General features: G+C 48.7%; 41 protein-coding genes and 3 pseudogenes (1 of these 44 running past the window's edge). 11 read left to right on the top strand and 33 right to left on the bottom strand.

The genetic code is table 11. From position 1 onward, the window contains the following. The 8 genes and pseudogenes from V7126_RS08725 to V7126_RS08690 form a co-directional block, all read right to left on the bottom strand. Positions 1-1083: pseudogene (locus V7126_RS08725) on the bottom strand (glycoside hydrolase family 10 protein) (its annotated part extends 57 nt beyond the left edge of the window); the annotation flags it as partial. 132 nt (positions 1084-1215) lie between these two features. Next, positions 1216-2415, bottom strand: coding sequence for a DHH family phosphoesterase (locus V7126_RS08720; protein ID WP_335497533.1), 1200 nt, complete (start codon positions 2413-2415; stop codon positions 1216-1218). 96 nt (positions 2416-2511) lie between these two features. Next, positions 2512-3279 (bottom strand): pyruvate formate-lyase-activating protein, encoded by a 768-nt coding sequence (gene pflA, locus V7126_RS08715; RefSeq protein ID WP_046131447.1) that lies wholly within the window; start codon positions 3277-3279, stop codon positions 2512-2514. A 57-nt stretch (positions 3280-3336) separates the two neighbouring features. Further along, positions 3337-5562 (bottom strand): formate C-acetyltransferase, encoded by a 2226-nt coding sequence (gene pflB / locus V7126_RS08710; protein WP_065894544.1) that lies wholly within the window; start codon positions 5560-5562, stop codon positions 3337-3339. A 711-nt stretch (positions 5563-6273) separates the two neighbouring features. Continuing rightward, complete coding sequence (dacB, locus tag V7126_RS08705; protein ID WP_046131450.1) at positions 6274-7758, bottom strand: D-alanyl-D-alanine carboxypeptidase/D-alanyl-D-alanine endopeptidase; 1485 nt, start codon at positions 7756-7758, stop codon at positions 6274-6276. Between the two features lie 162 nt (positions 7759-7920). Next, positions 7921-9099, bottom strand: a complete 1179-nt coding sequence (locus tag V7126_RS08700) for an NAD(P)/FAD-dependent oxidoreductase (RefSeq protein ID WP_046131451.1) — start codon at positions 9097-9099, stop codon at positions 7921-7923. A 42-nt stretch (positions 9100-9141) separates the two neighbouring features. Next, entirely contained in the window at positions 9142-9564 is a 423-nt protein-coding gene (locus V7126_RS08695) for a DUF1641 domain-containing protein (protein WP_046131452.1), read from the bottom strand. Between the two features lie 338 nt (positions 9565-9902). Beyond that, positions 9903-10133, bottom strand: coding sequence for an excisionase family DNA-binding protein (locus V7126_RS08690; protein ID WP_046131453.1), 231 nt, complete (start codon positions 10131-10133; stop codon positions 9903-9905). 98 nt (positions 10134-10231) lie between these two features. Here V7126_RS08690 and V7126_RS08685 point away from each other — a divergent pair, with 98 nt between their 5' ends. Continuing rightward, a complete protein-coding gene (locus V7126_RS08685; protein WP_046131454.1) occupies positions 10232-10459 on the top strand; it encodes a hypothetical protein in 228 nt (75 codons plus the stop codon). Between the two features lie 75 nt (positions 10460-10534). Here the strand turns inward: V7126_RS08685 and V7126_RS08680 are convergent, their stop codons facing one another. Genes V7126_RS08680 through V7126_RS08645 form a run of 8 tightly spaced genes read right to left on the bottom strand, consistent with a single transcriptional unit; the run spans position 10535 to position 20195 of the window. Next, entirely contained in the window at positions 10535-12478 is a 1944-nt protein-coding gene (locus V7126_RS08680; protein ID WP_335497532.1) for an AMP-binding protein, read from the bottom strand. Between the two features lie 25 nt (positions 12479-12503). Further along, positions 12504-14030: an acyl-CoA carboxylase subunit beta gene (locus V7126_RS08675; protein ID WP_046131456.1), complete on the bottom strand. Its 1527-nt coding sequence runs from the start codon at positions 14028-14030 to the stop codon at positions 12504-12506. A gap of 22 nt (positions 14031-14052) precedes the next feature. Further along, complete coding sequence (locus V7126_RS08670; RefSeq protein ID WP_046131457.1) at positions 14053-14835, bottom strand: enoyl-CoA hydratase; 783 nt, start codon at positions 14833-14835, stop codon at positions 14053-14055. Positions 14836-14854: 19 nt separating this feature from the next. Continuing rightward, positions 14855-15766 (bottom strand): hydroxymethylglutaryl-CoA lyase, encoded by a 912-nt coding sequence (locus V7126_RS08665; RefSeq protein ID WP_046131458.1) that lies wholly within the window; start codon positions 15764-15766, stop codon positions 14855-14857. A gap of 17 nt (positions 15767-15783) precedes the next feature. Beyond that, positions 15784-15996, bottom strand: a complete 213-nt coding sequence (locus V7126_RS08660) for an acetyl-CoA carboxylase biotin carboxyl carrier protein subunit (RefSeq protein ID WP_046131459.1) — start codon at positions 15994-15996, stop codon at positions 15784-15786. A 15-nt stretch (positions 15997-16011) separates the two neighbouring features. Then, positions 16012-17352, bottom strand: a complete 1341-nt coding sequence (locus V7126_RS08655; RefSeq protein WP_046131460.1) for an acetyl-CoA carboxylase biotin carboxylase subunit — start codon at positions 17350-17352, stop codon at positions 16012-16014. 14 nt (positions 17353-17366) lie between these two features. Continuing rightward, positions 17367-19007: an AMP-binding protein gene (locus tag V7126_RS08650; protein WP_046131461.1), complete on the bottom strand. Its 1641-nt coding sequence runs from the start codon at positions 19005-19007 to the stop codon at positions 17367-17369. Positions 19008-19040: 33 nt separating this feature from the next. Next, positions 19041-20195, bottom strand: a complete 1155-nt coding sequence (locus V7126_RS08645; protein ID WP_046131462.1) for an acyl-CoA dehydrogenase — start codon at positions 20193-20195, stop codon at positions 19041-19043. 311 nt (positions 20196-20506) lie between these two features. Between V7126_RS08645 and V7126_RS08640 the strand changes: the two are divergent. Next, a pseudogene (locus tag V7126_RS08640) lies at positions 20507-21065 on the top strand (NAD(P)H-dependent oxidoreductase). A gap of 63 nt (positions 21066-21128) precedes the next feature. Here V7126_RS08640 and V7126_RS08635 read toward each other — a convergent pair. From V7126_RS08635 to V7126_RS08610, 6 genes are all read right to left on the bottom strand, one after another. Next, positions 21129-21485 (bottom strand): winged helix-turn-helix transcriptional regulator, encoded by a 357-nt coding sequence (locus tag V7126_RS08635; protein WP_046131464.1) that lies wholly within the window; start codon positions 21483-21485, stop codon positions 21129-21131. A 222-nt stretch (positions 21486-21707) separates the two neighbouring features. After that, the gene (locus V7126_RS08630) at positions 21708-22979 is read right to left on the bottom strand and encodes a glutamate-5-semialdehyde dehydrogenase (RefSeq protein WP_046131465.1); all 1272 of its coding nucleotides are present in this window, start codon (positions 22977-22979) and stop codon (positions 21708-21710) included. A gap of 25 nt (positions 22980-23004) precedes the next feature. Continuing rightward, on the bottom strand, positions 23005-24126 hold the full coding sequence (gene proB / locus V7126_RS08625; protein ID WP_046131466.1) for a glutamate 5-kinase: 1122 nt from the start codon (positions 24124-24126) through the stop codon (positions 23005-23007). A gap of 23 nt (positions 24127-24149) precedes the next feature. Next, positions 24150-25004, bottom strand: coding sequence for a pyrroline-5-carboxylate reductase (gene proC / locus V7126_RS08620; RefSeq protein WP_046131467.1), 855 nt, complete (start codon positions 25002-25004; stop codon positions 24150-24152). A 276-nt stretch (positions 25005-25280) separates the two neighbouring features. Beyond that, positions 25281-25958: a DUF421 domain-containing protein gene (locus tag V7126_RS08615; protein ID WP_046131468.1), complete on the bottom strand. Its 678-nt coding sequence runs from the start codon at positions 25956-25958 to the stop codon at positions 25281-25283. Positions 25959-26260: 302 nt separating this feature from the next. Next, positions 26261-26971 (bottom strand): phosphoadenylyl-sulfate reductase, encoded by a 711-nt coding sequence (locus V7126_RS08610; RefSeq protein ID WP_046131469.1) that lies wholly within the window; start codon positions 26969-26971, stop codon positions 26261-26263. A 376-nt stretch (positions 26972-27347) separates the two neighbouring features. Here V7126_RS08610 and V7126_RS08605 point away from each other — a divergent pair, with 376 nt between their 5' ends. Further along, positions 27348-28112: a phosphosulfolactate synthase gene (locus V7126_RS08605; RefSeq protein WP_335497531.1), complete on the top strand. Its 765-nt coding sequence runs from the start codon at positions 27348-27350 to the stop codon at positions 28110-28112. 19 nt (positions 28113-28131) lie between these two features. On the opposite strand, the gene V7126_RS08600 is transcribed toward V7126_RS08605, so the two are convergent. From V7126_RS08600 to gltB, 8 genes and pseudogenes are all read right to left on the bottom strand, one after another. After that, a complete protein-coding gene (locus V7126_RS08600; protein ID WP_046131471.1) occupies positions 28132-28755 on the bottom strand; it encodes a YitT family protein in 624 nt (207 codons plus the stop codon). An 81-nt stretch (positions 28756-28836) separates the two neighbouring features. After that, positions 28837-29943, bottom strand: a complete 1107-nt coding sequence (locus tag V7126_RS08595; RefSeq protein WP_046131472.1) for a mandelate racemase/muconate lactonizing enzyme family protein — start codon at positions 29941-29943, stop codon at positions 28837-28839. 20 nt (positions 29944-29963) lie between these two features. Next, positions 29964-31199: an MFS transporter gene (locus V7126_RS08590; protein WP_046131473.1), complete on the bottom strand. Its 1236-nt coding sequence runs from the start codon at positions 31197-31199 to the stop codon at positions 29964-29966. A 70-nt stretch (positions 31200-31269) separates the two neighbouring features. Then, positions 31270-32286, bottom strand: coding sequence for a glycosyltransferase family 2 protein (locus tag V7126_RS08585; RefSeq protein ID WP_046131474.1), 1017 nt, complete (start codon positions 32284-32286; stop codon positions 31270-31272). A 12-nt stretch (positions 32287-32298) separates the two neighbouring features. Then, a complete protein-coding gene (locus V7126_RS08580; RefSeq protein ID WP_175075111.1) occupies positions 32299-33996 on the bottom strand; it encodes a DUF6044 family protein in 1698 nt (565 codons plus the stop codon). A gap of 130 nt (positions 33997-34126) precedes the next feature. Further along, positions 34127-34306: pseudogene (locus tag V7126_RS24060) on the bottom strand (hypothetical protein); the annotation flags it as partial. A 199-nt stretch (positions 34307-34505) separates the two neighbouring features. Next, a complete protein-coding gene (gene gltD, locus V7126_RS08570; protein WP_046131476.1) occupies positions 34506-35987 on the bottom strand; it encodes a glutamate synthase small subunit in 1482 nt (493 codons plus the stop codon). Between the two features lie 16 nt (positions 35988-36003). Further along, a complete protein-coding gene (gene gltB, locus V7126_RS08565; protein WP_335497530.1) occupies positions 36004-40563 on the bottom strand; it encodes a glutamate synthase large subunit in 4560 nt (1519 codons plus the stop codon). A 147-nt stretch (positions 40564-40710) separates the two neighbouring features. On the opposite strand from gltB, the gene V7126_RS08560 reads away from it, so the two are divergent. Continuing rightward, the gene (locus V7126_RS08560) at positions 40711-41613 is read left to right on the top strand and encodes a LysR family transcriptional regulator (RefSeq protein ID WP_046131478.1); all 903 of its coding nucleotides are present in this window, start codon (positions 40711-40713) and stop codon (positions 41611-41613) included. 149 nt (positions 41614-41762) lie between these two features. Here the strand turns inward: V7126_RS08560 and V7126_RS08555 are convergent, their stop codons facing one another. Next, on the bottom strand, positions 41763-43691 hold the full coding sequence (locus V7126_RS08555; RefSeq protein ID WP_052948524.1) for a hypothetical protein: 1929 nt from the start codon (positions 43689-43691) through the stop codon (positions 41763-41765). Between the two features lie 117 nt (positions 43692-43808). On the opposite strand from V7126_RS08555, the gene V7126_RS08550 reads away from it, so the two are divergent. The 4 genes from V7126_RS08550 (at position 43809) to V7126_RS08535 (ending at position 49524) form a co-directional block, all read left to right on the top strand. Beyond that, positions 43809-45383 (top strand): alkaline phosphatase family protein, encoded by a 1575-nt coding sequence (locus V7126_RS08550; protein ID WP_335497529.1) that lies wholly within the window; start codon positions 43809-43811, stop codon positions 45381-45383. Between the two features lie 120 nt (positions 45384-45503). Further along, complete coding sequence (locus tag V7126_RS08545) at positions 45504-45977, top strand: MarR family winged helix-turn-helix transcriptional regulator (protein WP_046130929.1); 474 nt, start codon at positions 45504-45506, stop codon at positions 45975-45977. Next, positions 45974-47701 (top strand): ABC transporter ATP-binding protein, encoded by a 1728-nt coding sequence (locus tag V7126_RS08540; RefSeq protein ID WP_046130928.1) that lies wholly within the window; start codon positions 45974-45976, stop codon positions 47699-47701. The genes V7126_RS08545 and V7126_RS08540 overlap by 4 nt, the downstream gene beginning before the upstream one ends. Then, positions 47698-49524 carry an ABC transporter ATP-binding protein gene (locus V7126_RS08535; protein WP_046130927.1) on the top strand — a complete coding sequence of 609 codons (1827 nt, stop codon included), beginning with the start codon at positions 47698-47700 and terminating at the stop codon, positions 49522-49524. The genes V7126_RS08540 and V7126_RS08535 overlap by 4 nt, the downstream gene beginning before the upstream one ends. A 58-nt stretch (positions 49525-49582) precedes the next feature. On the opposite strand, the gene V7126_RS08530 is transcribed toward V7126_RS08535, so the two are convergent. Beyond that, positions 49583-51142 (bottom strand): alkaline phosphatase D family protein, encoded by a 1560-nt coding sequence (locus tag V7126_RS08530; protein WP_175075106.1) that lies wholly within the window; start codon positions 51140-51142, stop codon positions 49583-49585. A 312-nt stretch (positions 51143-51454) separates the two neighbouring features. Between V7126_RS08530 and V7126_RS08525 the strand changes: the two genes are divergently transcribed. Further along, complete coding sequence (locus tag V7126_RS08525) at positions 51455-52660, top strand: cytochrome P450 (protein ID WP_046130925.1); 1206 nt, start codon at positions 51455-51457, stop codon at positions 52658-52660. A 47-nt stretch (positions 52661-52707) separates the two neighbouring features. On the opposite strand, the gene V7126_RS08520 is transcribed toward V7126_RS08525, so the two are convergent. After that, positions 52708-53424: a 3-ketoacyl-ACP reductase gene (locus V7126_RS08520; RefSeq protein ID WP_046130924.1), complete on the bottom strand. Its 717-nt coding sequence runs from the start codon at positions 53422-53424 to the stop codon at positions 52708-52710. Positions 53425-53793: 369 nt separating this feature from the next. On the opposite strand from V7126_RS08520, the gene V7126_RS08515 reads away from it, so the two are divergent. Together V7126_RS08515 and V7126_RS08510 are read left to right on the top strand one after the other, a co-directional pair. Then, entirely contained in the window at positions 53794-55221 is a 1428-nt protein-coding gene (locus tag V7126_RS08515; protein ID WP_046130923.1) for an MDR family MFS transporter, read from the top strand. 222 nt (positions 55222-55443) lie between these two features. Then, a complete protein-coding gene (locus V7126_RS08510) occupies positions 55444-57486 on the top strand; it encodes a molybdopterin-containing oxidoreductase family protein (RefSeq protein WP_335497528.1) in 2043 nt (680 codons plus the stop codon). Positions 57487-57671: the final 185 nt, after the last annotated feature.

Here is a 57671-nt window from a genome sequence, read left to right as displayed (position 1 = left end):
CGTCAGCCTGTCTTTGACGCCGAGCGGGTTGCGGTTTAGATCCTTCAGGCTGAAATGAATGCTTCCTAAAACATTCGAGGCGCGGTTTAAGGCGATCTGTCTCGGGTATTCTTCAGGGTCTGACCAGGCCGGATCAGAATTGTTGTTGATTTTATAGGCCGCTTGTCCAATGTATAAATGCACGGGGCGATTGGCCACTTCATTCTTCCACCAGGCAACCAGAATATCGTAGGACGCGGGGGCAAAACCGATGCTCCAATAGATTTGCGGAGCGATATAATCGATATATCCTTTTTGAATCCATTCTCTCGTATCCGCATAAAGGTCGTCATAGTTGGTCATTCCGGCGGTTGTGTCCGAGCCTGAAGGATCCTTCGCCTTGTTCCGCCAGACGCCGAACGGACTGATGCCGAATTTGACGGCCGGTTTTTCTTTTTTGATGGCGGCGTTGATTTGTTTGACGAGCTGGTTGACATTGTCCCGCCGCCAATCCTCAATGTCGGTGAAACGGTCTTTGCCGTATTTCTCATACGTTTCAGAATCAGGGAACTCCTCTCCGGCTATTTTATACGGATAGAAATAGTCGTCCATGTGAACGGCGTCAATCTCATAGTTTTTGACGACTTCTTCGATTCCTTCGACGATAAAGTCCTGCGCTTCGGGAATGCCGGGATTGTAAAACAGCTGGCTGCCGTAACGGACGACCCATTCCGGGTGCTTTCTCGCCGGATGATCTGCCGCGAGCCTGTTCAAATCGGTATGATTCATAATTCGATAAGGGTTAAACCATGCATGGAATTCAAGGTTCTTTCGGTGGGCTTCTTCAAGCAAAAAGGCGAGCGGGTCGTATCCGGGATCTTTTCCTTGGACGCCTGTTAAATACTCTGACCAAGGTCCGTATGCAGAAGGATAAAAAGCGTCGGCCGTCGGTTTGATTTGAACGACGACTGCGTTCATGCCCATCTCTGTCACATCATTCAAGAGCTTCAGGTACTCTTCTTTTTGCTGTTCCGCGGCAAGGCCCTTTCGCGAAGGCCAGTCGATGTTTGTGACTGTGGCGATCCATACCGCCCTGAATTCCTTTGCTTGGCAGTTTTCAGAACTCATGTTCATGAGCATCCTCCCTTTTTTGAAAAATCAGAACTTTCTGTTATTATATGTCAAAAAGACGGTTTTGTATATGATAACGATGACAGGCTAAGACATGTTAATGTCTTAGCCTGTCGTATTGAGATGCTCTTTGACACGCTGCATCAGAAATCGGACAAATGTCTCATCCCGAACCAGCCATGCCGCATAATTTCTTTTGATAAACCGTTCCGCCTCTTCAAACGAAGCGAATGTTTCGTTTTGTGTGACCCTGTTTAATTGAATGCTCCAGCCGTCTTCAGCCGAAAAGAGGTAAAATTGGTCTTCTTCCCTGTTTTCATAAAGGGAGCCGTATTCAGATTCTTTCAAGTTATATATGTTTTTGAAAGCATCGGCTTTGATCGGTTCCACCGGAAACGGCTCTTGCACGAACAGCCTGAACGCTTCGTCTGTCAACGGGCAGCCGGCTGCTTTAGCATGGCCTCCGCCGCCGAAAGTGCCGGCGATTTCAGAGACGTCTGTTTCATCATGAATGGTCCGGAGGCTCGCTTTTTTGCCGCCCATATTTAAAATGGCGATGTAATCAAGATGGGGAAATTCTTTTCCGAGTTCGTTGCCGACCTCTGAATGGTAGCTTTCGGCATGGACGATTCCGACACAATGCCCATGGATGAAAGTTTGTACGATTTCCCGCCTTTTCCTGCGAATGTACCGTTCAATCTTTTCTTCTTCCATATCGAGGATCTTTTCCTCGAATTCGTCAAAGGAAAATTCGTCATTTTCTTTCAGGCGACGGATCATTTTTTCTTCAAATTCGTCAATGGACACCATGAAAAACAAGTCGTTCAGCCGTTTCGCCTCAAGAACGCCCGCTTCCTCCCATTCCCATGTATCATATAGCCGGACGAGCTCGACAAATTGGTCCATTGCTTTCGTTTTCTCGATCAGGCCGTTCTCTGCTAAATATTCATAAAAAAGAGAAGTGGCCGATGCGAGCCTTCCGTCTTCATATTCGACTTTCACAAGGCCCCACGGGTATTCGTTCAAATGCAGCGCTGTTTTATGATGGTCGATGAGTTTGACCTTTCCGCCCGCTTCGGCGTATTCATTCAGTTTGTTTTCATTTTCCTGATGGACGGATAAGTCCGTGATGAACAAGCCGCCCTGTTTTCGCTTGTCTTTCGCCCGATCTAAAAATCTTTCGACTTGGATGTCCAGTCCCGTGACCGAATTGTAGCGAACCTCCACCTGTTCGCCGAAGGCCGTCTTTGCGACGATTCCGCATCCGACTCCGTCTAAGTCGTTATGAGAATACAAATGATACATCATGCTATCCACCCTGCTTTATGAATTTGTGCCGTTTAAATTATGCTTTCGCCCGGCTTCTCACATCTGTTTTACTATTATTAAAAACGAATGCTTTTATGCAAGCGTTTCAGTAAACGGGTGTCTGTGATTCAAGTGAGCGGTTAAGCATTTGTATGCATGTTTAACCCGTTCTTCGGCAGGGGGTTCGATTCCTTTTAAAGGATACTCAAGGCCGAGCGCTTCCCACTTATAGACGCCGAGTTCATGATATGGGAGAACCTCCACCTTTTCGACATTCGAAAGTCCGCCGATAAACGTTCCGAGATCGTTTAAATCTTCGTCAATATCTGTGATCCCCGGAACGAGAACGTGGCGAATCCAGACAGGGATGCGGCGTTCGCTGAGAAATGTCGCGAAATCGAGGATGTGGTCATTCGGCATTCCGGTCAGTTCCAGATGCTTTTTGCGGTTGATTTGTTTAAGATCGAGCAAAACAAGATCGGTATATTGCATCAATTCGCTGATCTGTTCCTGAAACGCCGGTGCTTTTGAATAACATCCCCCTGAAGAATCAAGCGCCGTATGAATGCCTTGTTGTTTGCACGCCTTGAACAATTCTGTCAAAAAGGGAAGCTGTAAAAGCGGTTCTCCTCCGCTGACCGTGATTCCGCCGCCGGAAGACGCCATATACGGGAGGTATGAGAGAACGTCATCGACGATTTCGGAAACGGATATTTCCCGTCCCGCTCCGATTTCCCATGTATCTGCATTATGGCAAAATTGGCAGCGCAATAAACATCCTTGCATAAAAACGACATATCGAATCCCAGGACCATCGACGGTACCGAATGTTTCAATCGAATGGATGCGTCCGTTCATCATGAAGATCCCCCCTTGTGATGGGAGCGCAGCGAAAAGGGCGCTCCGCCTAATTTTAAGTTACATTGATTCGTGGAACGTACGGCTGATCACGTCCAATTGCTGTTCTTTTGTCAGCTTAATGAAGTTGACCGCATAGCCTGATACGCGAATGGTTAACTGCGGATACTCTTCCGGATGCTCCATCGCATCAAGCAAGGTTTCCCTGTTGAATACGTTGACATTTAAGTGATGCCCCGCTTTTTTGGCATACCCGTCAAGTATGCTCGCTAAATGGACGGCCCGGCTTGCATCGTCCTTGCCGAGAGCCTTCGGAACGATCGAGAATGTATTCGAAATTCCGTCCATCGCATAGCTGTAAGGCAGTTTTGCGACCGATGAAAGGGAAGCAAGCGTACCTTTTGTGTCGCGTCCGTGCATCGGATTTGCTCCAGGGGCAAACGGCTCTCCTGCCCGGCGGCCGTCAGGCGTATTTCCCGTTTTCTTCCCGTAGACGACGTTTGATGTAATCGTTAAGATGGACATCGTCGGAAGCGACTGGCGGTATGTTTGATGTTTGCGCAGCTTCTTCATAAATGTTTCAACAATCTCGACAGCAATCTTGTCCACGCGGTCATCGTTGTTTCCGTATTTAGGGAAATCGCCTTCTGTTTCAAAATCAACGGCGATGCCGTTTTCATCCCGGATCACTTTTACTTTTGCATGTTTGATAGCGCTTAACGAATCGGCCACAACGCTCAACCCTGCAATGCCTGTTGCCATTGTACGGAGAATATCGGTGTCATGAAGCGCCATTTCGATTCGTTCATAAGAGTATTTGTCGTGCATGTAATGGATGACATTCAGCGTGTTAATATACAGCCCTGCAAGCCACTCCATCGTTTGGTCAAACTTATGCATCACTTCTTCGTAGTCCAGAACGTCTGATGTGACAGGCGGCATTTCCGGTCCGACTTGAATCTTATGCTTTTCGTCTTTTCCGCCGTTAATTGCGTATAGAAGCGCTTTCGCCAAGTTGGCGCGTGCTCCGAAAAACTGCATTTGTTTGCCGATTTCCATCGCCGATACGCAGCATGCGATACCGTAATCATCACCGTATTCGGGACGCATAATGTCATCGTTTTCATACTGGATCGAGCTCGTTTTAATGGACATGCTTGCACAATATTGTTTAAACCGTTCAGGCAGTCTGACAGACCAAAGCACGGTTAGGTTAGGTTCGGGTGCAGGCCCCAGATTATCAAGCGTGTGAAGAAAACGGAAAGAGTTCTTCGTAACAAGAGGACGTCCGTCATGAGCCATTCCGCCGATCGATTCGGTTACCCACGTCGGGTCGCCGCTGAACAATTCGTTGTAATCCGGGGTCCGGGCGAATTTGACTAAGCGCAGCTTCATGACGAAATGGTCGACAAGTTCTTGAGCTTCCTGCTCTGTCAGTACCCCGTTCTGCAAATCCCTGTCAATGTATATATCCAGGAAAGTCGAGACGCGGCCAAGGCTCATCGCCGCTCCGTTTTGTTCTTTGATGGCAGCTAAATATGCAAAGTACAGCCATTGAAACGCTTCCTTTGCGTTTGAAGCCGGCTCTGAAATATCGAAGCCGTAGCGGGCTGCCATATCTTTTAATTCGTGCAGGGCCCGAATCTGCTCGGTCAGCTCTTCACGCAGCCTGATGTTTTCTTCAGTCATCAGCTTGGAAGTGGCGGCTGCATCTTTTTTCTTTTCATTGATTAAGAAATCGACGCCGTAAAGTGCGACCCGCCGGTAGTCTCCGATGATCCGGCCGCGCCCGTATGCATCCGGAAGCCCGGTAATGATGCCGACTTTACGGGCAAGCTTCATTTCATCTGTGTACGCGTCAAATACACCCTGGTTGTGAGTTTTCCGGTAATCCGTAAAAATTCGTTCTACTTCCTGATCTAATTCAAAACCGTAAGACTCACATGCCTGCTTTGCCATGCGGATTCCGCCGAAAGGCTGAAGAGAACGCTTAAACGGCGCATCTGTCTGAACGCCGACGACTTTCTCCAGATCTTGATTCAGATACCCCGGTCCGTGCGAGGTAATCGTTGATACGATTTCCGTATCCATATCGAGAACCCCGCCGTTTTCGCGCTCTTTTTTCGACAATTCCATCACTTGATCCCACAATGCGGTTGTTGCTTCGGTTGGAGGCTGCAGAAACGATTCGTCACCTTCATAAGGCTGAAAGTTGTTCAAAATGAAATCCCGCACGTTTACTTCTTTTTGCCATACATTTGTGGTGAAGCCTTTCCATTGTTCCATGTTATCCACCTCTTTTATCATTCGATTTGTATAACAGATGCTACATTTTTATCTTATGTTGGGTAGAACAGTTTTGAATGTGAAAAAAGTCACACATTATGTGAAGTTATGAACAAAGTTCTTAGAACATACACAAATTGAAGATGGCAAGCTGAGGGCAAGAAATTCAACATTTCATCTGTATTATAATAATAGTTAGATAACGACTATCTGTTATACAAGAGAATTCTTCCGGTGGAAAACAAAAAACCCTCCGACTCTAAAGCGGCGGGCTTATCTCACATTATTCATAAAACGTCACATTCACATATTTTCCAGAGTGGTCTACTACATGACATTCATCGGGAGAAAAGTAGTCACCGACGTATTCGTCTTCATTGCTCCCCGGATCATCTTCATGAAAAAGCCGGCGCTTGACCATAGGCAGACTAAAATCTCCCCCCGGGGGAATAGACCGGCTTGCTGCAGTAAATATACGTATACGTGCCAAACTTTTCGCATTCGCCGGCTCCTTCCTCCTTTTAAATCTATTGGTGTTAAATCATATGAATGTTAATGGTATCTGCCCGGGGACGAAGAAAAATAATGATATCTTTCACTTTTCGTTTTGCGATTCAAAAGGAGGCACGGAATCTTATAAAATGCGAAGATGTTGGCTTTTGAAAAAAATCGGGCCGTCCCGGAACAGCCCGGGAGCAAGGGAAGGTGATGTCATTGGCCGGCCAACCGTTCGGCGATCTTGTCTTCGATCTCTTTTCCTTTTTCTTCGTCCAACAGCTGGTTTAAGATAATTGAGAAAATCAACGTTTTCCCGCTTTTCGTTTCAACATAGCCGGATAAAGAACTGACGGTCGAAAGAGAGCCCGTTTTCGCTTTGACTTTGCCTTTGAGCTCTGGGTTTTTCATCCGGTTGCGCAATGTTCCGCCAACCATTCTGTCGCTTTCGCCGGAAACCGGCAGTGAACGAAGATAAGAGGAAAACCATGGTTCATCCTGTACGGAATACAGCAGGTTTGTAATCTGATGTGCGGTGATGAGATTGATATGGGAGATGCCTGAACCGTCTCTCAGAAGGACGTTGTCCGGATCAATTGAAAAACCGGGAAGCTTTTCATGTAAAACCTCAAGCCCTTTCTCCCAGCTTCCTTCTTTTTTGACCGCCCTCCCCATTTCCTTGACCAGCGTTTCGGCATGGCCGTTGTTGCTGAGCTTCATAAAAGGCACGATCAGTTCCGAAAGCGGCATCGATCGGCGGACTGCGATGCGCCGCGCATTTTTCGGGGTGGTTGCGGTTTTTGCTTTTCCAAGCACTTGAATGCCTTTCCGGTCGAGCGCCTGTTTAAACAAATCAAGCGCATAGCCCGCAGGCTCCCAAACCGAAACCCATTCCCTTGCTCTTGATGCTTCCTTTGGAATCGTTCCTTTGATTTGGATCGTATTTGTGCCGTGTTCCCGTTCGATTGTGATGTCTTTTTCCCCGTTTGCCGGTACGGTTTTTGCATGATTGACGATCTTCACATACCCCGTTTTCGGGGAGACCGTCACCGCCGGTTTGTCGCCGCTTTTTCGGCCGGGTGTGACATCGACGATGACCGTGCCGGCATCATAGTCTTCATTCGGTGACGCGGTAAGAGCGGAAACCTGTGCGCCGTAATATGTATGTTCATCGCTCCAGGATACGTCCGTCGAATAGCGGACATCGTCATACCAGGAATCATCCCCGATCAGATTTCCCCGAATCCGCTTAATGCCTTTTTGGCTGAGAGCTTCGGCCATCTGATCAAAATCGGCCGGGAGCAGCGTAGGGTCGCCTTTCCCTTTTAAATAAAGGTTTCCTTTTAAGGTTCTCCCTTTCACCGCACCGTCAGCCAGCACCTCTGTTGCAAACGTATGATCCCCGCCTAGCACAGAAAGCGCAGCTGCAGCTGTCAGAAGCTTGAGACTCGATGCGGGTCTCAGCCGGACGTCCCCCATATGGCTGTAGACGACTTCTCCGGTTTCGGCGGATCTGACGCTGATTCCGGCAAGCGCCCCCTGCAAGGCGGGCTCTTCTTTTAAAAGCCGGTCAAGCTCAGCGGACAGCCCGTCTTTATTTTCTGCAGCAACGGCGGCGGGCTCTTCCGGATTGAGGCGGGAGAAGAGCGCCAATACGGCAATCATCATGATGCACAAGCTGATCTTAATGGTCTTGTTCATGTATTTTCTCCCCTTTAGGCATGTTTTAATACTTTATTTCAAAAAGGGGCCGGATATACCCTTTTCAAGGGCCTAATTTCAAAATATTTCATTTTCCCGTCAAATTTAGGGCATAAAAAAACGCTACTTATAGTTTACACTATAAGTAGCGCTGGAATTTTATCAGTATGCCAGGCTGAACAGACCTTTAATGTGGCTTAGGTAGCGGACATTGCTCGCTTCTTTCATCAGGGAAGCAGGCAGACCTTTCAAGGCTGTTGAGTTGGCGCCGATGATGGCAACCGCGTCTTTGCGGCCAAGGCTTGCAAGCGTGCCTGAGTTAACAGGGCTGAACGTTTCCAATGATTTGTTTTCTAAGTATGCATACAGGTTGTATCCGATCAGTTCGCCCATTTGCCATGCAATTTGCGCTGTCGGCGGGTATGGACGGCCGTCTGGACCAAAGACAACGGCGCTGTCTCCGGCAACGAACACGTCTTCATGTGATGTAGACTGAAGGAATTCGTTTACAGTCGCGCGTCCGCGGTTGACTTCAAGACCTGATTCGCCGACAAGCGGGTTTCCTTGTACGCCGCCGGTCCAAACAAATGTGTTGGCAACCACTTTTGATCCGTCTTTCAGATCAATGACATTACCTTCTACATTTGTAACAGGTAGACCTGTTAAGAATTCAACGCCGCGTTTTTCAAGGCTTGCAGTAGCGCGTTCGATAAGATCGTCCGGAAGAACAGGAAGGATTTTCGGACCTGCTTCAACCAGTTTCAATTTGATTTCTTTAGGGTCTACGCCGTATTTTCTCGCAAGGTTCGGCATGATGTCAGCAAGCTCGCCTACAAGCTCAACGCCTGTTAAACCGCCGCCGCCGATCAGGATCGTTGCATCAGCTTCATTTTTTGTTTTGGAGTACTCACGCACGCGTTCTTCAACATGCTTAAAGATTTTGTTCGCGTCGTTTGCCGATTTCAGTACCATGCTGTTTTCTTCAAGGCCAGGAATGCCGAAGTAAGCCGTTACAGAACCAAGGCCGACAACGAGTGCATCGTATGTTAACGTTGTGCCGTCTGATAGAGCCACTTCTTTTTTATCAACGGAAAAAGAGTTTACTTTTGCAATTTTAAGGTCGATGTCTTTTCCTTTGAAAAGCTTTGCAAGCGGCATTGCGATCGCTTGTTCTGATACGTTTCCTGCCGCAAGACGATGCAGTTCCGTAATGATTTGGTGAGTCGGGTATTGGTTGACCACCGTAACTTTTGCTTCTTCTTTAGTGTAATGTTTGCGCACTGTTAAAGCAGAAAGTAAACCGCCGTAACCAGCGCCTAGAATGACAATATGTTTTGACATCATGAATCCTCCGTCCTTATTCTAAATATATTCTGAAGGTGGTTATTTTTGTTTTTCGCGTTCTGACATGATTTGCAGGTAGCTTTGGACAAAGCGGAACAGTTTTTGAGCCTGCGGATCTTTCAGCATTCTCAAGAGGCCGAACAGTCCGATCACTTCGTTGCTTTCGTCGGCGCGGTCTTTAGCTTCAATCGCTGTCGCCGCTACTTCTTTCACCGTATCTTTTACCGGCTCAAGAATTTCTGTAATGGCTCCTACAGTATCGCTTTTTAATACTTCATCAGTTGCTACGGATTGTGCGAAATCATAAGACTTCGTCAAAATGTTCACCAGTTCAGTCAGCTTTGGAAGCTGGTCGACTAGGACAGTCAAAGACTCCTGCACTTCAGGCTTTAACAGCTGATCAATAAGATCACGTTGGCTTTGACTAACAGATTCGTTTGTTTGATCGATTGTTTCCGGCATAACCAATTCTCCTTTACAATAAGCAATGTGCTATTTTTTGAAGGCAGTTTTTTGGTTTCGGTTTGTGAATTTATGCACAAACAAATCCGCAAAGAAGAACTGCCAAGTGTGTTTGTCTTGCTTTTTCAGCAATGGAACTGAAAAACTTGCAATCTCAAAACACGATGTATATTTTACTATTAAATAATAACATTTTTTGAACAAAAAATGAACGCGATTGTTTAGGAAATGAGATAAAATCGTCTAAAACTTGTTTTAAGTGACTTTTTTCATCCCTTTCATTTCCTGAATTGTGACTTATTCATCAGTTTTAGTTTACATAATGTTTTTATGGTATGCTAATCCTCGTCCTTTACATCGGGATCTTCCGGGATCGGTTCATTGAGAATCGCTTCGACGAGTTCTTTATATTTTTCCATCTGTTCCAAATGTGTGCTGAATTGTTCTTTGTTGATTAAAAATTGCCGTCCGTCGTGAACGGCTCTGATCTTCTTTTCCCTGATGAGCTGTTCAATATACGCCTCTGACAGCGACAAGTATTCTGCTGTTTCTTTTATCGTTACATACATCTTCCTCTGCTCCTTTTCCGTCCAAATTAGGCGAACAATGAGATTTCTGCCTTCATAAAATAAGGTACATAAGTTTAGATGATGGAGGCACATTTACTATGTATTCAAAATGGAATTCTGAAACGCCTTACCCGCCCGCTGCCTCACAGCTGCCGCCGGGTCAAAGCCCGCAGCAGATGACTGAAAGACTGAAAAACCTGGAGGATCAAATGGCATTGCTGATCAAGCTGATGGAAAGCAACAATCAGCTGCTGCGTTCCATTGAGGAACAGCAAAACCGCGTCTGTACATCGGGCGGCGGCGGATCGGTCATTGTCCGTATGTAGACCTTATCTGTGATCAAAATAAAAGAGGAAGGAATTGATCCTTCTTCTTTTTGTCCTTTTGAAGTATACTACATTTTAAAGACCGGAAAGCCGGGCGATTTCATGGTAGGCTTCAGGGTTTTCAAGCGTCGATAAATCGCCTGAAGGTTCGTTTAAATAAGCCGCCCGAATGAGCCTTCTCATCACTTTTGCATTTCTTGTCTTCGGCAGGTCGCTGACGAAATACACCGCTTTTGGCTTAACCGCCTTACCCAGCGTTTTTCCTGCAAATGTCAATAAATCGGCTTTCAATTTTTCCGAAGGGCGCACATCTCCTCTTAAAACGGCGAAGCAGACGACAGCCTGGCCTTTCAGATTATCAGGAACACCGATCACCCCGGCTTCGGCCACAGCCGGATGGCTGACGAAAACAGTTTCGATTTCCGCCGGTCCGATCCTTTTGCCGGCAACATTGATGACATCATCCGAACGGCCGCTGATCGTCCAGTACCCTTCCCCATCCTTCATTGCCCAGTCGCCGTGCACCCACACATCAGGCCAGCGGCTCCAGTAAGCTTTTTCATATCGGTCAGGCTCCTTCCAAAAGCCGTTTGTCATTCCGACCCAAGGCTTTGTCAGGACAAGCTCCCCGACTTCTCCGACGGTTTCGGCCCCATGTTCATTGTAGACGTTGGCGGCCATCCCCGGAAGAGGCGAGTTAAAGGTCATCGGCGTGATCGGCAAAATCGGTACATTGCCCAAGATCCCGCCGGCGATTTCCGTTCCGCCCGAATAATTAAAAATCGGCAGCTTCCCTTTTCCGGCATGGCGGAAAAGCCACATCCACGGTTCATAGTTCCACGGCTCGCCCGTTGAACCGATGGCTTTCAGGCTGTCCAGATTATACGCTTTCCGAAAATCTTCGCCATATAGCATCATGGTGCGGATCAGGGTCGGGGAGATGCCGAGGTGCGTGACGCGGTGCCGGCTGACGAGCTCCCACAGTCTGTCAGGCTCAGGGAAATCCGGGGCTCCGTCGTATAATAAAACGGCAGCTCCGTTGATGAGACCGCCGAATATTAAAAACGGCCCCATCATCCACCCCATATCCGTATACCAGAAAAAGCGGTCACCATGCTTGACATCCATGCCGAATCCGGCATCAAACGCTGCTTTAATCGGAAAACCGGAATGGGTATGAACGGCGCCTTTCGGCTGCCCTGTCGTACCTGATGTGTAAAGGACCATCAGCGTTTCAGAACTCTCCATCTGTTCTGTCTTTTCATAAGGTTCCTGTTTCATTAATTCGTCCCAATCCACGTCCCTTGTTTCGTTCCAAGGCGAAGCAGTATCGTGGAGACGGCAGACGACGACTTTTTCGACGGAAGGAGAACGGTCTGCGGCCTCATCCGCTTCTTTTTTCATATCGATCACGTTTCCCCTTCTTTTAAACGAGTTGGCGGTGACGAGCATTTTTGCTTCTGCGGCGCGCAATCTCGCAGCTGCGGCATGGGCTCCGTAGCCTGAAAAAATCGGCGAAAATATCGCTCCGATTTTAGCGGCAGCCATCATGGCGATGACAGCCTCGGGGGTCATCGGCATGTAAATTGCGATCACATCCCCTTTCGAGATGCCCTGATGTTTAAAGCCTTGGGCCGCACGCGCGATTTTTTCATGTAATGAGGAAAATGAGAGACGCCCCGTTCTCCCGTCTTCTCTTTCCCAAATGATGGCCGTTTTTTCGGCTGTTTCCTTTTGGCCGGCCCATTTTTCGACTGCATTGTATACGGCATTTAAGCGGCCGCCGGAAAACCATTTCGGCCACTTGATGCCTCCTTCCGTGTTTAATGCCTGATCGTACCTGTGAAACCAGGAGATGCCGAGGGCTTTTTCGGCTTCCTCCCAAAACCAGGCGATATCGTCTGTGCTCGCTTTCAAAAAATCGGCATAGTCTGAAAAACCGAGCGACTTCATCCATTGAAACAGCCGGGTTGATTTGATATATTCCGGATCAGGATGCCAAACCGCTTTTTCAGTCATCATCGTTCTCCTTTCTTCTCCTCAATCAGACAGGATAGACCGGGTGCTTCCGTTGGGTAAACGTCATATATTTTGACATGTAGGCGCTGAGCCGTTTGCCGAGTTCTTCCCGTAAAGATCCGGCAGGCACAATTCCGTCAACGATCATTTCTGAAGCCAAACGGTAAATATCGATGTCTTTTTGATACTCTTCGCGCTTTTTGGCAATGAATGCGGCCCGCTCCTCTTCAGGAAGCGCTGCTATTTTATTGGCATATACTGCATTTACCGCGGCTTCCGGACCCATGACGGCAATTTGCGCCGTCGGCATCGCAAGGCAGCAGTCAGGCTCAAAGGCCGGGCCGGCCATCGCGTATAATCCTGCACCATACGCCTTTCTGACGATGACAGATAACTTCGGAACGGTTGCTTCTGACATCGCCGAAATCATTTTCGCTCCATGCCGGATAATCCCCGCCCGCTCGACTTTTGTTCCGATCATAAATCCCGGTATGTCGGCCAGAAACAGCAGCGGGATGTTAAAGGCGTCGCATAAATTGATAAACTTTGCCGCTTTGTCTGCCGAATCGTGGAAAAGAACGCCGCCTTTCATGCGTGGCTGGTTGGCAATGATGCCGACGGGAAGTCCGTCAAGCCTTGCCAGTCCGGTGATCAGCTCGGATGCAAACCGTTTTTTTATTTCAAAAAACGAATCCTCGTCAACCACCCGGAGAATGAGATCCATCATGTCAAACGGGGAGTTTTGGTTTTGCGGAATGATGTCTTCTAAAGGTTTCTCAAATCGTTTGGCCGGCCTTGCATCGGTAACTGGCGCTTTTTCTGCGTAGTTCGCCGGAAAGTAGGACAGGTAGCGGCGCGCTGAGAGAATCGCTTCTTCTTCCGATTCGGCCAGAATATCACCGCATCCCGATACAGTGCAATGCATTCTCGCTCCGCCCATTTCTTCAAGCGTCACGTTTTCGCCGATCACCATTTCCGCCATTCGGGGCGATCCTAAATACATCGAGGCGTTTCCGTCGACCATGATGACGATATCGCAGAAGGCCGGAATGTAGGCGCCTCCTGCAGCAGAAGGCCCGAACAACAGACAGATTTGCGGAACGCGGCCGGATAATTTGACCTGGTTGTAAAAAATCCGCCCCGCTCCCCTTCTGCCGGGAAACATGTCGACTTGGTCGGTGATCCTCGCTCCGGCGGAGTCGACCAAATAAAAGAGCGGACAATGCAATTTTTCGGCCGTTTCCTGAATGCGGATGATTTTTTCGACGGTTCGGGCTCCCCACGATCCGGCTTTGACGGTCGAATCGTTAGCCATGACGCAAACGGTTTGTCCGCCGATTTTGCCGATTCCTGTGACAACTCCATCCGCAGGAAGCCCTTCAGACAGACAATTGGCGAAAAAAGCGTCCTCGACATCAAGCCCTTCGTCAAGAAGCAGCTTCAGGCGGTCCCTGACAAACATTTTGCCTTTTTTAACGTTTGCGTCATGGTATTTTTGCGCTCCGCCTTCCATGATCTTTTCGATTCGGTCATTCAGTTTTTCATTCGCCATCGGCTTTAATCCCCCGTTTCGTTTATTCTCCCGTGTATTCCGGTCTCCGTTTTTCTGCAAATGCTTTGAGCCCTTCCGTCCGGTCGTTCGTCGGAATCGTCACATCGTACGCCTGTTGCTCGATGGCAAGCCCTGTCTCGATGTCCGTCTCAAGCCCTTTATTAATGGCCAGCTTTGCCTGCCTGACGGCGACGGGACCGTTTGCCGCGATCGTTTGCGCGATGTCTTCGGTTCTTTCTTTCAGCTCTGACAATGGAACGACGTGTTCGACAAGGCCGATGTCACGGGCGGTCTGAGCGCTGATGCGGCGTCCCGTGTAGATCAGTTCTTTCGCTTTTCCCCGGCCGATTAAACGGGGAAGCCGCTGGGTCCCGCCCGCTCCGGGGATAATCGCCAGCGTCGTTTCGGGCAAGCCGGCTTCGATGTGGTCTGCGGCGACTCTAATGTCGCACGCTAAGGCGAGTTCAAGCCCGCCGCCTAAGGCGCTGCCGTTTAGAGAGGCGATGACCGGCTGAGGCAAGGCTTCTATTTCATGGATCACGCTTTGGATCAGGGATACAGCCTGTTTCGCTTCAGTGCGGTTCATTCGCGCCCGTTCCTTTAAATCAGCGCCCGCGCAAAACGTCCTGCCCCCTTTTCCCGTGATGATGACGCAGCGGATGGCCGGATCGGATTTGATATCTTTAAGAAGGCCGCGCAGCTCGCCGAGCAGTGCAAGCGACAGTGAATTTGCGGCATGCGGCCTGTTCAGCGTTAAAACGGCGATCTTGCCTTGCTGAACGGAGGATAAAATATTAGGCTCCACGATCGTCTCCCTCTTTCCTTTATGAAATAACGCCGGTTGATTTGGCAGCCTGCAAATTCCGGCTCGGCAGCTTCGTTTCCGTTTTTTCTTCGATCCATCTCGCTGCCGCAAGGAGCTTACCCAAATCAACCCCGGTCTCGATCCCCATTTGGGCGCACATATAAATGAGGTCGTCTGTTGCCGCATTTCCGGAGGAACCCGGGGCATAGGGACAGCCGCCCAATCCGCCGCACGCCCCGTCAAAGGCTGTAATCCCCATGTTCATGGCAGTCAGCATGTTGGCGAGCGCCATCCCGCGTGTATCATGAAAGTGGAGGGCGATTTTTTCTTTCGGAAAGCGTTTCAGCAGCGCTTCCAGCATGAGCTCCACCTGGACGGGATTGGCGGCGCCGATCGTGTCCCCGAGAGAAAGCTCGCAAATCTCCATGTCGAACAGCGTATCAACGATGCGGATGATTCGGTCGAGCGGAACCGTTTTCTCATAAGGACAGCCAAAGGCAACGGACAGGTAGGCCCTTGCAGTACGCTTGGCTTTGGCGGCTTCCGTTGTGACCTCTTTCAGGACGGGAAGCGTCTCATCGATTGATTTGTTGATATTTTTCATGTTGTGGGTTTCGCTTGCCGACATGAATACGGCCGCTTCGTCGATGTCCCCTTCCAGCGCCCGTTCAAGCCCTTTCGCATTCGGAACGAGCGCCGCATACGTGACGCCCGCCTTCCGTTTAATTCCTTTTGCAACCTCCAGCGCGTCGGCAAGTGAGGGAATCCATTTGGGGTGAACGAACGATGTAATTTCAATATAGGAAAGTCCTGTCTCGGAGAGCATGTCGATCCAGGCGATTTTATCTCCGGCTGAAAGCATGACCTGTTCATTTTGCAGACCGTCCCGCGGTCCGACTTCTTTGATGCGGATGTTTTGCGGAATGTTCATGTCTTTTCCCCCAAACGCTATTGAAGTTCCAATAATACTTCACCTTCATCAGCAAAATCGCCTTCGCTCATTTTGATCTCTTTTACGGTGCCGTCCGTTTCTGCAACAATCGGGATTTCCATTTTCATCGACTCTAAAATGGCGACTTCCTGTCCTTTTTCGACTGCATCGCCCGGCTTGACTAAAATCTTCCATATATTACCCGCCATATTGATGACAACTGTGTTCATAAAAGCGCCTCCTTTTTATTTCAATAGATGCTGCTGGATAAAATCGGTGTGCACCCCGCCTTTTTGAAACGCGGAAGAGCGTACGATGTCCTCAAGCAGCGGAATGTTTGTTTTGATTCCTTTTACTTTGTATTGCGAGAGCGCCCCGGTTAAGATGCGGATGGCTTCGTCCCGGTTTTTTCCTTTCACAATCATCTTCGCGATCATCGGATCGTAATACGGGGTAACCGCAGTGCCTGATGAAACAGCACACTCGTGGCGTACGTTCGGATGCTCCGGCAGTTGAAGGTCTGTAATGCGGCCCGGCGACGGAAAAAACGTTTGCGGGTCTTCCGCGTAAATTCTGACTTCGATGGCGTGGCCGTTCCGTTTAACATCTTCCTGTGAAAACGAAAGAGGGTTGCCTCTCGCGATATGAAGCTGCTCCCTGACAAGGTCGAGCCCGGTAATTTCTTCTGTAACCGGATGTTCAACCTGGAGGCGCGTATTCATTTCCAGAAAATAAAAATCATTCTTTTCATCTACTAAAAACTCGATTGTTCCAGCATTTGCATAGCCGATCGAAAGCGCTGCCTTGACGGCGGCTTCACCGAGCTTCGCCCTCATGCTTTCATCCAATAGCGGGGCCGGGGCTTCTTCGATGATCTTTTGCTGCCGCCTTTGAATCGAACAGTCCCTCTCCCAGAGGTACACGGCATTTCCGTATTCGTCTGTTAAGACTTGAATTTCGATATGGCGGGCGCGTTCGATAAACCTTTCGATATACAAGGTGCCGTCCCCGAAAAAATCGGCTGCCCTCTTTTTGTTTCCTTCATATGCTTTTTTCAAATCGTCTTCATTTCGGATGAGCTGCATTCCGATGCCGCCTCCGCCGAATGAGGCTTTCAGCATGACGGGATAGCCGATCTCCTCCGCTGTGCAGATGGCTTCTTTAAGGCCTGACAGGCTGTTTGTTGTTCCGGGCACGACCGGAACGCGAGCTTTTTCCATCGCTTTCCGCGCCTCGATTTTGTCTCCCATTTTGGCGATGACTTCCGGGGAAGGGCCGATAAACGTGATGTTCTCTTCCCTGCACCTTTCGGCAAACCGGCTGTTTTCCGAAAGCAGGCCGTATCCCGGATGGATGGCGTCCGCTCCTGCCTTCTTTGCCGTTTCGATGATTTTGTCGATATTTAAATAGCTTTCGCTGACCCGCGGTTTGCCGATCAGCCACGCTTCATCGGCGGCTTTCACATGCAAAGACTCCCTATCGGCTTCAGAGTACACGGCAGCCGTTTGGATGCCGAGCCGTTTGCATGTGCGGATGATCCTAAGTGCAATTTCCCCGCGGTTGGCGATCAGCAGTTTTTTAAACAAAAAACCTCCCCCTTTCACGACAATTTAAAAGCTTTCAGCGCCTGTTCTCTCAATCTGAATTTTTGCACCTTCCCCGACGCCGTCATCGGAAATTCATCTACGAACGCAATATAGCGGGGAATTTTATAGCGGGCGATTTTTCCTTTGCAATATTCCCGCAGCTCTTCAGCTGTTGCATGTTCTCCGCTTTTTAGCCTGACCCATGCTGACACTTCTTCACCGAACGTTTCGTCAGGCACCCCGACAACCTGGACGTCGAGAATCTTCGGGTGCCTGTATAAAAACTCTTCGATTTCTCTCGGATAAATGTTTTCGCCGCCTCTGATGATCATATCTTTTAACCGGCCCGTAATCCTGCAGTAGCCGTCATCATCCATGACAGCCAAATCGCCGGTATGGAGAAATCCGTCATCATCGATGACTGCAGCAGTTGCCTGCGGATTTTTATAATAGCCTTTCATGACATGATACCCGCGCGTGCACAGCTCTCCCTGTCTCCCCCTTTCCACCTCTTGCAATGTGTCAGGATCGATGATTTTCACTTCGATGTCCGGAAGGGCTCTGCCTACTGTTTCCACCCTGCGTTGAAGCGAATCATTGACCCTCGTCTGGGTAATGACGGGTGACGATTCTGTCTGACCATAAGCGATCGTGATCTCCGTAATCCCCATGTTATCCATGACCACTTTCATGACTTCAGTCGGACAGTTTGATCCCGCCATGATCCCCGTTCTTAAGGAAGATAGATCATACGATGCAAAATCCTCATCGTTTATCTCGGCTATAAACATCGTCGGAACGCCGTGAAGCGCGGTGCATTTCTCGGCTTGAACAGCCTGAAGCACTTCTTTCGGGCGGAATTCCTGAACGGGAACCATCGTGGCACCGGCGGCAACGCAGGCCAAATTCCCGAGCACACAGCCAAAGCAGTGAAAAAAAGGAACGGGGATGCACATCCGGTCTTGAGCCGTTAAATTCATGCATTCCGCAATATTGGCCGCATTGTTTACCAGGTTGTAATGGGTCAGCATGACTCCTTTCGGAAAACCGGTCGTGCCTGATGTGTACTGCATGTTGATTACATCGTGTTCATCAAGGCTATCCATTCTTTCTTCAAGCTCTTTTTCGCCGACCGATTCCGCTTTTTCTAACATGTCATCCCAAAGGTGCATGCCTGGATGCCTCGCGTTCCCGAGAACGATAATATGTTTTAAAAAAGGCAGTCTGCCAGATGCGAGTCTTCCGGGCTCTGAATCTTTTAATTCAGGAAGCAGTTCGTAAAGAATATCAATATAAGAGGTGTCCCGGTAAGACTCCATTAAAATAAGCGTCGTCGCATCCGATTGTTTGAGCACATATTCGATCTCTGCTGATTGATAATTCGTATTGACTGTGACAAGCACGGCCCCGATTTTTGCGGCGGCAAATTGTGCGGTCAGCCATTCCGGTGTATTCGAAGCCCAGATCGCAATGTGTTCGCCTTTTTGAATGCCGAGAGCCATCAGTCCTTTTGCAGTATGCCGGCACAACCTGTCAAATTCCAGATACGTATAGCGGAGGCCGCGGTCGGGATAGACGACGGCTTCGTGTTCAGGCGCATTTTCCGCCGTTTTCTCCAACAGCTTACCGATCGTCAAATGAATCCGCTCTGCCAATCGATTCCCTCCCCTCCAGTAAGCGTTTTCACTTTAGGCGTTTTTTTGCATGCCGAGCTGTCTGGCGATGACCAGCCGCTGAATCTCTGATGTTCCTTCACCGATTTCCATCAGTTTTGCATCCCGCAGCATGCGCTCCACACCGTACTCTCTCATATAGCCGTATCCGCCGTGGATTTGAATCGCCTGATTGCACACCCTCATCGCCATTTCTGAAGCAAACAGCTTGGCGAAAGCGGCCTCTTTCGTAAACGGACGGCCTTGATCTTTCAGCCACGCAGCCTTCAGCACCATGTTGCGGGCGAGCTCGATTTCCAGCGCCATATCTGCAAGCTTGAACTGAATCGCCTGAAAGGAAGAAAGCGGCCGCCCGAATTGCTTTCGATCGTTGACATATCCCATTGAGGCGTCAAATGCGCCTTGGGCGATTCCGACTGCAAGAGCGCCGATCGAAATCCTTCCTCCGTCAAGCGTTGTGAGGAATTGTTTAAAACCTTTCTCAGGACTGCCCAGCAGGTTTTCCTTCGGAACGCGGACATTTTCTAATATAAGCTGTGACGTATTGGAGCCGCGCACGCCCATTTTGTCGTATTCGCTTTTAATGGTGAGCCCTTCTGTGTCCGTCGGGACAATAATGGCTGAAATGATATTCTTCCCGTTTTTATCTTTGCCTGTCACCGCTGTGACGATGACTGTGCGGGCATATCCCGCATTTGTAATCCAGCATTTTTCGCCGTTGATCACATAGTCGCTGCCGTCCTCGCGCGCTCTTGTCTGTGTGCCTCCGGCATCAGAGCCGGCATTTGGCTCTGTCAGCCCGAACGCTCCAAGCGCTTTGCCTGAGGCAAGCGGTACAAGATATGTTTTCTTTTGTTTCTCCGTGCCGAAGTAATAGATCGGCGAAGCGCCGAGCGACACGGCCGCCGCATAGCTGAGCCCAGTGCTGCCGCAAGCCCTGCCGATTTCTTCGACAGCGAGTGCGTATGAAATCGTATCCCCTCCCGATCCGCCGTATTGTTCCGGAAACGGAATCCCGAAAAGGCCGAGCTCCCCCATTTTCTTGAAGGTTTTAAGCGGGAATTCCCCCGTTTTGTCAACGTGTTCAGCATTCGGCGCAATTTCCTGTTTTGCAAAGTCTCTGACAAGTTCGCGAACCATTTTCTGTTCTCTGGTCAATTCAAAATCCATCAGATGCCCCCCTTTTTTGGATCGTCAAAATCCTTGAACAGCAAAACTTTGTTAACATTATATTAAAAAAGTGCGTCCTTCATGCCAGCTGTTTTCGGACAAGCAAGATTGTCCCTTGAACATTGAGCTTAAAGCCCATTGTACAGGCAATGACTGCTCCTTGATATAAAAGATTCGCGTGGGAACAGGTGCAGCTGGAACCGCTTGATACTTACCTCTATGAAAGTACCTGTACTAAAAGTGCATACTTACACAGTTTCAGTTTGCATTTTATACTCAGGATGAAATCATCCTTTTAGGAGGGAAAGTCTTTGAAAACTCTTATTATCGTTACACACGCAAACATAGAAACATCAGTCATTAATAAGCGCTGGGTAAACGAACTCCAAAAATATCCGGAAAAGTATACAGTCCGAATTGTACAAGGTTTACCCGGATGGAAACATAGACGTGGAAACAGAACAAAAATTGGTTGAATCTCATGGCAACCTTGTTCTGCAGTTCCCTATACATTGGTTTAATTGTCCGCCTCTTCTTAAAAAATGGCTTGATGATGTTTTGGCTTATGGATGGGCTTACGGTTCAAATGGAGGGGATAAATTCAAGAATCGAAAAGTTGCTCTAGGGGTAACTGCCGGAATCAAAAAAGAAGATTATCGTGAAACCGGGAGGTACCGGTATACACTTGGACAAATATTGGTTCCGTTTGAAACGACATTCCTGTATTGCAATGCAGATTATCGTTCGTTCTTTGCATTTTACGGCAAAGAAAATAGTCCAGGCGGAAACGAAGAAGAAGAAAATGAACCGGGTGCAAGCGAATTGGACAAAAGCGCGCAAGATTATTTAGCTTTTATTGACAATCTATAAAAAGTAAACAAGAGGTGTTTCCTTGTTCAGGAAATGCTTCTTTTGGTTTACATAAAAGAAGCACTAAAGATCCGGCTGCCTGTTTTTCTCTCCCCAATCGCACATCATATTCAACAAAGGAACAAGAGAAAGACCGCGTTCAGATAATGAATACTCAACCCTCGGAGGTATTTGGGGAAATTCCTTCCGTATGATAAGGCCGTCTGCCTCCAGCTCTTTTAACATGATGCTCAGCGTTTTGAAGGAAATGGTGCCTATGCTTCGCTTCAGCTCATTATGGCGCATCATCTTATTTTCAGACAGCCAATAAAGAATGATCATTTTATATTTGCCGCTTATTAAGGACAACGTATACCCAAAGCCGGTGCCCTTGAGGTTCACGCCGGTCGGAACACACGTTTTTCCGGTTTCGATTCTCATAACATACACTCTCCTTCGAAAAAACTTCATACATCATTATCTAATCTGAATGAAAGGGTGTAAAGAAAGACCGCTTTTCATCGCGGCTGCTTCCGTAAAAATGAAGTTTGAAGTGCACCTGGCGCTTCCCGCAATCGTTTAATTTGGGAATTTAGCCAGAAGAAAACTGCACCGCCGATTGTTAGATCGGGATGCAGTTCAAATACGCGGGGGCTTCTTCGTTTATGTTCTGATATGGCCGTTGCCTGTCATGATATATTTGAATGTCGTCAGGTCTTTCAGCCCCATCGGGCCGCGGGCATGGAGCTTTTGCGTCGAAATTCCGATTTCAGCGCCGAAGCCGAGGGCTCCGCCGTCAGTGAAGCGGGTCGATGCATTGTGGTACAGCGCCGCGGCATCCACGGCGCCGAAAAAGGCTTTTGCCGTTTCCGGGTTTTCCGTCACGATCGCTTCTGAATGCTTTGTCCCGTATGTCTCAATATGATCGCAGGCTTCATCAAATGTACTTACGACTTTGACAGCGAGATCAAGACTTAAATATTCGTCTCGCCAATCGGCTTCACCGGCGGGTTTGGCGTCCGGTATGAACCGGACGGCTTTTTCGTCCCCGTGAACCCGGATGCCGTGTTCGCTGAAGGCTGTGATCAGCGCATTGCTGTTTTCCTTAAGCCATTTTTCATGAACGATCAATGTTTCGAGTGCATTGCATACAGCCGGCCGGTCTGTTTTCGCATTGATAAGAATGCTGACGGCTTTTGCCGTGTCGGCTTCCCGATCGATATAAAGGTGGCAGTTGCCGACGCCTGTTTCAAGAACCGGAACCGTTGCGTGTTCCAGCGTATCCCGAATTAAAGCGCCGCCTCCCCGGGGAATGAGCACATCGATATGTTCTTTCATCTTAAAAAGCTCTTTTGCGGCGCTCCGGTCCGTGCTCTCGATAAATTGAACGGCATCCTGAGGAATGGCTGTAGAAGCGAGGGTTTCATGCATAACAGAGACGATCGCTTTATTCGAATGGATCGCAGATGAGCCGCCTTTTAAAATGACAGCATTTCCAGATTTGAGAGCAAGGCCCGCCGCATCGACGGTAACGTTGGGCCTTGCCTCGTAGATCATGCCGATGACGCCTAAAGGAACGCGGATTTTCTCCGCTTTTAATCCGTTCTCAAGCAGCCGGCTGGACAGCGTTTCGCCTACGGGATCTTCCAGTTCCGCCACCTCTCTTAGACTTTTCGCAAAGTCCGCCACTCTGTCTTCATCGAGTGACAGCCGGTCGATGTATGCCGCATCATAGCCTTTCTTTTGTCCGGCATCCGTATCCTTCTTATTCTCAACAAGGATCAGATCCATGTTTTTCTCGAGATTCCCGGCTAATGCGTACAGCGCGTCATTTTTTTCTGTTTCCGTGATCACTCTCATGCGTTTTGCCGCTTTCTTTGCTTTGATCGCTTGTTTTTCGATGCGTGATGCAGCGCCTTCATTAATTGCAGCCATGGTCGGGTTCCTCCTTTTCTCATCCTTAAAGCGGAACGGATAGTTCCAAATGGCAGACAAATGCTTCTCTGTCTACGACAGCCTGTGAGGCAGCGGCTGATTCCTCATTTTTCTCCTTCTTCCATTTACGAAGCTGGGATGAAGAAAAGTTGACGACGCCGAGGCCGATTTCTTCCCTTTCCTGGTCAAGGATGCGGACGACGGAGCCGTTATTGAAACGGCCGTTTATTTCGTAAATACTAGAAGGATACAGGCTTTTCTTTCGGTCGATGATCGATTCTTTGCTTTCATTGCTGACGATGATGTCTCCTTCTGGGCCCGAGTTAAAAGCGATCCATTGCTTTTTATGATTGAGGATGCGCGAATCTGCGTTCGGCTTAAAATATGTCCCCCGTGCGGTTCCTTTGAGGGCTTCATGCAGAATATCAGGGCAACCGGCGCTCCCCAAAAACCCTTTTATACCTGAAGCCATTGTGATCTTAAATGCGTCCAGCTTTGACTTCATACCGCCCGTTCCGACATCGCTTCCGGCATCACCGGCCGACGCTTCGATCCCCGGAGTGATTTCATGCACTTCTTTTATGAGGCCGGCATCCGGCGTGTTGCGAGGATTTGCATCATACAGTCCATCAATATCTGACAAAATCGTCAGCAAATCTGCGTCTATCAGTCCGGCGACTTTCGCTGAGAGCGTATCGTTGTCACCGAATTTGAGCCGGTTTACGGTGACTGTGTCATTTTCGTTGATGATCGGGATGATTCCCCGCTTCAATAGGACGTTCATTGTGTTTCTTACATTGTTGTAGCGATGTTCATCAGAGAAATCGCCTCTTGTGATTAAAATTTGCGAGGCGATGTAGCCGTGCGATAAAAAGAGCTTGGAATAGGCTTCTATTAACAATCCTTGGCCGACAGATGCAGACGCCTGCTTTTCGGAGAGAGACACCGGCCTGTTCATCAATCCGAGCTTCCGGTATCCGGCTGCGACTGCTCCCGATGAGACGAGAAGCACTTCATGTCCTTCATCTTTCAGGCGGACGATCTGTTCAACGAGCTTTTCAAGTTTTTTGCTGCTGATTTCGCCGTGAAGGCTTGTTAATGAACTGCTCCCCACTTTGACAACTACCCTCATTTGCTGAGAGGTCATTTTATCACTCCTATAATGGATCCCTATTTTGCTGCGGCGAACTGTTTCAATTCCTGACTGATCGTTTTCGAGCGTTTGGCTGCATGCCTGATCGCCTGCTCGATCGCTTCGCCGCCTCCGTTTTCCTCCAAAGCCTTCAATCCGGCGGCGGTCGTTCCGTTAGGAGAGGTGATGTTGTCTTTGAGAACAGCGGTATCCAGTGGGCTTTCCAACAGCATTTTTGCTGCGCCCAAAAGCGTCTGCGCCCCGATCTCTCTCGTTAATTTGCCGCTTAAACCGGCCTCTGCACCTGCTTTTTCGATATGTTCCATTAAATAATAAAAGTAGGCGGGCCCGCTTCCGGCGATTCCTGTGAAAATGTCCATTTTGCTTTCCTCAATGCAATAGACTTCTCCCATGCATTGCAGCAATTGTTTTGCGGTTTTTGAATGATCGGCAGTCGCTGCCCTTCCTACGGACATCGCGGTTGCCGAGGCGCCGACCGCACTTGACGTATTCGGCATCATTCTGATGACAGGCTGCTTGTCGTACAGCGCTTCTTCAATAAATGAAATCGGAATGCCAGCTAAAACTGACAATATGAGCTGATGGGGTTGAATATGCGGTTTTATGGAATGAAGAGCAGCTTCGGCATCCTTCGGCTTCATCGCCAAAATGAAGCAGTCAATTTTTCCGTAATCGAGCTCTTCTTTTTTGATGCCTTTTATTCCATATTTGTTCTGGAGTTCTTTTAAACGGCGGTGATTCGTATGATTGGTCACATAGATTTGGCCGGCGGGCAGCTTTTTTGACTGGATGATGCCTGAAATCATCCCTTCTGCCATGGAACCGGCACCGATAAAAGCTACGTTTTTTTGCTCAATATTGATCTTTAACATCTCCCTTTGTTCGCATTTTGTTCGTATTTTCCGAACACGGTTAGTATATTAACACGTTAGATATTTATGTCAAGTTTACGCGTTTTGACTGGACGGCAAGCAAATATGCGGAACACGCAAAAATCGTTCTTTCGCTAGTCGCCGATTTTGTCCGTTTGAAGGCCTTTCATCTCAGACAGCGGAAAACCGCGAGTCTTTCTGCACGGTGCAAAAGAATCAATTTATTAAGAAAAAACCGCGGATCTGATCGCTTCTTAGGTCCGCGGTTTTCCTTGCTCAATATTCGGTAATGTAGAGCTTTTCCTCATCGCCCCGCCATTCTGCGTATAACACGTCGCTGTAATTTTGAATGTTGCGGCTCGATAATTGCTGCTTGAGCCAGCTTTTATCAAACCCGGCCTCTTTCAGGTTTTCCTCTTTCAGCTGGCCGTCAAGGATGAACGCAATCGGAAGCAGAACGGATTGGTGCGGGATGTTTAAATCCGATTTTGTCGGCGTCTCATATTTATGTTTCCGAAGAACGCTGATCGAGCCGTCTGTTTCCAATATCGCATATTCGATTTCATGAAGGGAAAAACAGCCTTTTTCACGCGCTAATGTTTGCAGCTGGTTTAAATCGAGTTTGTTTTTTTTCAAGGCGCTGTAATTGATTTTTCCCTTATCGATAATGATATTCGGCTGTCCTTCGAGGAAGCCTCTCATGCTTTGTGCTTTTTGCGATAGAATCTCGATCGAATAGATGAGGATCCCCCACACCATGATGGCAAAGAGAACTTTCGAAATGGTGACGTCATCGTCAAAAATCGCGTTCCCCACCATCTCACCGAGTATAAGAGCGGAAATGAAATCGAACGGGGTGATTTGGGCGAATTGGGTTTTCCCCAGTATTTTCGTCATGATAAATAAAGCGGCAAATCCGATGATCAGTTCAACCGCCAAGTGTAAATAATCCATCAAGGTTCCCTCCCGATTCTCTCTTCATTGTTAACAATCGGGTTGGGGTTTAAACCCGGCGCGTTTGATCATCTGGCATAAAGAATGTGAAAAAAAGCTGATCTGCTTTTTGAGCGGTAAGCTTTTCCGCAATCATTATTCTTTTCAAAAGGAGATGACGATGTCTGCCGATTCGTAGAACGGCCGATTATCAGCTTTGACGCGCGTATTTTGCATGTTCGATCAATTTCAGAGGACAGCGCCTTTATTTAGCCGTCCCCTGGTCCGGCCCTGCTTGACAGCCGCAAACAGCGCCATTGTTCCTACCGGGACTGGTGCAGCCCGCATTCTGTTTTATCGAGATGGGCCCATCTCCCCGCTCTTATATCATCTCCCTCTGTCACAGGAAGTGTGCATACTTCGCATCCGATGCTCGGATAATGCTCGTCATGCAGCTTGTGGTATGTCAGATGATTGAGTTTGATGTAGCTCCACACATCGTCCCAGGTCCAGTGAATAAGGGGACAAATTTTAATCAGTTTGAACTTGTCATCCTTGTTGATGTAGCGGACGTGCCGCCTCGTTTCCGACTGTTCCCGCCTCAGTCCGGTAATCCAGGCATCCGCGCCTGAGAGGTGCTTTTTTAACGGCTCGATTTTGCGGAGGGCGCAGCACATATCGGGCTGACGCTTCCAAAGCTCGCCGCCGTACCTGTCCTCCTGCTCCTCAAGCGTGATATCCGGCTTCAAGAAGCTGATCACAAGGCCCGGATACTTGTCTTTAATCCTCTTGATCAGATCATAGGTTTCCTGAAAATGAAGGCCTGTATCTAAAAAAACGATATTTGCGTCTTTTTTTATTTTCGATATCAAATCGATTAAAACGACTCCCTCGGCTCCAAAGCTGCACGCATAAACGATGTTGTCATACGTGCGGTACGCCCATTTCAAAACATCCATATCACCGCAAAAGCGATCCATGACCTCTTTTGCGGCGTCTTCATTCCATGTGTGATATGTTAAAACGCCGTTCATCTATTCTCCCCCACTTTTCCAGCTTAAGACACATAGGCAGATTATTCAGTTCCTAAAGCAAATGTGCCAGGAAGAAAAACTTCGGCCCATTCCTGTCCATCTTGACGTCTTCATGAAGTATGGAACCTTATAAAAGGAGGGCGAATATAATGCTTTGACTTCGCAAATGGGGAAATACCCATCCTAAAACATATGACCAGTCCTGATTTTTTAACACGCTGCCTACAAGGGGGTGGAAAACGAGATCGCTCCTTGCCGGATAAGCAAAACATCTCCGCTTGAAAAGATGCAAAACCTGTATCCGCACCTTTTTTCGAGACGCTTTAAACATACAGCGGCAAATCCATGAAAGTCAAAGATTGTGAGGGGTAATAGCATGATTTCATCTGAATTGAAACTGCCCGAGAGGCAGCTTAAACCGAGAACAAACGGGATCACCATCCTGATTGATAACGGAGTTCCCGAAAACTTGTTTAAAGACACCATCAGCGGGGCGGCCGACTATATAGATTTTGTGAAATTCGGCTGGGGGACGTCACTGATCACGAAACGCCTTGAAGAGAAGATCGATTGCCTAAAGCAGCATGACGTGCAATATTTTTTCGGGGGAACCTTATTTGAAAAGTTTTTAAGTCAGGATAAGATTGAAGATTATTACCGCTATTGCAAACGGTACGGCTGTAAGTATGTCGAAATATCCAACGGGACGATTCGCCTGTCCAATAGAGAAAAAGCGAGCTTTATCTCCGATTTTTCAAAGGAATTCCGCGTTTACAGCGAGGTAGGCTCGAAGAACTGCGCGATCAGCAATGAACAGCAGTCATCAGAATGGATCGATTATATTCTTGAAGATCTTGAAGCGGGGGCCGGGAAGGTCATCACAGAAACAAGAGAAGGCGGAACGAGCGGTTTATGCAAAAGCGACGGAGAAATGCGCTCCCAGCTGATTGAAGAAATCCTTGCGTCCGGAGTGCACCCGGACAATCTGATTTTTGAGGCGCCGACAAAAAAATTACAGACGTGTTTTATCGGAAAAATCGGTCCAAATGTGAATTTGGCAAACATTTCGTTTCAAGATGCGATTCCGTTGGAAACGCTGAGGCTTGGACTTCGTTCAGATACATTTTATTTATTCGAATAGGTTCGCCCCTGGGGCGGGTCTATTTTTTGTTGCGATAGCCTGCAATGGGCATAAAAAGCGGGCGCAGGCGAATCTGATAGATCGCATCGATGATCTTTGTTGAAATCCATTGGCAGACGAGCGCTTGAATGACGATCCCCCAGGCGATAACCGATGCTGTCAGCAGAAAGATGAAGGCGTTCATCAAAAACAAAGCGGTTCCCGGCTTTCCCCCGCGGTATATAGAAATCATCAAAGCCAGGGCGCCGAATCCCCCGTTTGAAATGTTGTATTTATATAAAATGCCGACGCCGGTTCCTAACAGAACAGCACCGTAAAATAAATCCAGCCAAATGTTACTGGTCGTCATCGCAGGAAAAAGAGATTCAAAGATCTGCACCGACACGGACGTCATCGTAATCGATGCCATCGTTCCGACGACCGTTACCGGTTCAAGCCATTTGACGGCTGTCAGGAGCAGAGAAAAGTTGACGGCCCAAACCGTTAAACCGTGCGGGACCTGAAACCAAAAATTGAGCAAAACGGCTATTCCCGCCGCCCCTCCCGACGGAATGTGGTTTGGAAACAAAAACATTGCCATGCCCAGCCCCTGCAGAACGCTGCCCAAAAAAATAGCTTGTGCGATTTTAAATTTTCTTCCCATACGGATGTAATCCCCTTTACCTGAACTTGTCCTCTATTCACTATATGAAAGGGGAAAACAAAAATATAACAGATTTTAAGGCTAGCCGTAAGCAGTCCCGTCCCAGAGGTATGCTTTGACTAACTCTGTATCTACCTCAATTCGGTCAGGCACATGAACATAACCGTTCACTGTTCCGTAATGGACGAGCTGTGAAAATGGGTTTTCCATCATGTCCCACTCAACCGGTTCGATGTCTGCTCCGGCCATTTTCGTCCACGGCGATAAACAGGCCTGAGCGAAAACCGCATATAATCTCGAAAGCGCTCCGTCATAACAGTGCGGGGATATACGTCTGCCAAACGTGCGGGCAATCTGCAAGGTGCACCGAAAATCGTCTATTCCCTCACAGTGCATAACATCGGGTTGGATGATATCGACGGCATGTTCCAGCAGCAGCGGCAAAAACTGCCCGGCTCCTTTCATATTCTCCCCTCCGGCAACCGGTACGGAAAGAGCTGAGCGCAGCAGTTTGTACTCCTTTATATCAGCGAACGGCAACGGCTCTTCAAACCATAGAAGATTTGGCCATATCGAAAAGTAACGCTCCCATTTGCGAGCGGCGGCCAAATCGTAGCTTTGGTTGGCATCCATAATAAAGCGGATCTTTTGCTCTGTCATGACTTGGAAATCCTGAATATGTTTCAGGTCCTCGGCAAATGTCCTGCCTCCCGTTTTGATTTTGACTTGTTGAAACCCCTGGCTGACGGCTTGTTCGATCAGACGAAGGGAATGTTCGCGCCAGTCGGTTCTGTCAGAATAGGATTGAAAGGAGGCGTAAACCGGAACCTGTTCTCTCAGCTTTCCTCCCCATACATCACATATCGAAAGACCGGCTTTTTTTGCCGCAATGTCTGTCAAAGCCATGCTGACGGCCGCTGCCGCCCGCTGATGCCATTTCTTGATGACGCTGACAATCTGCATGCGGTCAGTGGCTTGTTTTCCGATTAAAAAAGGGATGATCCGTTTTTGAAATCCGGTTTCCAATAAGGGCAGCCAGTCTGCGCACTCCCCCCAGCCGGTGAGCCCTGACGCCGTTGTGATTCGGATTAAATAGAGTGTTCTGTAATGTTTATAACCGTTCGCGTCCCCATAAGGAGAGGAAAGCTTGTGAAATAGCGGGTACGTTTCAACTTTTTCAATGCGCATATCTTCTCCCATCCTTCGCGTCAAGCCGGCTGCAGTCCTTCAGGCCCCTTTTTTTTCGAGTCTTCTTTTTTGACGTGGATCATTGTGAGAACGAGAATGCCGATGACAAGGGTCAGCCCTGCGATGGACATGAACATTCCGATTTTTGACCATTCCATCAGCCGTCCGAAAATCGGCGGTCCGATGGCCACCCCCAAAAATCGGACCGAACTGTAAAGCGATGTCACAAATCCCCGTCTTTCTTTGCCGACAGCGCCCGTTATGAAGCTGTTGACGCAAGGCAGGACAAAGCCTGTGCCGATACTGCTGACGACGAGAATCGAGATAAACGGAACGAGAGCGGAGAAAAATGACAGCGCCCCGTAGGAAGCCGTTATAAATGCGAGTCCGATCAACATCAACCTTTTCATCAGCCGCTGATTTTGTCCGATTTTACTTCCGGTAATGTATGAAGTCGTACACATGACGAGAAGCGGAATCGCCAAAATCAGCCCTTTTTTCACGCCATCTGTTTGGAATTCTTTCTCAAGCACATCAGATAAATAAAACAAAATGCCAAACAGAGTAAACAGGCAGACCGCACCTGCCAAATAGGCTGTAAAAAGCCATCTGCCCTCATGTTTAAACACGCTCACAAGTCCCTTCACATATTTCCCAAAGGCCGGCGGCTCTTTCTTTTTGTCGTTTTCTTTAATAAAAATCCAGGTGAGCAAGATTGGAGCAATACAAAAAGCCGGAAAGGCAAAAAACACCCAATACCAGGCGATCAATGCGATGAGCGAGCCCAATATCGGCGACAGCACCTTTCCGAAGCCGTTGGAAGCCTCGACAATGCCAAGCACCCTGCTTTCTTCAGAGCCTTTGAACAGGTCTCCCGTCAGCGCCATGGCGAGCGATGCTGTACCTGCTGCTCCGAGTCCCTGCAGCCCCCGGCCGATCAGCACCCATGAATAAGCATTCTCAAATGTCGTGGAGGCGAATCCCGCGAGAATCCCTCCTATACCATAAAGAAACAAACACGGTATAATAATGACTTTTCGCGAAAATCTGTCAGCCAGGTAGCCGAGCAATGGAATAAAAACGGCTGCCGTTATCGAAAAGACAGTAATGATTAGACTGACCTGGAACTGAGACAGATGGAGCTCGGATTTCATTTTGGGCAGAATCGGAATCAGCATTGAATTTCCCAATGTCATAATGACGGGGATCGATCCGATGGCAACAATGGTCAGCCCAGAGGTTTGTTTTTCTTCCATAAGCTTGTACATCCTTCCTTCTGCAAAATAAACTTGACATCCCAATTAGATTTCCCGCAAGCGTCAGTTGCTATTCTCTGCCAACCGCTGTCGTCCCTTGAATGTTCTCGCGGCTGCGCTGTGTTAATCGCTCTGTATACAAATCGATGTCAACCGTATACTTCGGCCGGTTTTTCACCTCGGTAAAAATCGTTCCGATATATTCGCCGATGATGCCGATTCCCATTAATTGCAGGCCTCCCAAAAGCCATATCGAAATGATCAGGGATGTCCAGCCCGCATTCGTATAGCCGAGCATCTTTTGAATGACCGCATAGATGCCGGCAATGCCGCTCAGAAAAAATAAGAAAAAGCCGATAAGCGTAAAAAAGCGGATGGGGGCCACACTGAATGAGGTAATCCCGTGAAAAGCAAAGGACAGCATCTTTTTAAGCGGATATTTCGTCTCTCCTGCAAGCCTTTCCTTTCTGTCATAGAACACCTTTGCCGAACGCAGTCCGATAAGCGGCACGATCCCGCGCAGAAAAACGTTGGCTTCATGGTAGCGCGAAAGCTCTTCAAGCGCTCTTTTGCCGAGCAGGCGGAAATCAGCGTGGTTGTCGACGAGACGGATGCCGAGTTGGTTCATTAGCCTGTAGAACCACTCCGCGGTCGTGCGCTTAAAAAAGGTGTCGGTTTTCCGGCTGCGGCGGACGCCGTAAACAATTTCATATCCTTCATGATACTTTTTTATAAACTCGCGAATCGCGGAGACGTCGTCCTGAAGGTCGGCATCGATCGAAATTACGCAGTCAGATTTTTGCTTCGCTTTATCAAGCCCTGCCAAAAGCGCCTTTTGATGTCCCGTATTCCGGGCCAATTTCAAGCCTGTTACATAATGGTTTTTGGTACTTTCCATGGCGATCAATGACCATGTCCGGTCTTTTGATCCGTCATCAACGAAGAGCAGCTTGCTGTCGGCTGAAATCAATTTTTCCTCCGCCAAATCGCATAACACGGCGGTCAGCCGCCTCGCTGTTTCTGAAAACACTTCCTCTTCGTTATAACACGGAATGACGATCGTTAGTAAAGGCTGCGGTACATTCAATGTGCTTCCTCCTCACTTGGCTTCATATAAATAAATGTTCCAGGCCGATTCGGGATGGCTGAACCGTTTTAAAAACGTCAGTTTGTTTTGCTCGGCATTCATAATCGGTACCGATGAAAAGATATAGCGCCCTCCCATTTCTTTAAAGGCTTCTGCGTTTAACTCCAGGTTGGTGATTTTCTTTTTGGAGTTCTTTTTAAAAGCATAGTGTTTCCCGAGCTCCGCGACGAACAGGTAGCAGCGGCTCCCCCATTCATCAAAGTAGCGCTTTAAGGCGGCGTTTTTATCAAGCTCCTTAGCGATGATTTTCCGGAATTGATATTTGTATTTCAGCGGATAAATATTGGCATACGTATCAAGCGTGTAAAAACCGTTGTACTGGGCAATCGCCGGATGGAGGCCGATGCTTGCCACCCGGTATGAACGCTCTGGCTTCCCGATATATTGTTTGATCTGTTTAAATTGTTCGGATGCGTAAAACTCCCGGAATGACGGGGCATGCCGGTATGCCCCGTACGTCAGCTCCTCATGAAAAGGAACGAGAACGATAAGCTGTGCGGCAAGCGCCGCATACACAAACCGCCGCCACCTTTTTCCGAGCCGCCACAAAATATAGCATGCCGCCGCAAAGCTTACATAGATGATGAGCGGCCGCAAAAAATGAAAGCGGGCGAAGTTAAACGCCGCCAAAAGGCTGAACTTTTCTTTAGGCAATGCCCATAGCTTGTTAAACCATAACGCATACCATAATGAAAGCGCGTAATTGAAGAAGAACAGAAATATAAAGAGTTTTTCTTCGCGGCTGCGCCGTCCCTGTTTTCCGATGGTGATCACCAGAGTAAGCAGGATGACCGGAAGAATGACTGCCGTATGAACCGTCATTACGTGATTGTGGCCAAGGACGAAATTTTTAACCGACAGGCGGAAAGAGTGCCAAAGATCGTGCCTTGATGAGATAAATTCAACGCGGTGCATCGTCTCGCCTGAAGAAAACATCGAATACACAAGGCGGTATTCCACGGCAAGGAAAATCCCCGTCATAAAAGCGATGCTTCCTAAAAACGGAAGGTTCACATCGCGTTTGATGAAGAGGTCATACAGCCAAAGCAGCGATACGGCTGCAAGGAAAAAGAAAAAGCCGAGGACAAAGCTTGAGTAGAGCGGCAAGAGTGCTAGTGTCAGCCACTCTTTCACAGAATAATCGCGCCCCCGAATATTTAAAAAGGCCCAGAGTGCCAGCGGGTGCCCCAGCGTGCTCAGCATTCCGGAGGGCCAAAACGGCGTAAGTGCAAAAGCGAGGGAGACGCCGATTCTGATCAAATAGGCTTTGTCAGCCCGAATGATATGTTTTTTCAAAAGCAGGTACATGCCGATGAAGGCAAACACGCGCGTTATCGTTTGACTAAGCGCATACGCGGTCATCGACGGAAACAAGGCGTGCAGCCAGACAATCCCGCTCCATTCCGTACCGTAGGCGTCGCGGGGCAGCCCGTTGATGATCTGCGGAATGACGGCTTTTACACCCCCGAGCAACTGCCCGCTTTCCGCCAGCACTTTATACCAGGCGATATTCGAGTCCAGGTTGTCGTGAACGCGGATATGGGCGTCTTCGTTAAGTATGTAAAGCGGCAATACATAAAGCAAAATTGCGGTAAAGGCAAGCATGAGACACTTGTTCTCACGGCTGATCTTTTTTGCAAATGACGACATAAAAACAACACATCCATACAGAAATTTGTGGGGCGGCTGTCACTTCTTTGTTATTATTTCTGCAGGTGTTCTGAAAAATTCATCAAAATAAAAAAGGGGCTTTCCGGCAATACGGAAAGCCCCTTTCTTACCGCGGATAGTATGGGTATGGCGGGTAGTATGGGTAATATGGAAAAGGATACGGGTAATAGAAGTACGGGTAAGGATAAAACGGACGAGGCCTTGGGCGCGGACGAGGCCGCGGGTAAGGATACGGATAATATGAATAGGGCTGCTGCCTTTCATCAGTCATATCTTCCAAGTCATCCATGAAATAACCGTTTGCTTCCAACTCAGGTAGCCCTCCTTGTATAGTTTGAATACTTTAGGCTATGATGCTGACTAGAAAATGGAGTACGTACAAATTATTATGTTCTGTAATCCCCCGCGGCAAGCAAAAAGCCCGGCTCACCGACCCGAAAAAACAGGTCATGCTGCCAGGCTGTCATCTATTCATAATCCCCTTTGCTTTACGGTAAAACAGAACTCCCCATTAAATACCGGTCTACTTCGCGGGCTACCTCGCGTCCTTCATGAATGGCCCAAACGATTAAGCTTTGGCCTCTTCTCGCATCCCCGGCTGCGAAGACTCCTTCGACATTTGTTTTAAACTCCCCGTATGGTGCGTCGATTTTATTTCTGACCGCTTTGACCCCGAATTGCTCGAGAAGCGGCTGTTCAGTGCCTTCAAAGCCGATGGCGATGAAAACGAACTGGGCCGGCCAGACTTTTTCCGTTCCCGGAATTTCGTGAAATTCAAACTTCCCTTGCTCGTTTCTCACTTTTTTCATTTGAATCGTGTGCAATTCCTTTAGATTCCCGTTTTTATCTGCGACAAGTTTTTTTGTTTGAATGCAGTACTCTCTCGGGTCTTTTCCGAATTTCGCCTGCGCTTCTTCATAGGCATAATCGAGTGTATAAACGTGCGGCAGTTCCGGCCACATGTTTTCGGCGGTTCTTGTGTCAGGAAGCTTTGGATGTTTGCCGAACTGGACGACGCTCCGCGCCTTTTGGCGCAAAGCCGTGGCAACGCAGTCAGCTCCCGTGTCACCGCCGCCGATGACGATAACGTCTTTGTTTTTCGTATTAATACATTTTTTGTCTTTGAAATTTGAATCGAGCATGCTTTTGATTGTGCCTGTTAAATAGTCCATCGCAAAGTGAACGCCTTTTGCTTCACGTCCTTCAATCTGCAGGTCGCGCTGCTTTTGCGCCCCTGTGCAAAGAATGACCGCATCGTATCGGCTTTTCAGCTCATCTGCCGTAATGTCTTTGCCAATTTCTGTATTGGTGATGAAATCAATGCCTTCCTGTGTCAATAATTTGATGCGGCGCTCTACGACGCTTTTTTCCAGCTTCATATTCGGAATCCCGTATGTCAATAGACCGCCCGGGCGATCGGCACGCTCATAAACGGTGACGGAGTGCCCCGCCTGATTGAGTTGATCGGCGCTTGCAAGGCCTGCCGGACCGGAGCCGACAATCGCAATTTTCTTGCCGGTCCGTTTTTTCGGTATCCGCGGCTTGATCCATCCGTTTTCAAACCCTTTATCAATGATCGTCCGTTCGATGCCTTTGATCGAAACGGCAGGATCGGAAATCGCCACTGTGCAAGAACCTTCACAAGGCGCAGGACAGACTCGCCCCGTAAATTCCGGGAAGTTGTTCGTTTTCAGCAGGCGCTCGAGCGCTTCTTTCCACCTTCCGCGGTAGACAAGATCATTCCATTCCGGAATCAGGTTATGAATCGGACATCCTGACGTATAGCCGCCGATGTCCATGCCGATTTGGCAGAAAGGCGTGCCGCAGTCCATGCAGCGCGCTCCCTGTCTTTTTGAAGCTTCCTCAGAAAATGGAGACGAATATTCGTTCCAGTCGTTTATCCGCGTGAGAGGATCGCGTTCAGCAGGCTTTTCCCGCTTGAACTCCATAAATCCTGTTGCTTTGCCCATTTTCCCCTCCCCTTTCTTACTGTGCCACCGCTTCTTTTGCTGAGGCAGAAGTTTGAATCTTTTGCTTTGTACCGGCTTCAAACGCGTACATCATCGCTTCTTCGTCAGATAAGCCGGCAGCTTTTTGCTCTTTTATCCGCTCTATCATTTGTTTGAAGTCTTTCGGAATCACTTTAATAAACCGGGTGACGGCTGATTCCCAATCTTCAAGAATCGAAGCCGCTTTAGAGCTGCCTGTATAGCGGTAATGGTTATCAATCATCGCTCTCAGCTCCGACATTTCCTCAGGCGCTTCAAGCGTCTCGAATTCGATCATTTCCATGTTGCATTTCCGTTTGAACGCCTTTTTGTCTTCGGCGTACACATAGGCGATTCCGCCTGACATCCCGGCTGCGAAGTTTTTGCCGACATCCCCTAATACAACGACGCGTCCTCCGGTCATATACTCGCAGCCATGGTCTCCGATTCCTTCGACCACAACATTTACCCCGCTGTTTCTGACGGCAAACCGTTCACCGGCGAGCCCGTTAATATAAGCTTCACCGCTTGTTGCCCCGTAAAATGCGACGTTTCCAACGATGACATTGTCGCGGAAAGCCGGATTGAAATCGTCCGGCGCCTTGACGGCGATTTTTCCGCCTGACAAGCCTTTTCCGATATAATCATTGGCATCCCCCGTCAAATAAAGCGACATGCCCTTCGGCACAAATGCCCCGAAGCTTTGCCCGGCAGAGCCCGTAAAGCGCAGCGTGATCGTGTCATCAGGCAGGCCTTCTTCCCCGTACCGTTTTGAGATTTCGCTTCCGGTGACCGCTCCTGTCACACGGTTGATGTTGCGGATCGCAAACGACGCTTCCGCCGGAAGCCCGTTTTCGATCGCAGTGCCTACCGCAGGCAGTATCTCGGTCATGTCAAGCGACTCATCGATTTTATGATTCTGCGGCGTACGGAATGTACGTGCGCCTTCGGGCTGGTGCAGCAGATTTGATAAATCGAGCTGACCGGCTTTCCAATGCGCTTTTGCGCGTTCGCTGACGCGAAGGACATCTGTGCGGCCCACCATTTCGTCAACGGTTCTGAAGCCGAGCTGCGCCATCAGTTCGCGCACTTCCTCTGCGACAAAGCGCATGTAATTTACGATGTGATCCGGGTCACCCATGAACTTTTTGCGAAGCTCAGGGTTTTGCGTCGCGACCCCGACAGGACATGTATCCAAATGGCAGGCTCTCATCATCACACAGCCGAGCACGACGAGCGGGGCTGTGGCGAAGCCGAATTCTTCCGCACCTAAAAGCGCGGCCATCACGACGTCTCTGCCTGTCATTAATTTTCCGTCCGTTTCTAATACAACCCGTTCGCGCAGGCCGTTGAGCATCAATGTTTGGTGCGCTTCTGCAAGGCCAAGTTCCCACGGCAGGCCGGTATGCTTAATGCTCGTTTTCGGAGATGCGCCTGTACCGCCGTCATAGCCGCTGATGACGATGACGTCTGCCGTAGCCTTTGCGACACCGGCCGCAATCGTGCCGACACCGGCTTTTGCGACGAGCTTCACGCTGATCCGCGCATCGCGGTTGGCGTTTTTCAAATCGTGGATCAATTGCGCCAAGTCTTCGATTGAGTAGATGTCATGGTGCGGCGGCGGTGAAATCAAGCCGACCCCCGGCGTTGATCCCCTGACATTGGCAACCCACGGATAGACTTTATTTCCCGGAAGCTGTCCGCCCTCTCCGGGTTTTGCGCCTTGGGCCATTTTGATCTGCAGTTCGTCAGCGTTGACGAGATAGTGGCTTTTAACGCCAAAGCGGCCTGATGCGATCTGCTTGATGGCGCTGCGGCGGTTGTCGCCGCTTTCGTCCGGAATAAAGCGCGCCGGATCTTCCCCGCCTTCCCCGCTGTTGCTTTTTCCGCCTAAACGGTTCATCGCAATCGCCAGTGCTTCATGAGCTTCCTTGCTCAACGAACCGAATGACATAGCCCCGGTTTTAAAGCGGCGCACGATCGATTCAACAGATTCGACCTCTTCGAGAGGCAGCGGATTCCGCGTGTTGTCAAAGGTAAAGAGATTGCGCAAAAAGCCGATTCTTTCTTCGTCCGCAGCCTTGGAATACTGCTTAAAGAGACTGTAATCTCCTTTGCGGCAGGCCCATTGCAGCGTATGGATCGTTTTTGGGTTAAAGGCGTGATGTTCGCCGCCTTTTCTCCATTGAAAATCGCTGCCTGCATCAAGCGTCTCATTTAACGTATCTGCATATGCTTCCCTGTGGCGGCGCTTCGCTTCTTCAGCGATCGTATCAAGCCCGATGCCGCCGAGCTGTGACGCCGTACCTGTAAAGTAACAGTCGATAACATCCTTGCCGATGCCGACCGCTTCGAAAATTTGCGCCCCCCGATAGCTTTGAACAGTGGAGATTCCCATTTTCGACATTACTTTGACGACGCCTTCGGTTACGCTTTTGCTGTATTTTGTGACAGCTTCCTCGTAGCTGATTGAAAGGGCACCTTCTTCAATCGCTTTTTTATACGTAGCGTACGTGAGATACGGATGGATGGCATCCGCTCCGTAGCCGATCAATGCGGCAAAGTGGTGAACTTCCCTTGCTTCACCCGATTGGGCGATGATGCTGACCTTCGTGCGTTTCCCGGCGCGGACCAAATATTGATGCAGAGCGCTGACGGCAAGAAGTGCAGGAATCGGTGTTTTTTGTCCGTCCATTTTGCGGTCGGATAAGATGAGCAGCGTAACCCCTTCTGCAATTGCTTTGTCCGCTTCCTTGCACATGTCTTCAAGTCCGCTTTTCAAATCGCCGGTAAACAGCGTGTCGATCGTCTTGCTTTTAAAATCCTGATGCACAAGCCCTTTCAGCGAGTTGAACTGTGCGTTCGTTAAAACAGGCGTATACAGTTTGATCCTGCGGCAGCTGTTTTCGTTCGGATGAAGAACGTCACCTTCGGCTCCGAGCCATGTCAAAGTCGATGTGACGATCTGTTCGCGGATCGCATCAATCGGCGGATTGGTGACTTGGGCAAACAGCTGTTTAAAGTAATTGAACAGCGATTGCGGCCGGTCTGATAAAACGGCAAGCGGAACGTCATTTCCCATCGACCCGAGCGGATCTTTTCCTTCCGTAATAATCGGAATCAAATATTTTTGAATATCCTCATACGTATAGCCGAACGCTTTTTGGCGGGTCAAAAGGTCAGGCGCAGGTTTTTCCTCTGTTTCCTCGATGTCATTGCTGACATGAACCAAGCCTTTCTTCAGCCATTCCTGGTATGGAAACTCGCCGGCGATTTCTGATTTCACCTCTTCGTCCGAGATGATCCGCCCTTCTTCGAGATCAACCAGCAGCATTTTTCCAGGATCAAGCCGGTCTTTGTACAAAACATTTTCCTGTTCAACGTCAATGACGCCGACCTCAGAGGAAAAAATAATGTAGTCGTCTTTTGTGACATAATAGCGTGCCGGTCTGAGTCCGTTACGGTCGAGAATCGCACCGATCTGCTTTCCGTTTGTAAACGAAATCGCCGTCGGGCCGTCCCACGGCTCCATTAATGAGCTGTGGTATTCATAAAAGGCTTTCTTTTCCTTTGACATGTATGGATTCTCGTTCCACGGTTCAGGAATCAGCATCATTGCCGCATGCGCCGGCGTTCTTCCTGCGAGCACGAAGAATTCAAAAGCGTTGTCCAGTATGGAGGAATCGCTTCCGTTTTCATCCAGGACCGGAAGGACTTTCTTCAGGTCGTCCCCGAACGCTTCGGAAACAAACTGCTGCTCTCTTGCTTTCATCCAGTTCATATTGCCGCGAAGCGTGTTGATCTCCCCGTTATGGATGAGATAGCGGTTCGGGTGCGCCCTTTCCCAGCTCGGAAACGTGTTTGTGCTGAAGCGTGAATGAACAAGCGCAAAAGCCGAAACAAAATCTTCATCCTGCAGGTCTTCATAAAAAGCATCAACCTGCTCAGGCGTAAGCAGCCCTTTGTAGACAATCGTGTTGCTCGAGAGGCTGACGACATAAAACGATTTTTCACGTTCGCGCGCCCAGTTTTCCGCCTGCTTGCGGATGATGTATAATTTGCGTTCAAACGCCAAGTTGTCTTTAAGCTGTCCGTTCGCCCCGATAAATACCTGCCGGACGACAGGGGCGCTTTTTTGTGCCACTGTTCCGATTTTTCCGACATTAGTCGGTACAGTTCTCCATCCGAGCACAGACTGACCTTCTTCTTCGATCAGATGATTAATGTGCGCTTCAATTTGCTCGCGTTCGCTGTCATCTTTTGAAAAGAAAATCATGCCGACCCCATATCGCCCTTTTTCAGGCAATTGAAAGCCGGAACAGACTTTTCTGAAAAAAGCATTAGGAATCTGCATCATAATGCCCGCTCCGTCTCCGGTATGCGGGTCACTGCCCTGACCGCCCCGGTGGTCCAATTGACAAAGCATTTGCAATCCTTTTTTGACGATATCATGGGTAGGAATGCCTTTTAAGTGAGCGTAAAGACCGATTCCGCATGCATCATGTTCAAATTCAGGACGGTAGAGACCTTGCGCTTTCGGTAATTGGTTATAAGTCATAGTTCCTCTCCCCCGTTCATTTTTCCCGTTAATCCCCGGTCATAAAATCTTACAAATTCTAATCCTATTGTAGGTTTTCAAATCTATACAAACAATATATAATTTAGATTAAAACAATCTCATTTTGAGATGAGCAGGTGAAACACGATGGAATTACGCCAGTTGCACTACTTTATGGAAGTAGCAGAAAGGGAACACGTATCAGAGGCCGCCATGCATCTCCACGTCGCCCAGTCGGCGATCAGCAGGCAGATTGCCAACCTCGAAGAAGAGCTCGGCGTTGACCTTTTCGAACGCGAAGGCCGAAATGTTAAACTCACACCGATCGGAAGGCAGTTTTTGGATCACATTAAAACCGCGATGAAAGCGATCGATTTTGCGAAAGAACAAATCGATGAGTATTTGGACCCTCACAGAGGAACCGTCAAAATCGGCTTTCCGACAAGCCTTGCGAGCCAGTTTCTTCCGACCGTCATTTCCGCGTTTAAAGAGGAGTATCCGAACGTCGCTTTTCATTTGAGACAGGGTTCATATAAATTTTTAATTGAAGCGGTGAAAAACAGGGACATCGATTTGGCTTTTCTCGGTCCTGTTCCGACGAACAATGCCGATATTAAAGGAGACATTTTATTTACGGAAAGCATTTTTGCCCTCGTTCCGGTCAACCATCCGCTCGCTGAACAGAAAAGCCTTCATTTAGGCGATCTCAGAAACGACAATTACGTGCTGTTTCCGGACGGGTTCATCTTTCGGAAAATGGCGGTAGACGCTTGTAAACAGGTGGGATATACCCCGAAAATATCGTCGGAGGGCGAAGATTTGGATGCGGTAAAAGGGCTCGTTTCCGCCGGGATAGGAGTAACGCTTTTGCCGGAAAGCGCCTTTAATGAAACAACCCCCCGTTTTACGAAGAGAATCCCGATTGATTATCCTCAGGTCAAACGGACCGTGGGGATTATCACGCCGAAAAACAGGGAGCTTTCCCCATCTGCAAAAGACTTTTACCAGTTTGTGAAGAAGTTTTTCTCGCGCCTTCAGCAATATCAATAAAACCGATCAGTCAGCCGGGTGCTTTCGCCCGGCTGGTTTAATTATTTTATCATAAAAAGAAAATTAATGTCTGAATTTTTAGTCTTTTGTTCTCCGGATGAGTTTTTTCTTTATTAAAATGGCCGCCTTCAAAAAAGGCGGCCGTTCCCTCATTCCTTCGGCATTTGAAGGCTCATTAAATAGTCGATGACTGCTTTTTGTTCCTTTTTAGAAAAACCGCTTTTCGGGTCGATCCAAAATTCGTGTCCCTTCCCCGTGATTCTGACGGCTTTTACATCTGGCGAAGCCGCATTGCTCTTGATCACGCGAGTCCTGAGATCCCTGTCGATCAAAGCGAGCAGGCTGTTATAAGGGTCGGCCGGTTTGCCTTTTGCCAATGTTTCCGTGATGCCTGTTTCCTTGAGTGAGCTTCCGACCGCGGCGCCGCCGTCGTGCAAGTATGGGGCGCTCCAATAAAGACCGATAAGGCTTGGGACTTTATAGCCGCCCGGCGAGCCGTTTTTCGCCCATGCCAGTTCGACTTGCTTTGGATCAAAATGGTTTGTCGGCACCTTGAGCACCTTTGCGCCGCTTTTAACCGGAACCGTCGTACTCGGCGCGTACATCGTGCTTTCGCCAAAGATCTTTTCCGTTTTTTTGAAAGACTGGGCCCTTGTCGGCTCAGTGCCGATTTCTTTCGCTGATATGACCTTGTTATTCGTGAAATAACGGCCGGAATGGCAGGATATGCACCCCGCTTTTGCGAAAACGGCTTTTCCTTGTTCGATTGACTCCCTGGCCGCTTTTTGCGGCGGCTTCGGAGGTTCAAGCGTGTTTTGCCAAGCGGATACGGCGTTGTTTTCTTCGTTTACCTTTTTGTCCGGAGAACCGACGTGAACACCGTCCGGCGCAGCCAGCGTAATCTTCGGAAAGCTTGGCGGCCTGACCATCTGATTGACGCCCGGAACACCCGGGGTCGGATCAGCTTTTGCAAAAAACGCTGAAGGGCTCTCCCCTTTTTCAGGATGATAGCGGTACGACCGATCTGCCGCACGCTGGAGAATCGTTCCGATGTACACGTCAGGACTTATTCCGAAAAGAGCCCTGCTCCCGGGGGCTTGTGAGAGGCTGTCAGAGTTTTGTGCATGAACGTTGTTGCTGAACACGCTTAAGCCTTTAAACGGACCGGCCATGGCGGCTCCGCTCCAGCTGTATGGATGGTCGCCCAATGTATAAGCATCCGGAATTTGCGTCGGATTGCTTTTCATATCGATCGTCGAGTCGAAAAAGCCCCTCGGCCATTTTAGAAAAACTTGATCGACTGCGGTTTCAAGCTTATCCGGATCGGGAAGGCGCTCTTTCTTGCCGTTTGCCGCAGTAATCACAGGGCTGTTGTCGTTGATGAACCGTTTGATGCTTTTGATTTCTGAATGTGTAAAATAAGCGGCCGAATTTGTCGCAAGGGCCAGCAACAATCCGGTGTTCAAATCCGGATTTGTCACCCCTTCCATCACCTGCATCGTCTTCGGATGTGTCGTCGCGTGGCAGGCCGCGCAGCTGATGCCGGCTTTGATTTTACCGTCCGAATATTTAAACGGCATTCCGAGGGGAGCGAAGGCTCCTTTCGGCACATCGATTCCGGTATCGATCACCTCCCCTTTTTTAAACGTCTTTCCGCCAATGTTCGCCGTTTTGGCGAGCTCGACCCGTAAATTTGTCGTTCCTTTCCCTTTGAGCGCGGCAATCGCTTTTGTCATATTCGTAACCGTGATCGGTCCGTCAAGGAGTCCCAGGATATCGGTCAAAAAAACTTCGTTGCCGAATGTCTCCTTATAAAATACGTCCCTTCCCAACTGATGGAGCCGATCATCGACTTTTACCGCACCCTTTTGGCTTGAAACCCGCAGGCGGTCAGCATCTTTGTTTGAAACGAATGTTCCCCACATGTCATATCCGTTCGTCCTGTTTTCTTTTGAGATGACTTTTTCTTTGGGCGGCATATAAGCATATTCGGGTTCAAGACATCTCAGCGTCAAAAAGACGGCGGCGATTAAAACCGCGGCAATTGCAAGGATCGCCGTGAATTTATGTTTTCTCACGTCGTTTTACACTCCTTTCTAAATGATTAGATTTCCCCGTTTTACCAGCTATATATGTCAGACATCCATGGCAAAATATGCTTATCATCCGCCCGATTTGTAAAGGAATGAAGCCATATGAAAAAACTGACCATCATTGCAATCATCCTCTTATGCGCGCTGTTCTCATTTATCATATGGATCAATGCCGGGGAGGAAAGACAGACGCCGGCGGCTGAAAACATTGAAGCGGTCAAAACGGCAGATAAACCCGTCATCGTGCTGATCGTGGATTCTTTAATGGACCGGCCTTTGAAAAAGGCCATCAACGAAGGACGCGCTCCGGCCCCTCGATTCTTTTTGGAAAAGGGCAGCTATCATCCGGGAGTCGTCAACGCGTATCCGACCATGTCTGTTTCGATTGACAGCACCATCATGACGGGAGCTTATCCTGACCGTCACCGCGTAGCAGGACTTGTCTGGTATAACCAGGACGAACATCGGATCGTCAACTACGGGAGCGGCAAAAGCGACATTGCCGCACTCGGGGTGAAACAGCCGATTAAAGACGCCATGTATGCTTTAAATCAAAAACATTTAAGCCCGCAAGTGAAAACGGTTCACGAAGAACTGGAAAAACGGGGAAAGCATTCCGCTTCCATCAACGGCCTCGTGTACCGCGGCGGATATGATCATGACCTGAACATTCCGCCTCCTGTCAAACGCCTTGGCCTGATGCCTGAAAAGATGGCCGTAAAAGGCCCGGCTATCTTTTCATTCGGCCGTTTTGCCCAAGCAGATCCTCATAACCGCTATCAGCGGATTTGGAACGGGTACGGGCTGAATAACAAATTCACTGCACAGGAACTGTCTTATTTGATTAAGAAACACAAGCTTCCTTCCCTGACCGTAGCCTATTTTCCCGATAATGATCACAGCACTCATCATAAAGGACCGGCGGATACAAGCGGATTGGAAAAAACGGATCAGCAGCTTCAGCGCATTCTAAACGCCTACGATTCCTGGGATGCCGCCGCCGAACAAGCGGTATGGATCGTTATGGGAGACAGCGGCCAGACGTCCATCGGCCGCGACAGGCAAAAATCGGTGATTCGGCTCCGCTCTCTTTTTGGCGATTACCGGATTCCGAAAATTGATAAAAGACCCAGTGAGAAAGATCAACTGATGTTTGGCGTAAACGACAGGATGGCATTTATATACATGCTTGATCAAAGCATATCTGTAAATGACGCCGTAAAGCCGCTCAAGCGCGATGAAAGGGTCGGCTTTGCAGCCTGGAAAGACGGCGGCTGGGTATATGCTACCTCAAAACAAGCGGTAAAACCGCTTCGCTTCCGCCCCGGCGGAGGATTTGCCGATCAGTACGGACAAACCTGGACGCTCGACGGGGATTTTTCCGTATTGGATTTGTCGGCTGACGGAACGTCTCTTTTCTACGGCGATTATCCCGATGCCCTCGCCCGGCTTTTCAGCGCCTTTCACTCCCATCCCGGCCGGTATATCATCGCTGATGCGAAGCCCGGTTTCCAATTTGCCGATCACACATCGCCGATACACCCCGGTGGAGGCGGACACGGCTCTCTTTATAAAACGGACAGCCTCGCTCCGATGATCATCACAGGCTCCGAAGAAACGCCCGAACATTTCCGCCATGTCGATTTAAAAGATTTTTTCCTCAAACTCGCCGAGTAGCCTGACACAGTCAGGCTTTTTTATTCAAAGGTTTTTCGTTGACACGATTTTGCTGTTGTATGTAATATAATGATAGCTATTTAGTTTACTTACTTAATTAAATTTGAAGCAGGTGCCATTATGAAACAAAACCAAATCAACCGTGATGCGGCGGTTGAGCAATTAATCTGCGCTTTTAAGCGGCTCCGACGCTCGGAAATGAGCCGGTCGTTCCCTGAGATGGAGTGGAAAAAAAGCGAAGCCAAAGCGTTGATGTTCTTAAATGAAACAACGGGGCGAGAAGGCAAAAAGGTATCGGAGATCAGCCACTTCCTGAATGTCACGTCCCCTTTTGTGACACAGCTTTTAAACAGGCTCGAGCAAAAAGGGCTGATTTTCCGCCGCATGGATCAAGCAGACCGGCGGATCGTCCGCATTTTTTTAACAGAAGTGGGAAGAAGCGCGGCGGACGAAGTGCACAAAAAGCTGAATCAGTGGTTCGGCCAGCTCGTCTCGTATCTTGGCGAGACAGAGAGCAGGCAGTTTGCCGATCTGATTCATAAAATGTCCGACTTTATTGAATGCAAAAAAACTGAAAAGAAGGTTGAAACATGATTTCTCTTTTAAAATACTTAAAACCTTACAGATTGCAAGTTGTCTTTGTAGCGCTTTTTACGCTGCTCGGCAGCATGCTGGAGCTTTATTTGCCGACGTTAATGGCGGATGTCGTCGATATCGGCATTGTGAACTCGGATATTACATATATCCTCAAAATCGGCGTGTGGATGGTGGTTTGCTCGCTCCTCGCGATTTTGTTGACGATGGGAAAAGCATTCTTCGCCTCGAGAACGTCTCTTGCTTTCGGCAGAGACATCCGCAGAGAGCTGTTTGTCAAAGTTGAACATTATTCGCTTGAGGAGTTTGGAAAAGTCGGCGCCTCTTCCCTCATCACCCGGACGACGAACGATGTCAAGCAAGTTCAGGATGTTCTGAATATGATGCTGTCATTGATGACGAGAGCGCCGCTCATGCTGATCGGCGGCATCGTTTTGGCCGTATACAGGGATGCGAAGCTGTCCTTGATCTTTGTGGCGTCACTGCCGATTTTGGCTGGACTGATTTTTCTGATCACAAGAAAAGCCGTTCCCCTTTTCGGCGTCCTGCAAAAAAAGACGGACGGCCTCAATCTTGTCCTCCGTGAAGGGCTGACAGGCGTCCGCGTCATCCGCGCGTTTAACCGCGCAGATCAAGAAAAGGAAAAATTCCGGAAGGCCAATCAGGAATTCCGCGATACCGGCATCGCTGTCAACAGAATTATGGCGTTTTTATTTCCTGTGATGATGATCATGATGAACTTTACCAATATCGCGATCATCTGGTTTGGCGGAATCCGCATTGATCAAGGCGATATGCAGGTCGGAAACTTAATGGCCTTCCTCCAGTATGCATCGATGATTTTGTTCGCTTTGATCATGCTTGCGATGACGTTCGTAATGATCCCGAGGGCTCAGGCTTCCGCCGACCGGATTAACGAAGTGCTGTTGATCAAGCCGAATATCACAGATCCTAAGCAGCCTTCAGAACATACCGGCCTCCGCGGTCATGTTGAATTTAAAGGCGTCACATTCCGCTATGCCGGAGCCGAAAAACCCGTCCTCGAAGATATTTCATTTCATGCAAAACCTGGTGAAATGACCGCGATCATCGGAAGCACGGGTGCGGGGAAAACGACGATTCTGCAACTGATTCCAAGATTTTTCGACGTTGAAAAAGGTTCGGTTCTCGTAGACGGAACGGACGTCAGAAAGATCCCGCAGAAAGAGCTTCGCGAAAAGATCGGTTACGTTCCGCAAAAGGCTTCTTTATTCAGCGGAACAATCAAAGAAAATGTCCTATTCGGCAAAGAAGATGCAACAGACGAGGAAGTGACAGAAGCGCTCGAAACCGCTCAGGCTTCAGAGTTCGTCAAGGAAAAGGAAAACGGCATCGACTCGTATATCGAGCAAGCGGGCGCCAACCTCTCAGGCGGACAGAAGCAGCGCCTTTCGATCGCCCGCGCCCTCGTCAGGAAACCGGAAATCTACCTTTTTGACGACAGCTTTTCAGCGCTTGATTACAAAACAGACCAAAAGCTGAGAAAGGCGCTGAAAGAAACAACTGCTGATGCGGCCGTCATTATCGTCGCCCAAAGGGTAAGCACGATCACTGAAGCAGACCAAATCATCGTGTTAAATGAAGGAAAAATAGCCGGAATCGGCACACACCAACAACTGCTGGAAGAAAACAGCATCTATCAGGAGATCGTCGCATCCCAGCAGACTGAGGAGGAGAGCGCATGAGTAAAAAAGAACATCGGCATCCAGGCTCTATGACTCCTGTTATGCAGCAGCAAAGACCGAAAGAATTTAAGAAAACGATTTTAAGGCTTGCCGGCTATTTGAAGCCGCGGACGTTTCAGCTTGTGCTGGTCATCATTGCGGCGATTTTATCGACATTGTTCAATGTCATCAGTCCAAAGCTTCTTGGAGACGCCACCTCTTCCCTATTCGAAAGCTTTACGAAGGGAACGGGCGTACAGTTTGGATTTCTCGGCCGGATTACGCTGATCCTTGCAGGGCTGTATTTACTTTCTGCTCTATTTACATTTTTGCAGCAGTACTTGATGGCCGGAGTCGCCCAAAAAACCATTTTTGAAATGCGCCAGGAAGTCAATGAAAAACTCTCGCGGCTTCCTTTAAAATATTTTGACAAACATTCGCACGGTGATACGCTGAGCCGCGCGGTCAACGATATTGACAACATCAATACATCGCTTCAGCAGGCGCTCACGCAAATGATCACATCGGTGATCACCATCTTGGGAATCATCATCATGATGCTGTTGATCAGTCCGGTGCTGACGCTTGTCGTGTGCATCACGATTCCGCTCAGCATGCTTGCCGTGAGACTGATTGCCTCTTTCTCGCAAAAGCACTTTGCCGCACAGCAGAAGGAAATCGGCTCCATTAACGGGCATGTTGAGGAAATGTTCACTGGCCATCAGGAAGTGAAAGCGTTCGGCCATGAAGACAAAGCGATTCAGCAGTTTGACGAAATAAATGAGCGTCTGTACCAATCCGGCTGGAAATCGCAGTTTATTTCCGGATTAATGATGCCGATGATGACATTCATCGGAAACCTCGGCTATGTTTTCGTCAGCATTACAGGAGGCATTTTTGTTTTAAACGGAACGATTCTTGTCGGAGGCGTTCAAGCTTTTATTCAATATACCCAGCAGTTTTCCCAGCCGCTTGTCCAAGTCGCCGGCATCGCCAACACGATCCAATCGGCGATCGCTTCCGCGGAACGGGTGTTCAGCATTTTGGATGAGGAAGAGGAAATGAGGGAAACGCCTGCCGATCTCGATCTTGCGACATTAAAAGGCGATGTATCATTTGAACACGTCGCGTTCGGCTATGATGAAAGCGTTCCGGTGATCCGCGATTTAAACATTGATGTCAAAGAAGGCCGGACGATCGCGATTGTCGGACCGACCGGCGCCGGCAAAACGACGATTATCAACCTGCTGATGAGGTTTTATGAAGTAAACAGCGGCAAAATCAAAGTCGGCGGCACGGATCTCACCGATCTGTCGCGCGAACAGGCAAGAAGCATGTTTGCGATGGTTCTTCAGGACACATGGCTGTTTAACGGAACGATCCGCGACAATATCGCATACGGACGCGAAGGCGCGACAGAAGAGGAAATCATTCAGGCGGCCAAAAGCGCCTATGCCGACGATTTTATCCGCACCCTCCCCGACGGCTATGACACGGTATTGACGGAAGATGCGCAAAACATCTCCCAGGGGCAGCGGCAATTGCTGACGATTGCAAGAGCGATTTTGGCAGATCCAAAGATTTTGATTTTGGATGAAGCGACAAGCAGCGTCGACACCCGGACGGAAATGAACATCCAAAAAGCGATGAACAGGCTGATGGAAAACCGCACGAGTTTTGTCATTGCCCATCGTCTTTCTACAATTAAAGATGCGGATCTCATTCTCGTAATGAAAAACGGAGATATTATCGAAAAAGGAAGCCATGAAGAGCTTCTGCGCCTAAAAGGCTTTTATGCAGATTTGTACAACAGCCAGTTTTCACAGGAGGAAGCTGTCAGCTAAAAAGAAAAGACTGTGCCCAAAAGCGCCGACACGCTTTTTAAGGCACAGCCTTTTTTATTTACATATTTTCATAGACGCGGCGGACACCGGGCCGTCCATTCTCGCAAATGAATGAAGCAACGGTTTCGATCGGTGCACCAGGTCTTGATACATACTCGAGAAGCCGGTAATCGGTTCGCCACTGCTGCGGCGTCACCGTGCAGCGTACATAGCCGCGCTGATCGTTAAAAAATTTCAAATGGGGATTTTCTGCATAAAGGATGTCAGGATTTTTGATTGTATTCGCACGATCTCCCCCAGACGTCACGGAGGTTCCGGCAAATTCAGCGCCGACCGTTGTCGAATTTGGGTTATCAAAATCGCTTTTGATGTCAAAAACCCAGTTCGTATGAACGTCCCCTGTCAAAACGATAGGGTTTGAAATATGCTGCTTTTGCAAAAATTCGACAACCTCGTTTCGTTCGGCCGAGTATCCGTCCCACCCATCCATCGGCAATACTTTAACATCACCGTCCTGGTGATCGACCTGCGAAAAAAAGACTTGCTGGGCGAGGACGTTCCAGATCGATTGTGAACGGCGAAGTCCGTCATACAGCCATTTTTTCTGTTCATGTCCTAAGATCGTCCTTGAGGGGTCGGTCGATTCAAAGCTCGGAGGCTTATTGCCGTCTTGATTGGCCTGATCGTCCCGATATTGCCGGGTATCAAGGATATGAAACTCCGCCAAGTCGCCGTATGTGACTTTCCGGTACATCTGCATATCCTCGGCCCTTGGCAGCGACGACCGTCTGAGCGGCATATGTTCATAAAAGGCCTGATATGCGCTTGCCCGCCTGAGGATAAAAGGTTCAGGAGGCTGATTTTTTTCTGGAGTCAGCCCGGCGTAGTTGTTTTCCACGTCATGGTCGTCCCATGTCACGATCCACGGAAAAAGCGAGCGGGCAAGCTTATAGTCGCGATCATACAAGTACTGGGCGTGACGCGTTCTGTAGTCGTCGATGGTCAAGGTTTCCGCACCTTTATGAAGGCGGACATTTTTAGCGTTTGTGCCTGGGCCGTACTCATAAATCGCATCTCCTAAATGCAAAACAAAGTCGAGTTCTTCTTCGGCAATCCGGCGGTATGCGGTGTAATATCCTTCTTCAAAATGCTGGCAAGAGACAAAAGCGAATACAAGCTGATCAACAGAGGCGGTTTGGAGGGGAAGCGTTTTCGTGCGGCCTGTCTGGCTGGTTTCATACCCCGCATGGAAGCGATAATAATAAACGGTGTCAGGTTCAAGCCCCTCGACTTCGGCATGAACAGAATGGGCATACTCCCGTTTGGCTGTCTCTTCTCCTTGCTTGACGATCTCCCGGAATTCAGGATCGCGGGCGACTTCCCATTTCACGGTCACGTCTTCTGGAGGCATCCCTCCCCCATTAAGCGGCTCTGGAGCGAGCCGGGTCCACAGCACTACTCCGCCGGGAAGAGGTTCTCCTGAGGAAACTCCTAACGTAAACGGGTATGCGGTAAACTTCGGCACTTTTTCCGCCGATGTCCTCCCATCTGATTCTGCTGTCAGCAAACGACCGTCTGCGGTTTTCTCGTGAAAAGACTCTGAAACGTTTGTTTTCATATCAAGTCTCCTTTACGATTAAATTGAAAACAGCCAAGAGCTTTCCGGCAGGTTCACTTTTTTGTAAGCGCAATCATTCCTTTCATCTATTAAAATATACTGCTATTTAAAATGTAACAGACAAGCCCTGATATGTAAATGAATCCCATCTGAGAACCGCATATTTTGTCCCTTTTCAAAGCGCAACTTTTGTCCGGTTGACAAATTTTTCAAAATATGTCCGTTGAAACAAATGCAAAAAGGGTGCTAACGTAATGGTATGAACCGGTTCATGGAAATCTATTTCGACTGATTCAAAAAAGGAGAGTTACCATGACAAATTCGATTCAAACCAGCAACCGTTACGCGAATTGGATTCCGATGAAAGAAATCAGCTCAAGCAAAGACCGGCTCTTCCCGTTTCCTATTTATAACCGGCTTCGGCAGACAAGCCCTGTGCGCTTCGATGACGATCGAAAGTGCTGGGATATTTTCGCTTATGAAGATGTTCAATATGTATTGAAATCGCCAAAGCTCTTTTCTTCAAAACGCGGCGGGGACATGCAGGGAAAAACCATGCTGACGATGGATCCGCCGCGGCATACAAGCATGAGGGCGATCGTCAATAAGGCTTTTACACCGAAGGCGGTGAAGCAGCTTGAATCGCACATCGGCGAAGTGACAGCCTTTCTGCTTGATGAAACAAGAGACAGGCGGTCGTTTGATTTGGTAGACGATTTGGCAGCTCCCCTCCCTGTGATTATCATTGCTGAGCTGCTCGGTGTTCCGCCTGAAGACCGCAGCATGTTCAAGCACTACTCTGATATATTGGTTTCGGGTGCTTCAGACAGCTCGGATGAAGCCGTCAAACTGATGAGCAAACGGCGCAAAGAAGGCAATGACTATTTAAAAGACTACTTTAAAAGGATTATCAAGGAACGCAAGAAGTCGCCCAAAGAAGATTTGATTTCGCTTTTGATTCAGGCTGAGGTAGAAGGAGAGAAATTAACTGAAGAGGAACTGCTCGGTTTTTGTACGCTTCTTTTGGTGGCCGGCAATGAAACGACAACCAATTTGATCGCGAATGCCGTCCGCTATCTAACAGAGGACGCACACACACAGGAGGCCGTCAGACATGATTTGTCCCTCGTGCCTCATCTCGTTGAAGAAACGCTGCGCTACTATCCGCCCGTGCAGGCGATTGGCCGCGTCGCAGCCCAAGATACCGAGATCAGGGGCGTTTCGATTCCAAAGGGCTCTTCCGTCATCAGCTGGGTGGCATCGGCCAATCGGGATGAAACCAAGTTTGACGATCCTGAATCCTTTAGGCTTGACCGCAAGTCAAATCCACATATGAGTTTCGGCTTTGGCATCCATTTTTGCCTTGGGGCTCCCCTCGCCCGCCTTGAAGCGAACATTGCCCTGTCGCATTTGCTTCGGCATGCATCGGTGGAAAGGGATGACCGGGTGAAGCTTGAAGCGATTCAAAGTCCGTTTGTTTTCGGCGTCCGCCGGCTTCCGGTGCGGCTTTTATATTAAATGACAGAAAAAGGACAAGCCCCCATGGGCGCTCGTCCTTTTTTCTTTTATGGATTTGTTGACCACATACCTGCAGATTTAATGAAAATGCGCGGGTGCAGTTTAAGCTGCGCCACCATGAATTCCGCAAGGTCTTCCGGCTGCATGACGCGCTCAGGGTTTCCGTCGGTCAATTTTGATTCGATTGCCAAATCTGTGGCGACTGTGCTTGGCGTAAGTGCGCTCACCCGGATGTTGTGCTTTCTGACTTCCTGCATTAACGATTCTGTCAGGCCGAGGACCGCAAATTTAGATGCGCTGTAAGCGCTCGTGCCTGCTGCGCCTCTTTGACCCGCTGTTGAAGAAATATTAATAATATCTCCTGCTTTTCTTTCGATCATATCAGGCAGAACAGCGCGGGTTACGTTGTATACGCCCATCAGGTTGACTTGGATGATATTCTCCCATTCCTCCGGAGTCTGTTCAAGAAAACCTGCAAAACCGCCGATTCCGGCATTATTAATGAGAATATCGATGCTGCCGAGCTCTTTTTTTACAGATTCAACTGCGTTTTCCACGGCTTTTAAATCCTTCACATCCGCTTCTGCAATCGACACGTTCACGCCGAAAGCCTTCAGCTCTGCCGCCGTTTTTTCAAGGTTGGCCATCGTACGGCCGACAAGGCCGATATGAACGCCCTCTTTCGCCAGGGCGAATGCGGCTGCACGGCCGATTCCTCTGGCTCCGCCTGTAATCAGGGCCGTTTTGTTTTGTAGAGATTGCATAGCAAAACTTCCTTTCAATATGTATGTACATGAAAAGTATAAAGAAATCCTAAATCGTTAACAAATAAAATGCTCGGGCCGGCGTTTCATCAAAATATCCGACAAGTGTCTTACAACGCAGGCTTTTAAGAAACAACCTAACAAATTTATTGTAAAAATGGCAAAGACCAAGTATACTCATATAGTTGCCAATCGTAAGAAAAAAGTCTATAAAATGGCGGTGGAGACACGTAAACAGATAAAACGAAAATACAGATGATACACGAGAGGATTTGACTCCGGGTCAAGTCTTCATTTTATATGACAGCTAGCTGTCTGAAGCGGAACATGCCCCGGCTTCGGCAAGATGGTTTTTACAGGAGGAATGGTATGGAACAAAAACTAAATTCCAAAGCAATACTGATTACATTTATGATTGGCGCTTTCTTCGCAATATTAAACGAAACATTGCTCAATATTGCCTTAACCGAATTAATGGATGCCTTCAGCATAGATGCTGCGACCGTTCAATGGCTGGCGACCGGCTTCATGCTAGTAATGGGCGTTTTAATGCCCGTTTCGGCCCTTTTCATTCAGTGGTTTACAACAAGGCAGATGTTTATCGGCGTGATGACCGTATTTTTGGTTGGAACGGTTATTGCAGCCTGTTCGGTGAATTTTCCGATGCTGCTGGCCGGACGGATGATTCAGGCTGTCGGCACCGGATTGTTAATTCCCATTATCATGAACGCTTTGCTTTTAATGTACCGCCCGGAAGTCCGCGGAAAGATTATGGGGACGTTCGGCCTGGTCATTATGTTTGCTCCAGCAATCGGTCCTACATTATCGGGGGTTATCGTTGATTTATTAGGCTGGCGCTGGCTGTTTATCATCGTGATTCCGTTTGCTGTTTTTTCGATTCTATTCGCCGCGAAGTATTTGCAGAACGTCGGTGAAGTAACACGCCCCCGTGCAGACGTTTTATCGATCATTTTGTCAACGATCGGTATCGGAGGCATGGTTTACGGCTTCAGCAGCGCCGGTGAGGCTTCGCATGGATTTGCGTCTGCGACAGTCATTACAGTGATCGCTGTCAGCCTGATCAGCCTTGTGCTGTTCGTGCTCCGTCAATTGAAGCTGGAAGAGCCGTTATTGGATATGCGGGTGTTTGCCTATCAAAATTATTCGCGCGGTCTGATTCTTTTTGTGATCGTCATTATGGCGATGTTTGCATCGGAAATTGTGATGCCGATGTATTTGCAGGGCCCTCTCGGCTTATCTGCAAAGACCGCCGGGCTGTTGCTGCTTCCCGGTGCGCTGCTGAACGGCCTTATGTCCCCTGCGATGGGCGGCTTATTCGATAAGCTCGGACCGAGAAAGCTCATCATACCGGGCACCGTCGTATTGGTCGGCGTCATGGTTTTCTTCAGCAACATCGGTCCTTCCATTCCGATATGGTCGTTTATCTTGGTATATATCGTCTTAATGCTGTCGATCTCCGCGATCATGATGCCTGCGCAGACGAATGCGCTCAATGAGCTGCCGAAGAAGCTGTATCCGCATGGAACAGCCGTTGCCAACACTCTCCAGCCTGTAGCAGGGGCTCTTGGTGTTTCGGTTTTTGTAAGCATCATGAGCCAGGGGAAACAAAGCTTCCTGGAAAAACAACAGGCGCCGGCCAGCGAGCAAATCATGAATGAAGCGATGACGCACGGCATCCATCATGCCTACTGGTTTGCGCTGGCATTGACCTGCATCGCTTTTCTGATCTCATTATTCATTAAAAAGGCGGTTGCGCCGGATTTTGACGAAAACTAGGATCCTTCAGGGCCCCCGGCTTTTCCATCAGGAGAATGCCGGGGGTTTTTTATGAAACGTGAAATGCCGGCAAATTCTTAGCCGCTCTTTCCTTCGCCGGTGATTTTGTACAGACAACAGGCAAAATGTCCTGTCGGCGGATTTTTCAGAATTGACGGGATGTTGTGACATGATATAATGCTAGAATCATATTCATTTTTTCATCGGAAAGGAACGGAGTCCATGGAATCTTATGTTCATCAAAAGAACGGCATTTTCAAATCCGTATGTTCACTTGACTGTCCTGATCAATGCGGTCTTCTCGTTCATAAAAAAGACGGCAAGATCGTTAAAATTCAGGGCGACCCGGATCATCCGGTCACACAGGGCAACATATGCAATAAAGTCCGCAACATGACGGAGCGGATTTACGATCCGAAACGGCTGAAGACGCCGCTGAAACGGACGGGCCCGAAAGGATCCGGGACATTCGAACCGATCAGCTGGGATGAAGCGATCGACACCATTCGCACCCGCTGGACGGAGCTGATCGAAAAAGAAGGCCCGGAAAGCATTTTGCCCTATAGTTTTTACGGAAATATGGGGAATTTGACAGCCGAAGGAATGGACAGGCGCTTTTTCCACCGTCTCGGATCAAGCCAGCTTGAACGGGCCATCTGCACCCCTGCAGGCTCAGTTGGGTATCAATATACGATGGGCGGAAGCATCGGAACAGATCCCGAAGATACAACAGAGACGAATCTGTTTATATTCTGGGGAATTAACGCGGTCTCAACGAACATGCACCAAATAACAATCGCCCAAAAGGCGAGAAAAAACGGCGCAAAAATCGTTGTCATCGACGTTCATAAAAATCAGACCGGCAGAATGGCTGACTGGTTTATCCCGATCCTGCCGGGTACAGACAGCGCCCTTGCTCTCGGCATCATGCACGTTTTATTTGCCGAAGGCATGGCCGATGAAGCGTTTCTTAAAGAATATACGGTCGGCCATGAAGAGCTGCGCCGGCATGTTTTGCAGTACGATCCTGATACGGTTGCGGAGATTACCGGCGTTCCCCGTGAGGATATCGTCGAGCTTGCCCGTCTGTACGGAAAGACCTCCCCTTCCCTCATCCGCATCGGGAACGGGCTTCAGCATCATGACAACGGAGGCATGATCGTCCGGACGATCGCGTGTCTGCCTGCCATTACAGGACAATGGGCGGTAAAAGGAGGCGGCGCGATTAAAGGCAATACCGCTTTTTTGGCCTATAATACAAAAGCGCTGCAGCGCCCTGACTTGCTGAACGGCAGAACGCCGAGGGTCATCAACATGAATCAGCTCGGCAAGGCCCTCCTGGAAATCGATCCGCCGATCCGCTCTTTATTTGTATACAGCAGCAATCCGGCCGTTGTCGCTCCTGAAGCGAACAAGGTCAGAAAAGGACTCGAGCGCGAAGACCTGTTTACGGTCGTCCACGATTTATTTTTAACGGAAACCGCCCGGTATGCCGATATCGTGCTGCCCGCCTCTTCCGCTTTTGAAAATATGGATTTTTACACATCGTACTGGCACCACTACACGCAATTGCAAAGACCCGTCATCGAAAAGTACGGCATGAGCAAATCCAATACAGAAGTGTTTCGCCTTCTCGCAGAGGCGATGGGCTTTGATGATGAGCCGCTGAAAGATTCGGATGAAGAGATGATCAGGCAGGCCCTTGATTATCCTGCCAATCCGTGGCTTGACGGAATCGATTTTGACAGCCTGTCTGAAAAGCATTTTGTCAAAGCGAAAAGAGAGACCATTTTTCCCGAGCGGCTCCCGACGCCAAGCGGAAAAATCGAATTGTATTCGAAAAAGATGGAACAGGACGGCTATCCCGCCCTGCCGACTCATACTCCCCTTTTGGAGACTGGAGAATACCCGTTTTTATTCGTGCCCGGGCCGAACCATAATTTCTTGAATACGACGTTTTCAAATAACGAAAAACATATCAAATTGGAAAAGGAACCAAAGCTCCATATCAACATAAAAGATGCGGAAGAAAAAGGCATCGAAAACGGCGACTCCGTAAAAATTCGAAATGACCGAGGAGAGTGCATCCTGACCGCCGCAGTCGGAGAAAACGTCCTTCCCGGCGTCGTCGTCAGCCAAGGACTGTGGGCCGACAAAGACGGAAAGAATTATCTCGTCAATGCGCTAACCCCGGACCGCTTATCCGACATGGGAGGAGGAGCAACCTTTTTTTCAGGAAGAGTGCAAATTGAAAAAATGGATTGAAAAGACTGGTGAATATTCACCAGNNCCCCTCTTAAATATGTCCTTTTTTTGAAATATAAGGTTATTTTATAAAATATAGTAACTGGATGCCGATGCAAAATATGTCAGGGCCCGACGGAGATCTTTTTTAGAAGGTCTCAATCTACTTACACGGAGGTAAAGGAACATGAGAATTAACCACAACA

This window comes from Bacillus sp. JJ675, assembly GCF_036963165.1.
Taxonomy (GTDB): Bacteria; Bacillota; Bacilli; order Bacillales; family Bacillaceae; genus Bacillus; species Bacillus glycinifermentans.
The sequence above is the reverse complement of the archived record's forward strand: the minus strand, read 5'-3'. Positions and strand labels throughout refer to the sequence as shown.

What these genes read in the sequence shown, in the direction of transcription:
- V7126_RS08720 (WP_335497533.1), bottom strand. Translation starts at nt 2,415, where the DNA reads ATGTATCATTTGTATTCTCATAACGACTTAGACGGAGTCGGATGCGGA.
- pflA (WP_046131447.1), bottom strand. Translation starts at nt 3,279, where the DNA reads ATGATGAACGGACGCATCCATTCGATTGAAACATTCGGTACCGTCGAT.
- pflB (WP_065894544.1), bottom strand. Translation starts at nt 5,562, where the DNA reads ATGGAACAATGGAAAGGCTTCACCACAAATGTATGGCAAAAAGAAGTA.
- dacB (WP_046131450.1), bottom strand. Translation starts at nt 7,758, where the DNA reads ATGAACAAGACCATTAAGATCAGCTTGTGCATCATGATGATTGCCGTA.
- V7126_RS08700 (WP_046131451.1), bottom strand. Translation starts at nt 9,099, where the DNA reads ATGTCAAAACATATTGTCATTCTAGGCGCTGGTTACGGCGGTTTACTT.
- V7126_RS08695 (WP_046131452.1), bottom strand. Translation starts at nt 9,564, where the DNA reads ATGCCGGAAACAATCGATCAAACAAACGAATCTGTTAGTCAAAGCCAA.
- V7126_RS08690 (WP_046131453.1), bottom strand. Translation starts at nt 10,133, where the DNA reads ATGTATGTAACGATAAAAGAAACAGCAGAATACTTGTCGCTGTCAGAG.
- V7126_RS08685 (WP_046131454.1), top strand. Translation starts at nt 10,232, where the DNA reads ATGTATTCAAAATGGAATTCTGAAACGCCTTACCCGCCCGCTGCCTCA.
- V7126_RS08680 (WP_335497532.1), bottom strand. Translation starts at nt 12,478, where the DNA reads ATGACTGAAAAAGCGGTTTGGCATCCTGATCCGGAATATATCAAATCA.
- V7126_RS08675 (WP_046131456.1), bottom strand. Translation starts at nt 14,030, where the DNA reads ATGGCGAATGAAAAACTGAATGACCGAATCGAAAAGATCATGGAAGGC.
- V7126_RS08665 (WP_046131458.1), bottom strand. Translation starts at nt 15,766, where the DNA reads ATGAACATTCCGCAAAACATCCGCATCAAAGAAGTCGGACCGCGGGAC.
- V7126_RS08660 (WP_046131459.1), bottom strand. Translation starts at nt 15,996, where the DNA reads ATGAACACAGTTGTCATCAATATGGCGGGTAATATATGGAAGATTTTA.
- V7126_RS08645 (WP_046131462.1), bottom strand. Translation starts at nt 20,195, where the DNA reads ATGGATTTTGAATTGACCAGAGAACAGAAAATGGTTCGCGAACTTGTC.
- V7126_RS08635 (WP_046131464.1), bottom strand. Translation starts at nt 21,485, where the DNA reads ATGAGAATCGAAACCGGAAAAACGTGTGTTCCGACCGGCGTGAACCTC.
- V7126_RS08630 (WP_046131465.1), bottom strand. Translation starts at nt 22,979, where the DNA reads ATGGCTGCAATTAATGAAGGCGCTGCATCACGCATCGAAAAACAAGCG.
- proB (WP_046131466.1), bottom strand. Translation starts at nt 24,126, where the DNA reads ATGACCTCTCAGCAAATGAGGGTAGTTGTCAAAGTGGGGAGCAGTTCA.
- proC (WP_046131467.1), bottom strand. Translation starts at nt 25,004, where the DNA reads ATGTTAAAGATCAATATTGAGCAAAAAAACGTAGCTTTTATCGGTGCC.
- V7126_RS08615 (WP_046131468.1), bottom strand. Translation starts at nt 25,958, where the DNA reads ATGGATTATTTACACTTGGCGGTTGAACTGATCATCGGATTTGCCGCT.
- V7126_RS08610 (WP_046131469.1), bottom strand. Translation starts at nt 26,971, where the DNA reads ATGAACGGCGTTTTAACATATCACACATGGAATGAAGACGCCGCAAAA.
- V7126_RS08605 (WP_335497531.1), top strand. Translation starts at nt 27,348, where the DNA reads ATGATTTCATCTGAATTGAAACTGCCCGAGAGGCAGCTTAAACCGAGA.
- V7126_RS08600 (WP_046131471.1), bottom strand. Translation starts at nt 28,755, where the DNA reads ATGGGAAGAAAATTTAAAATCGCACAAGCTATTTTTTTGGGCAGCGTT.
- V7126_RS08595 (WP_046131472.1), bottom strand. Translation starts at nt 29,943, where the DNA reads ATGCGCATTGAAAAAGTTGAAACGTACCCGCTATTTCACAAGCTTTCC.
- V7126_RS08590 (WP_046131473.1), bottom strand. Translation starts at nt 31,199, where the DNA reads ATGGAAGAAAAACAAACCTCTGGGCTGACCATTGTTGCCATCGGATCG.
- V7126_RS08580 (WP_175075111.1), bottom strand. Translation starts at nt 33,996, where the DNA reads ATGTCGTCATTTGCAAAAAAGATCAGCCGTGAGAACAAGTGTCTCATG.
- gltD (WP_046131476.1), bottom strand. Translation starts at nt 35,987, where the DNA reads ATGGGCAAAGCAACAGGATTTATGGAGTTCAAGCGGGAAAAGCCTGCT.
- gltB (WP_335497530.1), bottom strand. Translation starts at nt 40,563, where the DNA reads ATGACTTATAACCAATTACCGAAAGCGCAAGGTCTCTACCGTCCTGAA.
- V7126_RS08560 (WP_046131478.1), top strand. Translation starts at nt 40,711, where the DNA reads ATGGAATTACGCCAGTTGCACTACTTTATGGAAGTAGCAGAAAGGGAA.
- V7126_RS08550 (WP_335497529.1), top strand. Translation starts at nt 43,809, where the DNA reads ATGAAAAAACTGACCATCATTGCAATCATCCTCTTATGCGCGCTGTTC.
- V7126_RS08545 (WP_046130929.1), top strand. Translation starts at nt 45,504, where the DNA reads ATGAAACAAAACCAAATCAACCGTGATGCGGCGGTTGAGCAATTAATC.
- V7126_RS08540 (WP_046130928.1), top strand. Translation starts at nt 45,974, where the DNA reads ATGATTTCTCTTTTAAAATACTTAAAACCTTACAGATTGCAAGTTGTC.
- V7126_RS08535 (WP_046130927.1), top strand. Translation starts at nt 47,698, where the DNA reads ATGAGTAAAAAAGAACATCGGCATCCAGGCTCTATGACTCCTGTTATG.
- V7126_RS08530 (WP_175075106.1), bottom strand. Translation starts at nt 51,142, where the DNA reads ATGAAAACAAACGTTTCAGAGTCTTTTCACGAGAAAACCGCAGACGGT.
- V7126_RS08525 (WP_046130925.1), top strand. Translation starts at nt 51,455, where the DNA reads ATGACAAATTCGATTCAAACCAGCAACCGTTACGCGAATTGGATTCCG.
- V7126_RS08520 (WP_046130924.1), bottom strand. Translation starts at nt 53,424, where the DNA reads ATGCAATCTCTACAAAACAAAACGGCCCTGATTACAGGCGGAGCCAGA.
- V7126_RS08515 (WP_046130923.1), top strand. Translation starts at nt 53,794, where the DNA reads ATGGAACAAAAACTAAATTCCAAAGCAATACTGATTACATTTATGATT.
- V7126_RS08510 (WP_335497528.1), top strand. Translation starts at nt 55,444, where the DNA reads ATGGAATCTTATGTTCATCAAAAGAACGGCATTTTCAAATCCGTATGT.